This is a genomic window from Vibrio panuliri, assembly GCF_009938205.1.
Classification (GTDB): Bacteria; Pseudomonadota; Gammaproteobacteria; order Enterobacterales; family Vibrionaceae; genus Vibrio; species Vibrio panuliri.
In genome coordinates, this window is sequence record NZ_AP019654.1 from 2,998,760 (window position 1) to 3,056,430 (window position 57,671).

The window sequence follows — 57,671 nt, forward strand, 5'->3', positions numbered from 1 at the left end:
GAGTTTAAAAATGGCGCAAAGGCGCCATTTTTTATACCTGCTTGTTTTGATTTCGCCACGATATGGCACAAACTGCCTTTGAGACTGAAACTATTTACTTGTTTTCTCTGTCATATAAAGTCTATCGAAGGTTGGATTGGATAAAACTTCAACCTGTACGTAAAATACTCGCAAGTTAAATTAAGTGATATTTGTATGCGCTCAGCTTTTACCCTTCTGTTTTTATGCTTAAGTATCGTTGCAACACCCGCAATGGCACTATTTGGCAAAGAGACAAGTTCGCCCAGCTTTACCAACAATAACAACCGGTTTGTCCCCGTTGATGAGGCCTTTCCATTTAACCACTTTCAACAAGGAAACCGTGTTTTCCTTGATTGGCAGGTAAAAGCCGACTATTACCTCTACCAAGAGCGCATCTCTATCAGTGCAGAGAAAGTGACGCTTGGGCCACTCACTATGCGTGACGGCAAGCCATACCACGACGAATTCTTTGGTGATGTGCATATTTACACCAATCCGTTGTTTGTTGAAGTTCCGCTGGAGCAATACCAGTCAGGCGCCCGCTTAATCGTTCAATACCAGGGCTGTGCAAAAGCTGGTTTTTGTTATCCTCCCGAAACTCGAGTTATCGATATCGAGCCATTTTCAGCGGCTTCTGCTTCAAATCAACCGCCAACAAGCGCAACTTCGGACTCTAACTCTTCCGTCGATAAGCCGAGCACTACGCCACAATCACAAGAGAACAGCTTGGCAAGCAAGTTAGCTGACAACTGGTGGACTCCTTTACTGTTTTTGGCACTTGGAGTGGGCTTAGCATTCACGCCATGTGTGCTACCAATGTACCCAATCTTAACCAGTATCGTCTTAGGTGGCGGTAAGCTCTCTCACCGTCGAGCGCTTGGGTTATCCTTCATTTACGTACAAGGTATGGCACTCACTTATACCCTTCTAGGGCTCGTCGTTGCCTCGGCTGGAATGCAGTTCCAAGCGGCAATGCAGCATCCTTACGTATTGATCGGTCTCAGTGTGTTGTTTGTCGCTCTCGCTCTATCCATGTTTGGCGTGTACACCTTGCAACTACCCTCAAGCGTACAGACATGGCTAAATGGATTAAGTAACAAACAACAAGGTGGCAATAATGCCGGAGTGTTCGCCATGGGTGCGATTTCTGGCTTAGTGTGCTCACCTTGCACCACAGCACCACTCTCTGGTGCACTATTGTATGTGGCGCAAAGCGGTGATCTTGTTACCGGTGCAGTCGCACTTTATGCCTTGGCTGTGGGTATGGGAATCCCACTGATGCTAGCCGCAGTATTTGGTAACAAACTCCTGCCTAAAGCAGGCGGATGGATGGACAGAGTCAAAGTTCTATTTGGCTTTGTTTTACTTGCAGCACCTATTTTCTTGCTCGAACGCATTTTACCGGAATTATGGGCAACGGCGCTTTGGTCAACCCTTGGCATTGTGGCCTTTGGTTGGCTCTACCACATAAAGAACAGTCTTACCTTTGGCGGATGGAAGCAAAGCACTGTTGGTATCATTGCGGTATTGGGTTTGTTTGCCTCCGCTCAACCGCTGTTGAACTACTGGTTCAATCCTCAACAACACGAGTCGCAACAAACCATTGAGTTTATTCAAATCTCCACGGTTAATGATCTTGAGCAGCAACTTGCCGCGGCTAAGTTAGCAGGAAAACCAGTGATGCTTGACTACTACGCAGACTGGTGTGTCGCCTGTAAAGAGTTTGAAAAATATACCTTCCACACGCCACAGGTTGAAGCCAAGCTGCAAAACTTCATTTTGCTGCAAGCAGACGTGACCAAAAATGAGGCTCAAGATATTGCGCTACTTCAGCATCTTAATGTCTTAGGTCTACCTACCATTGAGTTCTGGGATAGCACTGGCGCACATGTGGCGAATGCGCGAGTGACTGGGTTTATGGATGCACCAAGCTTTATTCAGCATCTTGATAATCACCAACTCTAAGTGAGATCTCAATAAACTTTAACGCCTCAGTTTGTCTGAGGCATTTTTATTTATAAGACAAAAGTCGATTTAGTTCAGACTTTTAGCGCACAAACATTGTTCAATTGCTTAAACAGAATAATAATTCTATTAACCAAATAACAATAAGTGATTAACGTCATGGACTCGACTTACACGATTATTATTGCTGACGACCACCCACTCTTTCGCAATGCGCTCTTTCAGGCCATTCACATGGCGATAAGCGGCGCAAACCTGCTGGAAGCAGATTCATTGGAAGCACTGTTGGCACTGTTGAGCAAAGAGTTAGAGCCAGACTTGTTATTGCTCGATCTGAAAATGCCCGGCGCCAATGGGATGTCTGGGTTAATGCAATTGCGGGCAGAATACCCAGACTTGCCGATTGTGGTCGTTTCAGCCAGTGAAGAGCCGGCGGTAGTCACTCAAGTGAAAAGCCATGGCGCGTTTGGTTTTATTCCTAAATCAAGTGATATGCGAGAGTTGATTTCAGCGCTCAATCAAGTACTGAATGGCGAACCTTTCTTCCCTGCAGGTTCAATTACCAACAATGCGGCCTGCACAGACTTGGCTGAGAAAATAGCCACTCTGACTCCCCAGCAATATAAAGTACTCGGAATGCTATCTGATGGGTTGCTCAACAAGCAAATTGCTTATGAGTTAAATGTATCTGAAGCAACAATCAAAGCCCACATGACGGCGATTTTCCGCAAACTAGGGGTAAAAAATCGAACTCAAGCAGTAATTTTACTCCAACAACTAGAATCAGAAGGTTAATTAACTCTGGGCTAACTTTCGCTCGCACTTTTTTTGCTAAACTTCACGAGTTGGTGTCACCGCGACACCTATCCCTCTGTTTGTTTTTAGATAGCAGTGCCTAGCTCCTCCTATCTATCTCACTGTGTAACTCTGGGAGATCACCTTGCTTAGCATTATTCTTACTCAATTTGTCGTATTGTGGGCGGTAATTGATCCCGTCGGCACCGTGCCCGTTTACCTTTCTCAAACCCAGCACCTTTCACTGAAGCAACGACGTGTGGTTGCCTTAAAAGCCGTCGCAATCGCAACAGGTTTACTGCTCTTTTTCCTCGTCGCAGGTCAACTGTTATTGGAAGCGATGCAGATTCCTCTACCCGCTTTTCAAGCGGCGGGCGGCTTGGTATTACTATTATTCGCCTTAACGATGATTTTTGGCGAGAGTAAACCCGAGCAAGAAAAAAAGCTCACCCAAGAACTTAGCCGCTCTGAGTTGGCCGATCTTGCCGTCTACCCCCTCGCGATGCCCTCAATCGCTTCTCCTGGAGCGATGATGGCAATTGTGATGCTAACGGATAATCATCGCTACTCGATTGTCGATCAGGCGATTACGGCCAGCGTCATGCTGTCAGTGTTGTTGATCACTTTGCTGTTTTTGCTGCTCGCCAGCCATATCCACAAAATCATTGGTAACGTCGGTGCGGCGATTATTAGCCGTGTAATGGGGTTAATTTTGGCGGCAGTCGCTCTGAATAATCTACTGATGGGCATTCGTGACTTCTATTTTGTGTGATCAATCCGGTATTCCCACCACCATCACATTAGACCTTTGGCTTAGTTAACACAAAATTAACATCAACAATTCAAAACCACTTACAACAAGACACTGTTTTAAAGTAACTTTTTCAAAAACCATTGCCGACTAAAGTTGAAAAGAGATCCTGTCACGACACTGCTATTGTAAATCGTGAAACATTTTCTTAACAACAAACATGCGTAAGGAGACGGCAATGGCGTTTGAAAGTCAGGAACGAGCCAAAGCCTACTGGGAAAAGAACGTAAGACTGATGATCGGCTTGATGGTCGTTTGGTTTGTCGTATCTTTTGGCTGTGGCATCTTATTTGTTGATGTGCTTAACCAATTTCAAATTGGTGGCTACAAACTTGGCTTCTGGTTTGCTCAACAAGGCTCCATCTATACCTTCCTCGGAATCATTTTCTACTATGCGTGGAAGATGCGTCAGATCGACCGCGAATTTAATGTAGATGAGTAAGGAGTAGCTCAGATGGATTTGAAAACTATCACTTACCTAGTTGTAGGGGCGACCTTTATCCTCTACATCGGTATTGCAATTTGGGCTCGTGCTGGCTCAACCAAAGAGTTCTACGTAGCCGGTGGTGGCGTAAACCCAATTGCAAATGGTATGGCGACTGCCGCAGACTGGATGTCTGCCGCCTCATTTATCTCAATGGCTGGTTTGATTGCCTTTATGGGTTACGGTGGCTCGGTCTTCCTAATGGGTTGGACCGGTGGTTACGTACTGCTTGCTCTATTACTCGCCCCTTACCTACGTAAGTTCGGTAAGTTCACAGTACCAGAGTTTGTCGGCGAACGTTTCTACTCGAATGCAGCACGCATTGTAGCCGTTGTCTGTTTGATCATCGCATCGGTCACATACGTAATCGGTCAGATGAAAGGGGTTGGCGTGGCATTTGGTCGCTTCCTCGAAGTTGACTACTCAACAGGTCTATTGATCGGTATGTGTATTGTCTTTATGTACGCAGTTATGGGCGGCATGAAAGGCATTACTTACACGCAGATTGCTCAATATTGCGTACTCATTCTTGCCTACACTATTCCCGCAATCTTTATCTCTCTGCAACTGACTGGACACCCTCTACCACAAATTGGGCTTGGCAGTACAATCGCTGGCACCGATGTCTATCTACTCGATAGGCTCGACCAAGTCGTGACAGAGCTCGGCTTTAGTGAATACACCACTCAAGTTCGGGGCGACACTCTCAACATGTTTGTGTACACCATGTCACTAATGATTGGTACCGCAGGCTTACCGCACGTAATTATTCGTTTCTTCACGGTACCTAAGGTGCGTGATGCTCGAACTTCTGCAGGTTGGGCGCTAGTCTTCATTGCGATTCTTTACACAACAGCTCCAGCTGTATCAGCAATGGCACGTCTGAATCTGATGGATACGGTGAACCCTGCACCAGGACAACACCTTGCTTACGATGAGCGTCCTGACTGGTTTAAGAACTGGGAAAAGACCGGACTACTTGGCTTTGACGACAAAAATGGCGACGGTCTGATTGAATACACATCAAACCCTGCAACGAATGAGCTAAAAGTTGACCGTGATATCATGGTTCTTGCTAACCCTGAGATTGCAAAACTACCAAATTGGGTGATTGCACTTGTTGCCGCTGGTGGCTTGGCTGCCGCACTATCAACCGCAGCGGGTCTATTGTTGGCTATCTCTTCGGCGATATCCCATGACTTAATCAAAGGCGTCATCAACCCCAATATTTCGGAGAAGAAAGAGCTACTCGCCAGCCGGATATCCATGGCAGTGGCAATCGGGGTTGCTGGCTACTTAGGCCTCAATCCACCGGGCTTTGCCGCCGGTACCGTAGCTCTGGCATTTGGTCTCGCCGCCTCGTCCATTTTCCCAGCACTGATGATGGGGATCTTTAGTAAGAGCATCAACAAAGAAGGTGCGATTGCCGGCATGATCGCAGGTATCAGTATTACGCTATTCTACGTATTCCAACACAAAGGCATCCTGTTCGTTGCTGATTGGAAATACCTAGAAAGCTGGGGCAGTAACTGGTTCCTAGGTATTGAACCAAATGCGTTTGGCGCTATCGGTGCACTATTCAACTTCATCGTGGCATTTGCGGTATCGAAAGTCACTGCAGAAACACCACAAGAAGTAAAAGATTTGGTTGAACACGTACGTGTACCTGCGGGTGCAGGCGATGCGGTAGACCATTAAAATCTAACCCAAAGCACAAAAGCCCCTGCGGGGGCTTTTTTATTCCTCTTAGTCTGTTTAAATAAAGTTCTATACCCAATAACTTATCTCAGTAAGCTTATGAGTTATTAGGTATAAAATTTTAGCCCGTCGTAGTAGCAAGGAAGCCCTATGTTTAAGAATAAACACATCATTATCGCCCTGTTGGTCGCTCCAATTCTCTCTATCATTGCCTATTTCGGTACAGACCTTGCCCTGAGTGAAAAGCCACATGCAGCCAAAGAGGGGCAAAGTTATAAGCTACTGAGCAAATCAAACTGTCGCTACACCAGTGGAATTTGCGATATGGAAAATGGTGAGTTTAAAATCAAATTCCGCTCTGAAAACCTGACCGAGAACGAACTCGAATTGTCATTAACCTCAGCGTACCCCCTTGAAGGGATCAAGCTTTCTTTAGTTGATAGCCCTGATCAGCAAGCAAAGCCTATCGACATGCAACCAAGCAGCAGTGATGGAAAAAGTTGGTATATCAAGCTTTCAGCACCAAACTCTGAGCAAAGTTGGTTGCGCGTTGCTGCCCAAGCCGATGGCGTGTTGTACTACGGAGACACACAAACAGCGTTTGTGAAATACGAAACGCTGCTTAGTGAGCAATAATCTGAATTCTGTCATTCAAACTAGGCGATACGATTAAGTATCGCTCTTAGTTTCAAAGGCTTAACGGGCTTAGGAATAAAGCTAAAGTTATTGGATTCTATTCCATCGAGCATGTCTGGTGTGCGGTCGGCACTGATGATCACACCAATAAAACTATCGCCAAGACGTAGGCGACATTGCTGAAGAACTTCTAATCCCGTTCGTCCATTCTCGAGACGATAATCTGACAGAATGACATCGGGTAGCCAGTTTTCCTCTATCGCCTTCATACTCTCGACGATATCTGTTGCACAACGAACTTCACAACCCCAACGAGCCAGCAGTTTTTCCATTCCAATTAAGATATCCGTTTCGTTATCGACACATAGCACTTTGATATGACTTAAGTCAGAAGCTTGTTGCACTGGTGAGGCGACCGCTTGAGGTGCGACAAACGCTGCCCGTTTTAGGCTGATCGAAAAGACACTTCCTTTACCAGGCCATGAGCGCATAGAAATTTTGTGCGCTAACACATTAGCGATCCCTTTTGAAATCGCCAGTCCCAACCCAAGTCCTTGATCAGAACGAACCTGATTACCGCGATTAAACTCTTCAAAAATTTCTTGTTGCTTATCTTCGCTGATCCCTTCACCGTTATCCCATACTTCGATACGCACATCCTCGCCAAAGCGACGTACACCCAGTATTACTTTGCCTTTAGGGCTATAACGGAAAGCGTTTGTTAAGAAGTTCTGCACCACGCGTCGCAACAGCTTAGGATCCGATTCAACCAGCAACTGACTCGGCACCATACTAAACTCGATGTTCTGCTGTTTTGCCAACGCACTAAACTCGGCATCGAGATTGGCTAAAACATCGTTAATTGCAAAACCATGCACGTTAACATCGAGCTTGCCGGACTCTAATCGCGAAATATCCAACAAATCACCAATCAGATCTTCCGCCGCCCCTAAAGCACTCTCAATATGATTGGCTAACTGCTTAGTTTCACTCTCTTTCGCCACTTCTGACAAAGAAGAAGCAAATAGACGCGCAGCATTCAAAGGCTGCATCAAATCATGACTCACCGCAGCTAAAAAGCGAGATTTAGAACGTGATTCTTGCTCTGAGCGTTGTGTCGCTGTCACCAACTGCTTATTGAGACTCTCCAACTCTTGAGTCCGCTCTCTAACTCGCTCTTCCAGTGTTTCATTAGCTTCTTTGAGCGCTTGCTCTGCATCACGAAAGACGGTGATATCAGTAAAGCTCATCACAAACCCGCCACCGGGCATCGGGTTGCCTTGAACTTCAATCACTCGCCCATCAGGGCGCACTCGTGACGAAGTATGGCGCGTACCTTGCTCAAGATGGTAGATTCGCCGGCGCACGTGCCCTTCCGCATCACCGGGGCCGCACAACCCTTGCTGCGCATTGTGACGAATGACATCCGCAATTGGACGTCCAACTTGGATCAATCCTGCGGGAAACTCAAATAACTCCAAGTAACGTTGATTCCATGCCACCAGCCTGAGTTGCTTGTCGACGACCGCAATCCCTTGACCAATATGCTCAATGGCACCTTGCAGTAATCCACGACTAAAATCATACAGTTCAGAGGCTTCATCAACGATTGTCGCCACCTCTTCAAGCTGCATGTTTCTGCCTTGTAGTGCAGAAGTAAGTACTAACTTAGCGGAAGAGGCACCAAATACTCCAGCAAGGACACGTTCTGTATGGCGAATCAAACTGGATGGAGCCTGCTGATTGGGCATCAACGTTTGCCGTTGTTGTCCCCAATATTGCTTAAAAGCGCTACGCACACGGTGTCGACCAACAAAGCGTGAAGCCAACATCTCAAGCTCCGCCACGGTAACTCGGCTTTGATAGATGCTCATGTTTTCGCTTTCAGGCAATGGCGTACCTATAAAAGATGCCGATTGTAGACGCTCACTCAAACTTGCTCTTGTCACGAGCGAGATCAACACGTAACACACATTGTTCACGGTTAAGCTCAGTACAATACCCCAGTCAGAAGTTTGTAGCCCTACATCTCGCAATAGGCTTGGTGGTTCGATCAGCCACAATAGAATGTTGTTTTGACTCGAGCCTGCCAACAGGTCCGTGGCATTCATCAAGGTGATCAGCCATAACGTAAAGCCAAAGAACAGCCCAACATACACCCCTTTTCGATTACCCTGTCGCCAATACATCCCGCCAATTAGGGCTGGCACAAACTGGCTTATCGCCGCAAACGAAAGAAAGCCAATCGCTGATAGCGACGGAATATTGCCTAGCACTTGATAAAACCCCCATGCGCCAAGCAACAAGAGTAAAATTAGCGCGCGGCGGATCACCAGCAGCAGGCCTGAGAACTGTCTATGTCCGCGGTGGTTCAAGCGCATTCTGCGTAACAATAACGGCATCACCAAGTCATTCGAGACCATAATTGCAAGTGCAATAGTCGACACAATCACCATTCCACTCGCCGCCGATGTGCCTCCTAAAAAGGCAAGTAATGCCATATCTGTCGCACCCACAGACATCGGCAAACTAATCACATAAGTGTCTGCACTCACGCCAGCCAATAAACCTTGCCCTACCCATGCAATAGGCAGCACAAACAGACTCATTAAGATTAAATAGAGAGGAAATAACCATCTTGCCGTATGGAGATCTTGTGGTCGTTCGTTCTCAACCACCATGGTATGAAACTGACGAGGTAAACAAAGAATTGCCATCATGGTAAGCACAGTATGGATAATCAGAGTCGGCCAATTGGGCGCTTGGTAGGTCTGCGCCGCTAAATCCATCAGAACGAGGTCATCTCGATTAAGTGCTAGAAATAAAATAAAGCAGCCGACCGTCATAAACGCGACCAGCTTGACGATAGATTCAAATGCTATCGCCATCATCATTCCGCGATGGTGCTCCGTATTATCAATATGGCGAGTACCAAATAGCATTGTAAACACCGCCAGCGCCAACACGACAAACCATGATGCATCCACAGTGGAGAATAGCCCTTGCTGCTTTAATGTTGGCGCGACCACCTCCAGCCCCATGGTAATACCACGCAGTTGCAAAGCGATATAAGGCAAAATACCAACCACGGCAATCAAGGTGATCACCACCGCAAGACCTTGCGACTTACCGTAACGAGCCGCTATAAAATCCGCAATCGAGGTAATATGTTCGCGCTTGGCAACGATGATCAGTCTAGCGAGTATGCGCCAGCCGAGCGTAAACACGATAATGGGAGCGATATAGATAGGAAGGAACGACCAAGGGTTACTACTGGCTTGCCCTACGGTGCCATAAAATGTCCAAGAGGTGCAGTAAACTGCGATAGATAAGCTGTAAATCCATGGCCGCCATTTAGCCAGCCAACTGCGTTGTTTGTCTCCATACCACGCGATCCAAAATAGCAGACCGAGATACAACAATGATACGGGAATCACTAGCCATCCTTGCATGCGATATCCTTAAATTACACTCTGTTAGTTATCTGTTATTAAACTAACAGAGTGTATAAATATCAATCAGATAAGGCTAATTCTGTGCTTCAAGCTCCGCTTTATTTAGTGAATCGCTTTTGCGGGTACTTTTAGGCTCAGCGCGAATAAACAGGGCAAGCACGCCCATGGCAGCCATCGCCCAGAACACATTAGCTCCCCAATTTTCATAACCCCAACCACTTAATGCGGTCATAAGAGCGATAAATGCACCTAAAGGAATCGCATTGTACAGCGCTTGCAACGCTACCATGCGGTTCGGCGGTGACGCTTGGATATACTGGATCGCGGCAATATGGGCAACAGCGAAAGTCACACCGTGCAGCAACTGAATCGCGACTAATGCCAACAAAGCTGTCGTCGAAGCCGTTAATCCCCAACGGACAACAACACCAACTGAAGCAACAACAAACAGTGCACGTAAGCTCCAACCAACAAATAAACGCTTACTCAAGGCAAATATGATAATTTCAGCGACGACTCCCAAACTCCACAAGTAGCCAATAATCGCTTCGGAGTATCCCGCTTCTTTCCAATAGATAGTACTAAAACTGTAATAAGCGGCGTGACTCCCTTGAATCAATGCGACCAAAGCGAGGAAGCGAATGACACTGTTTTCTCGTAACAGTTCGCTCAGTTTAGGGCGCTCCATATGCTCTTGCGTATCCGTTACGGGCATTGGATTAATCGCGCGCATAGAGAACAGTAGTGCTATAAGCATGCCCGCTAATGCGGTGTACAAGATCATGTCTGTACCGTAAAGCGAGACGAGATAACCAACGATGGTGGAACCGGCAATAAATGCGATAGAACCCCATAAACGCGTGCGTCCATAGTCCAGCATTTTTAAGCGGCCATAGTAGTTCGCCATCGCATCAGAGATAGGAACGATGGGACCACAGCACAAGTTGAACAACACCGTTGCCACAGCCATAAGCCAGAAGCTCCCACCAGTAAAGAAGTGGAAACCAACAAACAATAACCCAGCAAAACTCAAAATGCGCAAAGCTGGCATTAAGTGCTCCACTTTATGGATACGCGGCGTTAAAACAAGATTAGCTACACAACGAGTGGCAAAACCAAGACCAACGAGAATACCGATATCTGATGCTGACACGCCTTGTTCTTCGAACCAAAGCGCCCAAAATGGTAGATAGACACCATAGGCAAAAAAGAAACCGATCAGATATTGAGAAATCCAGCCATAAGGCGAAGGGGTGAACATGGTGACCTCTTAAATAGATAATTCGCTGGACGTATTATCCACCGAGAGCCTTTGGATAAAAAGGGAACATTCAAATTATGTCCGTTCCCCCTTTGTGATGAACGCCAGATAACGCCTCTCCAACATCAAGTTAAACGAATATCGAAGCTTCATTTCGACCAAAGTCGTCTAGCGAAAGTAGCATGATTTGTCACACTGGTTAGTAGTTAGATTGTTTTTACAGGTGTGCCATGCCAGATAAGTTCAACATGCAATCCCCGCCATTTGACCGGCTTGATGAAGCGCAGCAGCAAACACTGAGAGCATCACTGGATGTCGCTTACTTTCGCGGACGAGATACCCTTTTACGCACCGGAACGGCCAGTAAGCACCTACATATCTTGATCAAAGGTGTCGTGGAAGAACAATCCATTGATGGTAAAGAGATCTTTGCTCATTACGCGAATGATGATTTGTTTGACGTACGCGCTCTATTTGAAGGGGAAGTTCGTCATAACTACATTGCGCTAGAAGATACCCTGTCATACCTGCTTCCCAAAGATGTTTTCCTTTCGCTATATGAACAGAATGGACAATTTGCGGCGTACTTCGATAATAACCTCGCCAAACGACAAGCATTGATTGAAGCGGCTCAGCAGCAACAAAACCTCGCTGAATTTATCCTCACTAAAGTCGATAGTGACATCTACCATCCACCTAGGATTTTGCAACACGATCAACCACTCGACCAAGTGACGCAATATCTCAAAGACAACGCTGTCGATTCAGCCTTAATTGAACTGGCAAGCGATGACCCTCGTCGTGTCAACGCACCACACGAGTTACCTTACGGCATCATCACCCGTACAAACATGCTTCATGCCGTCATGCTCGATCGCCTGCCACTTGAGACATCCGTTGGTGACATCGCGACCTTTCCTGTCATGCACGTTGATGAAGGTGAATTTCTGTTTAACGCCATGATTTCGATGACTCGTCACCGAATGAAACGCTTAATGGTGTGTGATGGTAATCAGCCGGTTGGTATGCTCGATATGACCCAAATCCTCAGTGCTTTTTCCACCCACTCTCATGTACTGACTTTAAGTATTGCACGAGCGACTAGCGTTGAAGAGTTGGCGATTGCCTCAAACAAACAGCGCCAATTGGTCGATAGTTTGCTCGGTCATGGCATCCGCACCCGTTTTATCATGGAGTTGATCTCCGCAGTCAATGAACAAATCATTGAGAAGGCGTTTGAACTTATCGTGCCACCAGCCTTGCACGACCATTGCTGCCTTATCGTTTTAGGCTCTGAAGGGCGCGGTGAGCAAATCCTCAAAACCGACCAAGACAACGCGCTGATTATCAAAGATGGTTTGGAGTGGAGCCAATGCCAAACCGTGATGAATGAGCTCACCCATACACTGCAGCAGCTCGGATATCCACTGTGTCCCGGCAATGTGATGGTTAACAATCCACAATGGGTAAAATCACAAACAGAGTGGCGCCAAACGATCAAACAGTGGTCAAAAGCCACCGATGCCGATCAAATTATGAAGTTGGCGATTATGACAGACGCCCATGCCGTGGCAGGTAATAAAGACCTTCTCAAACCAGTAAGTGAACACTTACAACGTCTAATGCTCAATAACATGCTTACCTTGCAAGTTTTCGCCAGACCTGCGCTGCAGTTTTCATTACCTTTGACCCTATTTGGCAACGTTAAGAAAGACAAGCAAGGTCTCGACCTCAAGAGCGGCGGTATCTTTCCTGTAGTGCATGGTATTCGTACCTTGGCGCTCGAATATGGTATCGAAGAGAAAAATACCTTTGAACGAATTGAAGCTCTACGGCGTAAAAACATTCTCGAACCCGATACGGCAGATAACCTTAATGAAGCACTCAAACTGTTCTTTAAACTGCGCTTGGCACAGCAGTTAACCAACCAACACAGTCATAACCGTATTGACCTCAAACAGTTAGATCGCAGCGAGAGAGATCTGCTTCGACATAGCCTACACGTGGTTAAAAAATTTAAGCAGTTTCTTGGCTATCATTATCAAATAAGAGATTAGCGGAGGAAGTCGATGAACTGGCTACAGCGACGCTACTGGCATTACAAACTCAAAGGTTCACCTTTCCAGCACTACTTCGGGGCGGTGACTCAAGGTGAATATGTCTCACTGGATTGTGAGACCACCAGTCTAGATCCAAACCGAGCAGAATTGGTGACCATTGCGGCAACGAAGATCATTGATAACCGTATTATTACCAGCAAACCGTTCGAAGTCCGTCTGCGCGCTCCTCAATCACTGGATTCTGGGTCAGTCAAGATCCACAAAATCCGCCATAAAGATCTTGAAGACGGTATAGATGAAAAGCAGGCGCTACTTAAGTTGCTCGAGTTTATCGGCAATCGCCCTTTGGTTGGCTACCATATTCGTTATGACAAGAAGATTCTCGACCTTGCCTGCAAAAAACAGTTGGGCTTTCCACTTCCCAATCCATTGATCGAAGTGAGCCAGATCTACCATGACAAGTTGGAGCAACATTTACCTAATGCTTACTTCGACTTAAGTTTAGACGCGATATGTAAGCATTTAGACCTCCCTCTTCAAGACAAACATGATGCCTTACAAGACGCAATCTCAGCGGCACTGGTCTTTGTTCGACTGACCAAAGGGGATTTGCCAAGTCTCAGTGTTCCTTATCAACGTTAAGCCTCTTTTTTCCTGCCGTAGTGCAGAAAAAACTAACCGATAGAGACCACCTGCGATGCCATTAATCCTAAAGTCTAATTGAGAAAAAAGGCGCTGTGATTGACAGTTATAGCATTGCTAGGTTCAGGCTTATTAGCTTAAAGCTTGAAATTATAAGATGTGATTTCAAACGCTAACCCAACTTTCGTGCGTTTGAATTGTCGCTCAATTCACAAGGAGAGAAGCAATGAGTGAAGTCCACGTTTATCCGGTAAAAGAAAATATCAAAGCAACAACACACGCGGATAATGACACCTACCTTGCTATGTATCAGCAGTCTGTCACCGATCCTGAAGGCTTTTGGAGCGAACACGGTAAAGTGGTCGATTGGATCAAGCCATATACCCAAGTCAAAAGCACCTCATTCGATACTGGTCATGTCGACATTCGTTGGTTCGAAGACGGCACACTCAACGTTTCAGCAAACTGTATTGATCGCCACTTAGCCGAACGTGGTGATGATGTCGCGATCATTTGGGAAGGCGATGATCCAGCGGATGACAAAACGCTCACGTTCAAACAGTTACACCATGAGGTTTGTAAGTTTTCAAACGCACTAAAAGAACAAGGTGTGCATAAGGGTGATGTGGTTTGTCTCTATATGCCAATGGTTCCAGAAGCTGCGATCGCCATGCTAGCCTGTACTCGTATTGGTGCTGTGCACACGGTAGTTTTTGGTGGCTTCTCTCCAGAGGCCTTGTCTGGACGTATTATTGACTCTGACGCAAAAATTGTCGTGACAGCTGACGAAGGTGTTCGTGGTGGGCGTGCCGTGCCGCTGAAGAAAAACGTCGATGAGGCACTGACGAACCCTGAAGTAAAAACCATTGAAAAAGTGATGGTACTAAAACGTACCGGTGGTGATATTGACTGGCACGAGCATCGTGATGTTTGGTGGCACGAAGCAACGGCGAACGTATCTGATGTTTGCCCTCCTGAAGAGATGAAAGCCGAGGATCCACTTTTCATTCTTTATACTTCTGGCTCTACAGGCAAACCCAAAGGCGTACTGCACACCACTGGTGGATATCTCGTTTATGCCACCATGACCTTTAAATACGTATTTGACTACCAAGAAGGGGAAACCTTCTGGTGTACTGCGGATGTCGGTTGGATTACGGGTCACACTTATCTTATCTATGGACCACTTGCCAATGGGGCCAAAACGATTCTGTTTGAAGGTGTCCCTAACTACCCTAGTACTGCCCGCATGAGTGAAGTGGTCGACAAGCACCAAGTTAATATCCTCTACACTGCCCCTACTGCGATTCGCGCATTGATGGCAAAAGGCAATGAAGCCGTTGCAGGGACTTCACGCACCAGCCTACGTGTGATGGGTTCAGTAGGTGAGCCTATCAACCCTGAAGCATGGGAGTGGTACTACAAGACGATTGGTAACGAAAAATCGCCGATTGTGGATACTTGGTGGCAAACCGAAACTGGCGGTATTTTGATTGCCCCACTGCCAGGTGCGACTGATCTTAAACCAGGTTCTGCAACGCGCCCGTTCTTTGGTGTACAACCAGCTTTGGTTGACAACATGGGTAACATCATAGAAGAGACAGCCGCAGAAGGTAACTTGGTAATCCTAGATTCATGGCCAGGTCAGATGCGTACCGTTTATGGTGACCATGAGCGCTTTGAGCAAACTTACTTCTCAACATTTAAAGGCATGTACTTTACCAGTGATGGCGCACGCCGCGATGCCGATGGTTACTATTGGATCACGGGTCGTGTTGATGACGTATTGAATGTCTCTGGTCACCGAATGGGGACGGCTGAGATCGAATCGGCACTCGTTGCCCATGACAAAATTGCCGAAGCCGCTATTGTGGGTATTCCTCATGATATTAAAGGCCAAGCAATCTACGCCTACGTGACACTCAATGACGGCGAGTTCCCGTCAGCTGAGCTGCACAAAGAAGTTAAAGATTGGGTGCGTAAAGAGATTGGCCCGATTGCAACTCCAGATGTTTTACATTGGACCGACTCACTACCCAAAACACGTTCAGGTAAGATCATGCGTCGAATTCTACGTAAGATTGCCACCGGTGATACGAGCAACTTAGGTGATACCTCGACCCTTGCCGACCCAAGTGTGGTCGAAAAACTCATCGCTGAAAAGGCTGAGTTGGCGTAGTTGCCCAACACTTAACGCAAAGCCGTCACATTGTGGCGGCTTTTTTTACACTTGAAACCGAATATTCTTCTTCACCACAACTCCCTCGAGACGCTTTTCTGTTATCTCGGTTACAGATTATAAAAACCAATATGGGAGATTAGACCAGTAAATTGCTGCTAATTGTTCTGAATTAGCTATAATCGTGGACGATTTTAAAAAAATCGCACGATTTGCACTGAAAAATCGTGCTGATTTATCGTATATTAGGGAACCGTCTCGTTTCACTCACGATAAAGGAAGATAGCTACATAATGTCAGCAAAATCAACAATTCTACTCCTGAATGGTCCAAACCTTAATCTTTTAGGGCTTCGCGAACCTACACATTATGGTTCACAGACCCTGGATCAAATTGTTGCAACGTTGTCGCAACAAGCGGCAGATGCCAATGTAGAACTTGAACATCTTCAATCGAATCGTGAGTATGAACTGATCGAAACGATTCATGCTGCCTACAACCGAGTGGATTTTATCATTATCAATCCAGCTGCATTTACTCACACCAGCGTTGCGCTGCGAGATGCACTACTTGGGGTAGCCGTTCCATTTATTGAAGTACATTTGTCCAATGTGCATGCTAGAGAACCATTCCGTCACCATTCTTACCTGTCAGATAAAGCACAGGGGGTGATTTGTGGGCTCGGTGCGCAAGGCTACGAATTTGCATTGTCGGCAGCAATCAAACACCTGCAGGCAAAGTAACCTAACACTCTGCAACCCGAATGGGTTGTCTTACTCACAAGATAAAAGAGAAAGCAATCATGGATATCCGTAAAATTAAAAAGCTGATTGAACTAGTAGAAGAGTCTGGCATCGCTGAGCTAGAGATCTCTGAAGGTGAAGAGTCGGTACGCATTAGTCGTCACGGCGCAGTAGCACCTGTTCAAGCAGCACCAATTCAATACGCAGCAGCACCTGCACCAGTTGCGGCTCCAGCTGCGGCACCAGTAGCAGCGGCAGAAGTTGAAGCGGCTCCGGCAGCACCTGCGGGTCACCAAGTTCTTTCTCCTATGGTTGGTACTTTCTACCGCTCACCAAGTCCAGATGCGAAATCATTCGTAGAAGTGGGCCAAAGCGTAAAAGCAGGCGACACTCTATGTATCGTTGAAGCGATGAAAATGATGAACCAAATCGAAGCGGATAAATCTGGTGTAGTCACTGCAATCCTAGTTGAAGACGGACAGCCAGTTGAGTTCGACCAGCCACTCGTTGTAATCGAATAATCGAGGCTGAAGCTATGCTAGATAAATTAGTCATCGCGAACCGAGGTGAAATTGCACTTCGTATTCTTCGCGCATGTAAAGAGCTCGGCATCAAAACTGTAGCCGTGCACTCAACCGCTGACCGCGATCTTAAGCACGTATTGCTTGCAGATGAGTCTATCTGTATTGGTCCAGCACGCGGCATTGATAGCTACCTAAATATTCCACGCATCATCTCAGCTGCTGAAGTGACTGGCGCGGTAGCGATTCACCCAGGTTACGGATTCCTATCTGAAAACGCTGACTTTGCTGAACAAGTAGAGCGCAGTGGCTTTATCTTTGTTGGCCCGAAAGCGGACACAATCCGCATGATGGGTGACAAAGTGTCTGCTATCACAGCGATGAAAAAAGCTGGCGTACCATGTGTACCAGGTTCAGATGGCCCTCTTGATAATGATGATGTAAAAAACAAAGCACACGCTAAGCGTATTGGCTACCCAGTCATCATCAAAGCATCTGGTGGCGGCGGCGGTCGTGGTATGCGTGTTGTGCGCAGCGAAGCGGATTTAACTCAAGCGATTGCAATGACGCGCGCAGAAGCGAAAGCGGCATTCAACAACGATATGGTTTACATGGAGAAATTCCTAGAAAACCCTCGTCACGTTGAAGTTCAAGTGATTGCTGATGGCCAAGGCGGTGCAATCCACCTAGGTGAACGTGACTGTTCAATGCAGCGTCGCCACCAAAAAGTGGTTGAAGAAGCGCCAGCTCCAGGCATCACGGAAGAGATGCGTAAGTACATCGGTGAACGTTGTACTCGCGCTTGTCTTGAAATCGGTTACCGCGGCGCAGGTACGTTCGAATTCCTATACGAAAACGGCGAGTTCTACTTCATTGAGATGAACACACGTATTCAGGTAGAGCACCCAGTAACTGAAATGGTAACGGGCGTAGACCTAATTAAAGAGCAACTGCGTGTTGCGGCAGGTCAGCCACTGTCATTCACTCAAGATGACATCAAGATCCGTGGCCATGCGATTGAATGTCGTATTAACGCAGAAGATCCTGAGCGCTTCCTACCTTCTCCAGGTAAAATCGAACGCTTCCATGCGCCAGGCGGCATGGGTGTTCGTTGGGAATCGCACATCTACTCAGGCTACACTGTGCCACCTCACTACGATTCAATGATCGGCAAATTGATCACTTTTGGTGAAAACCGTGACGTAGCGATTGCCCGTATGAAGAACGCACTAGGTGAGATGATCGTTGAAGGCATCAAAACCAACGTTCCACTGCAAGTAGCGATTATGAATGATGAGAACTTCCAACACGGTGGTGCAAACATTCACTACCTCGAGAAGAAGCTTGGTCTGCAATAATTCTCTTGCTTAATCGAGTTAAATGCCCACCTTACGTGGGCATTTTTGCTTCTGGCTGCTACACTCTGCGCCACTAATCTGATTCAACCACGTTAAGAGCACATACTCATGCCTTGGATTCAAATCAAACTCAACGCGACCAATGAAAACGCTGAAATGATCGGCGATATGCTAATGGAAGAGACTGGCGCACTATCAGTGACCTTTTTAGACGCACAAGACACGCCGGTATTTGAGCCTCTACCAGGTGAAACTCGCTTGTGGGGTGATACCGACATCCTAGCTCTGTATGATGCTGAGGCAGACACTCAGTTTGTGCTGAGCCAAATCAAAGCGAGCAACATGCTTGCAGAAGGTTTCGCTTACAAAGTGGAGCAACTAGAAGACAAAGACTGGGAACGCGAATGGATGGATAACTTCCACCCAATGAAGTTTGGTGAGCGTCTATGGATCTGCCCAAGCTGGCGTGAAATCCCAGAGCCGGATGCTGTGAATGTCATGCTAGATCCTGGTCTTGCTTTTGGTACGGGTACTCACCCTACAACAGCACTATGTCTTGAATGGCTAGAAGGTCTAGATCTACAAGGCAAAACAGTTATCGACTTCGGTTGTGGCTCAGGCATTCTCGCGATCGCCGCGATCAAACTCGGTGCTGAAAAAGTTATTGGTATCGACATTGATCCTCAAGCTCTACTTGCATCAAAAGACAACGCTGAGCGCAATGGCGTCGCAGAACAACTCGAAGTATTCCTTCCTCAAGATCAACCAGAAGGCCTGATCGCTGACGTGGTAGTGGCCAATATTCTTGCAGGTCCACTACGTGATTTAGCACCCATCATTAAGGGGCTAGTTAAGCCTAATGGTGTACTCGCAATGTCGGGTGTATTAGACACTCAAGCAGAAGATGTAGCGAATCATTATCGTGACGAGCTTCACATTGAGCCAATTAAAGAGCAAAGTGAGTGGTGTCGCATCTCGGGTCGCAAGCAAGGCTAGATAAGGTTTTTACGCATAATAGTTTGAAATTTATACAAATTAACAAAACAATTTGTAAATGCTCAAATATTAGTCTTTTCACGCAGTAAAAAAATGCGTAAAATGCGCGCCCTTGCTGGTACAGAACTGTGATGATGTTTTGAAAATAGGTAATTATCAACTCAAGAACAAATTAATCGTCGCCCCAATGGCGGGTGTAACGGATAGACCGTTTCGTGAGTTGTGTCTTCGTTATGGTGCGGGAATGGCTGTCAGTGAAATGATGTCGTCAAACCCAAGACTGTGGAAGACTGCGAAATCAAAGCAACGAATGGTACACGAAGGCGAATCGGGCATTCGCTCGGTACAAATCGCAGGCGCTGATCCCCAGCTGATGGCTGAAGCCGCTCAGTTTAGTGTTGAAAACGGTGCGCAAATCATCGACATCAACATGGGCTGCCCAGCCAAAAAAGTGAATAAGAAGCTAGCCGGCTCTGCCTTACTACAGTATCCAGATATCATCGAAGATATTTTGAAAACCGTGGTCAATGCAGTGGATGTTCCTGTGACATTGAAAACCCGTACTGGCTGGGATCCAGAAAATAAAAACTGTATCCATATCGCTAAATTAGCCGAAGACTGCGGCATACAGGCTTTTGCCCTTCATGGGCGAACCAAAGCATGTATGTACAAAGGTGAGGCCGAATACGACAGCATCAAGGCGGTAAAACAAGCCATCTCTATCCCGGTTATCGCTAACGGTGATATCGATAGCCCAGAGAAGGCAAAATTTGTACTGGATTATACCGGTGCAGACGCACTGATGATTGGACGCCCTGCCCAAGGTCGTCCTTGGATTTTTCAGGAAATCCAGCACTATTTGGAAAACGGCACCGTTATGCCCGAGCTTCCAACTGAGGAAGTAAAAGGCATTATGCTTGGTCATGTGAATGCTCTGCATGAATTTTATGGAGAGTACTTAGGCCCTCGCATTGCGCGTAAGCATGTGGGTTGGTACCTAAAAGAACATGAGCAAGCGAACGAGTTTCGCCGTACCTTCAACGCCATCGATATTGCTGCAGAGCAACTTGAAGCGTTAGAAGGTTATTTTGATAACGTTGCACCATAATTACGAGAAGAGCTAGACCGAATATGTTCGAACAAAATCTAACTTCAGAAGCATTAACAGTAACTACAGTAACTTCACAAGATCAAATCACGCAAAAGCCACTACGTGATTCTGTTAAAGCGTCTCTTAAAAACTATCTTGCTCAATTAAACGGTCAAGAAGTTACAGAACTATACGAATTAGTTCTAGCTGAAGTAGAACAGCCACTACTAGACACCATCATGCAGTACACTCGCGGTAACCAAACTCGCGCAGCAACTATGATGGGCATCAACCGCGGTACTCTTCGTAAGAAACTGAAAAAATACGGCATGAACTAATTCACTTTGGTTCATCATTAATTGGAAGGCCATGTTAGCAATAGCATGGCCTTTTTCTTTGCCTTCTTCCCCATTCTTATCATCCTGAGACCTTTACCTTGGTCACTTGTGGCACGTCTTTTATTTCATTTGAAGCACATATTTCTCACCGTTACGTGATTAAACGCTCGGTCATAAATATGCCTGCTTAATTCGAATTGAATAATTCTCATTTGTACTCAAAGCTTCTTGTAAATCGCACAAAGGTTTGTCAACTCGAGCAATCAGGATCGATTGTCGGTTAATTAAAACAAACGGAGAATAACAATGATGAAAGCTGCAGTAGTTAGTGAATTCAAAGGACCTCTGGTCATCAAAGACATCCCACTACCCAACGTGAAACCGCGTGATGTGCTCGTTAAAATCCACGCTTGTGGGGTATGCCATACCGATTTGCATGCCTGTCACGGAGATTGGCCTGTTAAACCCAAAATGCCATTAGTCCCTGGCCACGAAGGTGTGGGGGAAATTGTCGAAGTCGGTAGTGAGATTCACCACCTAAAGGTCGGCGACCGTGTGGGTATTCCATGGCTATACAGCGCATGTGGACACTGTGATTACTGTTTAGATGGGCAAGAGACCCTTTGCCTAGACCAACACAATGCGGGCTATTCCGTCGATGGAGGCTACGCTGAGTATTGTCTTGCCAATGGTGAATACGCAATCAAAATTCCAGACGGGCTCAGCTATGTCGATGCTGCGCCTCTCTTCTGTGCCGGAGTCACCACCTACAAAGCTCTTAAAGTCACTGGTGTAAAACCGGGTCAATGGGTCGCCGCTATAGGAGCCGGTGGTCTTGGGCATTTAGCCATTCAGTATGCAGTCGCAATGGGGATGAATGTTATCGCCGTAGATACTGGGGAAGAGAAAATGGCATTAGCCAAAGAATTAGGGGCGCAACACTGCATTGATTTTATGCAAGAGAGCCCTTCTGAACGAATTCGCCAAATTACTAACGGTGGCGTACACGGGGTGGTTTGTACCGCGGTTTCACAACCCGCCTTTAAAGAAGCCTACGCTTCCGTTCGTCGAGGCGGCGCTTGTGTGCTTGTCGGTCTGCCTCCAGAAGATATGCCAATCCCTATTTTCGATACTGTACTCAATGGGGTTAAGGTTATAGGTTCGATCGTCGGTACTCGAAAAGACTTGCAAGAGTGTCTCCAGTTTGCTGCCGAGGGCAAAGTAAAAGCAATTACTCAAGTTAAGCAGTTAGAAGACATCAATGAGATCTTCGCCGATATGGAAAAAGGTGAGATTACAGGTCGCATCGTGATGGACCTCAGCTAACTCGATCTCAAGGCAAACGGTTAATCACTGTTTGCCTTTTGATAGTAAAAAATGTCGTTTGTCGATTAAATTCTTTTAATATTAATTAGTTGTTATGTGATTAACATAAAGGGTCAGAGCACAAAAATAGGTTAAAATCCTTGTTTCCGTTTTTAAAACTCGATAAGGAAGCACATGATAGAACGCCGAGAAGAATGGCTTGAGCTCATTCTCAACTCTTTGCCTGATCATGTCTTTATATTAGATAAAAACGGATACTACGTAGATAGCTATGGTGGCAACTACTACTCTGAATGCTTTAATGCGAAAAGCTATGTGGGTCTGCAACTCGAAGAGGTCATTTCTGCCTCTAAAGCTGCTGAACTCCAAGCGCACATTGATCAAGTGATCACGACAAAGCAAACCCTTGTGGTTCGATACAGCCTCGCCAAACAAGAACACTTATTGCTTACCATGGAAGAACTGCAAAATAGTGGGCTTCCTGATGAAAGTTGGTTCGAAGCCATCATTACCTACTTAGCGCCAACGCTCGAACACCCCGAGCAAGTTATGTGGTCAGTACGCAACGTGACTCAAACTCATCTGCTGGAAAAACAACTCAAGAAGCTGTCTGAGACCGATGAGCTAACCGGAGTACTAAACCGACGAGCTTTTCTACTCGAACTTGAGCGAACTTTAGAGCAAAGCAACAGCTCAGTTTGTCTAATGATAGATATCGACCACTTTAAGCAAATCAACGATATGATTGGTCATTTATCGGGTGACGAAGTGATTAAGCATGTAGCACAAGTGTGCCAAGCCCAAATACGCAGTAGCGATTACATTGGTCGTCTTGGAGGTGAAGAGTTTGGCGTTATCTTAAGCAATACCAACGCAATCCAAGCTTTTGATGTGGCTGAGCGTATACGCTTGTCAGTCAACTCAACAGCCTGCTCGGTTGATGGACATGAAATTTATCCAACTGTCAGTATCGGTGTTGCAGAGTATGATAGCGAAGTCAGTTCAGCCAAGTCGCTGCTCATCAATGCCGATAAAGCGATGTATTACTCCAAACGAACGGGACGAGACCAAGTCACGCTTTATCATGATGGACTACCGGATCTGAAAATTTCCGCTTCAGCAAAAACTCGAATCTTAAAAGTCTCGTAGCCACCAGCAATGCAATCTTAGTGATGGTGACAGCAACTGTCATTGGAGTCGTCACTCGCAAGAGCCCCCAAAATGGAACAATGACTTGCGTTGTCTTCCACATCGCCGCAGCAAGCATCATTTATTTTCTTCAGTGCGGTGCGAATTCGCGTGAGCTCTTCAATTTTGTCATCAATCACTCGCAGCTTAGCCGTGGTGATCGCTTTGACTTCAGCACAACTGTGTTCCGTCGCTTCTAACTTGATCTCCAATAGCTCTTTGATCTCTTCTAAGCTCAAGCCCAACTCTTTCGCTTTTAGAATAAACGCCACTTGTTTTTGGTTCTTTTCACCATACAGACGATAACCAGACTCACTGCGTCCTGCTGGTTTAATCAAACCATTTTTCTCATAAAATCTCAGCGTATCGGCCGTCACACCACAACGCTTCGCTAGTTCACCGATCTGAAACATAGTTTTTCCTTTTAACCGTTTCTTTACTTATCAAGGTAAAGATGACGAAGATTACAATTATTTTTGCGATGCCAAACGATTGCGCGAGCTTTTTTGTAATAAATTAGTTAGAATGTGCGCCATCAAATTCAGAGCGTGCCAAACGCTCCTTGAAATAGCAAAAGGTCTTTACCAAAACTGGCCAATATTCTACCCCAAGGGCTAGAAACAAGTTCATTTTTGGCAAGCATCTTTTAATTCGTGAATTTGAGGAAAATGGAAGCATGAATAACGCTCGTCCTATTCGCCGCGCGCTTATCAGCGTATCAGACAAAACAGGTATTGTTGAGTTTGCTCAAGCTCTAACCGAGCGTGGTGTCGACATTCTATCGACTGGTGGTACTGCTCGTTTGCTAGCAGAGCAAGGTATCGCAGTAACTGAAGTATCGGATTACACTGGTTTCCCAGAAATGATGGACGGTCGCGTAAAGACCTTACATCCAAAAGTTCACGGTGGCGTACTAGGTCGTCGCGGTCAAGATGATGACGTAATGGAAAAACACGGCATCAACCCTATCGATATGGTTGTCGTCAACCTTTACCCATTTGCTGAAACTGTCGCCAAAGAAGGCTGTACCCTTGCTGATGCTGTTGAGAACATCGATATCGGTGGTCCAACGATGGTACGTTCTGCCGCAAAAAACCACAAAGATGTAACGATCGTGGTCAACGCTAAAGACTACACTCGCGTCATTAATGAAATGGACGCGAATGAAAAGTCGCTAACCCTAGAAACCCGCTTCGATTTAGCAATTGCCGCATTTGAACATACCGCAGCGTATGACGGCATGATTGCAAACTACTTCGGCACTATGGTTCCATCATACGGTGAGAACAAAGAAGGTGACGAAGAGAGCAAGTTCCCACGCACTTTCAACCAACAGTTCATCAAAAAGCAAGATATGCGCTATGGCGAGAACAGCCACCAAGATGCCGCTTTTTATGTTGAAGATAATCCACAAGAAGCTTCGGTTGCTACTGCTCGTCAAATTCAAGGTAAGGCGCTGTCATACAACAATATCGCGGATACCGATGCTGCGCTTGAGTGCGTTAAAGAGTTCCACGAGCCAGCATGTGTAATTGTAAAGCACGCGAATCCATGTGGCGTAGCACTGGGCAAAGATATTCTTGAAGCTTACAACCGCGCTTACCAGACCGATCCAACTTCTGCTTTTGGCGGCATCATCGCATTCAACCAGCAACTTGATGCTGCAACAGCAGCCGCTATCGTTGAGCGCCAATTCGTGGAAGTCATCATCGCCCCGTCAGTTTCGGCTGAGGCGATTGAGATTGTAGCAGCAAAGAAAAACGTACGTTTACTTGAGTGCGGTGAGTGGACAACGAAAACCACAGGTTTCGATGTTAAGCGCGTGAATGGTGGCTTATTAGTACAAGATCGCGATCAAGGCATGGTAACGCTAGATGACCTGAAAGTCGTTTCTAAACGCCAGCCAACAGAAGAAGAGCTAAAAGATGCACTGTTCTGCTGGAAAGTCGCGAAATTCGTTAAATCAAACGCGATTGTTTACGCCAAAGGCGATATGACTATCGGTGTTGGAGCGGGCCAAATGAGCCGTGTTTATTCAGCAAAAATCGCCGGTATTAAAGCTGCAGATGAAGGCTTAGAGGTTGCAGGAAGCGTTATGGCTTCTGATGCCTTCTTCCCATTCCGTGATGGTATTGACGCGGCAGCGGAAGCTGGTATCAAGTGTGTTATCCAACCTGGCGGCTCAATGCGAGATGACGAAGTTATCGCTGCTGCAGATGAGCATGGCATGGCGATGATCTTTACCGGAATGCGTCACTTCCGCCACTAATTCTCTCTTCGGATATGGTGCCATCAATGGTGAACGGCACCCTTTACGTCGAGAAAACAAAATTCTGAAATGAGGGAAATTTCAATATGCGAGTTTTAATTATTGGTTCAGGCGGTCGTGAACACGCGTTAGGTTGGAAGGTTGCACAAAACCCAAATGTAAAAACTGTCTTTATTGCCCCAGGTAATGCAGGTACCGCACTCGAGCCAAAGCTTGAGAACGTCAATATTGGTGTGGAAGATATCGATGCATTGGTTAACTTCGCCAAAGACAATGCGATTGAACTCACCATCGTTGGACCTGAAGCTCCATTGGTCATTGGTGTGGTTGATGCATTCCAAGCAGAAGGACTGGCGATCTTTGGCCCAACTCAGAGTGCCGCTCAACTTGAAGGTTCTAAAGCCTTTACAAAGGATTTCTTAGCACGTCATAAAATTCCAACGGCGGCTTACGCAAATTTCACTGAAATTGAACCGGCAATCGCTTATGTCCGTGAGCAAGGCGCACCTATTGTCGTCAAAGCTGATGGTCTAGCGGCAGGTAAAGGCGTTATCGTCGCGATGACGCTGCAAGAAGCGGAAGATGCGATCAAGGATATGCTCGCAGGTAACGCTTTTGGTGAAGCGGGAAGTCGTGTTGTCGTGGAAGAGTTCCTTGATGGCGAAGAAGCCAGCTTTATTGTCATGGTCGATGGCGAGAATGTTCTGCCCATGGCAACCAGCCAAGATCATAAACGAGTTGGCGATAAGGATACTGGTCCAAATACTGGAGGCATGGGCGCTTACTCACCAGCACCAGTGGTCACTTCTGAAATCCACGACCGTATTATGCAAGAAGTTATTTATCCAACGGTACGCGGTATGGCAGCAGAAGGGAACCCATATACTGGCTTCCTCTACGCAGGGCTGATGATTGACAAAGACGGGACACCAAAAGTCATTGAGTACAACTGCCGCTTTGGCGACCCAGAGACTCAACCTATTATGATGCGCATGCAATCAGACATGGTAGAACTTTGCTTTGCCGCACTAGAGAAACGTTTAGACCAAGTGGAGTCGAAATGGGATCCACGTGCCTCCATTGGTATCGTGCTCGCGGCTGGTGGCTACCCAGCGGCTTACGACAAGGGCGATGTAATCTCTGGTTTACCACAAACTGAGGTTGAAGGTGAAAAAGTGTTCCATGCGGGTACTGATAACCACACTGGCGAAATCGTGACAAATGGTGGACGAGTGCTTTGTGCGACGGCACTTGGCAATAGTGTCTCTGAGGCTCAGAAACGTGCCTACGAGCTTGCAAAACAAATTAGCTGGAAAGGTATGTTCTACCGCAATGACATTGGTTACAGAGCGATAGAACGCGAAAATAACGCATAAAATAACTAACAACAGCTTGGCTAGCAAAAAGGCGCTCTATGAGCGCCTTTTTTTTATGAACTTACTACTCTTCAAGCAAGCTTGGTCTCTGTATACAGGATTGGCTGTCATCTTTCAGCATCAATAGGTCTTCAATAACCAAGCCATCTCCTTTCTCGCTTCCGACAAAGGCTAAGAAACTATCAATTCCCGCTAAGCGATCAACAACAAAGCTGGGTAAGCTCTGGTTAAAAACTAAACTCTGATACTCTTGCCCCGAACAGGTTTCAAACTCTTTGCCATTCCAATAACCCTGAATAAGCTCCAAGCCTTCTTTCTCTTGCTGTTTCGTTTTTTCAGCCACATTGACCGCTTCACTCTTAAGTTGTGCTAGCATCTCACTTTTCAGAGGAAGGACTTTCGTCCCTAGACGATATTGCTGATAAACAGCCTCACCTTGTTGGTTAAACCGTATATGAATCTTGTACGGTACTAAGCCTTGATTACCTTTTAACTGTTCACCTTCACGAATCAACTCTCGAACAGTACCATCTTCCCAACGATAGTTACTTTGATACCAACCATAGTCTCCAGCGACAACGTAATCGGCGGCGCTTTGAGGAACTGCAATTCTCTCAGTAAGCCAGTATAAACTGGTGGCGTCACCCATGCTTTGTCCGCCAGAGTGCTTAACCGTTGTTTCAAGCGTGGATTGAGAGATATCAGCAGAGCAGCCGACGAGAATAAGAGAGGCGATTAGTGAAGGAAGAAAACGTTTTTTCATAAGGCTTTGCAAACGCCAAGACCAATACTGATCTTGGCGTTAATTTAATTATTTCACTGCGTCTTTAAGTGCTTTACCAGCAACGAAAGCAGGAACATTTGCAGCTGCGATTTGGATCTCAGCACCAGTCTTAGGGTTGCGACCAGTACGTGCTGCACGGTGGTTTACTTTGAATGTACCAAAACCAATTAGTTGAACTTGGTCACCCTCTTTAAGTGCACCAGATACACCTTCAAGAGTTGCTTCAAGAGCAGCTTTAGCTTGTGCTTTTGATAGGTCTGCTTTCTCAGCGATAAAGTCGATTAATTGGGTCTTGTTCATTAGGTTTCCCTTCTCATATGTTATCGAATTCAACTCACTCTAAAACATAAATGCCCCATCTGGCAAAGGTTTGTAAGCATTCTTTGGCTTTAATGCGTGACTTTTAACCATAATATGAGTATTAACTCACAAATTGTTACTAGCTGAACCATAATCAATACTTGTTTTTCAACCAATTTAACCTTATTTATAACCCGCTGAAACCAAGTGAAGCCTGATATTACGGGGTTTGAGCGATGATAAAATACACACACCTATCGAGCTCCGGTATACTGAGCTTGCTCTCATTTTCAATAGTGATAGCATTTCGCTGAAAAATTAGGTCGTGCTCATAACTTTTATAGGAACAATATGTTGCTGTTAACCCTATACGTCACCATTGCGATTGGCGTATCTTTTATCTGTTCAGTTCTCGAAGCTGTCTTACTGAGTATTTCTCCTAGCTTTATCGCTCAAATGCGTCAGCAAGGACACCCAGCGGCAGACAAACTGTCTGCGCTAAAGCAAGACATCGACCGCCCACTCGCTTCTATCCTCACCTTGAACACCATTGCTCATACCATCGGTGCGGCGACCGCGGGCGCACAAGCGGCAGTTGTTTTTGGTAGTGAATGGCTCGGTGTATTTTCTGGGGTACTCACCCTTGCCATTCTAGTTCTATCGGAGATCGTGCCAAAAACGATTGGTGCGACATACTGGCGTCAACTCGCGCCATTTGCCGCCACGACGCTGCGTTGGATGGTATGGCTACTCACTCCTTTCGTCTGGTTCTCTGAACAGATCACCAAGCGCCTAGCTCGTGGTCATGAGGCACCAAAGATGCGTGATGAGCTTTCAGCGATGGCAATTCTCGCCAAAGAGAGCGGCGAGTTCGCAGAAGGCGAATCAAAGATTCTAAGTAATCTACTTGGCATCCAAGATGTGCCAGTAACACAAGTTATGACACCGCGTCCGGTCGTATTCCGCGTCGACGCTGAAATGACGATCAAAGAGTTCTTAACTGAGCACCGCGATACTCCTTTTTCACGTCCGCTGGTTTACAGCCAAACCAATGACAACATTGTTGGCTTCGTGCACCGTCTGGAGCTGTTCAAGCTAAAGCAATCAGGTAGTGGAGATAAGCAGCTTGGTGCTGTAATGCGTCCTGTCCATGTTCTCTTAAACAACATGCCATTGCCTAAGGCATTCGACCAAATGTTGTCTAAACGCCTTCAGCTTGCGCTAGTCGTGGACGAATACGGTACTGTGCAAGGTCTATTGACTCTAGAAGATATTTTCGAACATCTTATTGGTGAAGAAATTGTCGATGAAGCTGACCGTGCCACCGACATGCAAGAGCTTGCTTTTGAACGTTGGGAAAAATGGAAAAAACAACACGGTGTAATTGAAAGCCGCGATGACGATGAAGACGAAGCAAAAGAAGAGTCTGAATCTGTAGACAAAGACAAGTCGTAAGCGAGTTTTTACCAAAAGACAAAAGGGAGCAAATGCTCCCTTTTTAGTACCGATTAAACGCTAATACCAATATTACTCACGCCTTCATCTTTCAGTTCTGCACGTAAGTCCTTAATTAAATCGATATCACGCTCTTCTGCATCTTTGAGAGGGCGGAAAATAGCCCACTGCAAGTCCCACTCAGCACAAACAGCTTCGTTATCTTTCTGGTTTTCATCCGTAATCTCAATACCCGTCTGCGCTTCTTCAAGTTGCGCTACCGTCATTACAGATTGCTGACTGACTTTCTGCATGCTTGCAAAAAGATCATCACGATCCAATAGCCCATGGATCATGGTAGATAACGCAACACATGCATCAATTGCAGGGTAAACTCCGTAGAAGTCAAAATCTTCTGAGCTTGGGATAATCTCTTCTAACTTCTCCAGTTGACGCTCAAAGTTAACCTTTGCCGTTTTTACTGTAAGCTGTTCCCAGATACTATCTAGGATGTCACGGTAAGTGCGAGCAGAAGCAAACTGAGTGTTTTCACAAAACATTGCGTAGTTTGGGTACATACGCTCACACAGACAAGCCATGAAGGTTATCTGTTTCCAAGGTTCTAACTTCTCAAGACGAAGCTGAAGTGGGTTTCTTAGCATAATGGCTCAATTGGTTGCAGAAAAATACAGCGGCAGTTTACTTGATAACCAGCAGGGAAAAAAGCAAAGCCTATGAACAATTTCACGAAAAAACTCTTTATTTTGACTGAGCAAAACGAGACATACCAAAAGCTGGTTGAATCGTACAATCTACCAAATTTAGTGATCACAAAAGAGGCTCGTGAAGCGCATATCGTTTTAGCGGCACCGCCACTGCTTGCCCCAAAGTTAAATCAGTTTGAAAAGTTAGTTTGGGTGCAATCAATCTATGCCGGTATCGACGCTCTGATCAAAGATAGCCTACGCCAAGATTATCTGCTGACAAATGTAAAAGGTATCTTTGGACAGCAGATCGCTGAGTATGTACTAGGGCTAACCATCGACCATTATCGTCATTTTAACCTTTATCGTGAGCAACAACGCCAGCAGCAGTGGTTAGCCCACTCTTACCAAACACTCAGTAGTAAAACCATGGTGATTGTAGGAACTGGCGAGATAGGCAGTTATCTTGCGCAGATGGCAAAAGCGTTTGGTTTGATTACTATCGGTGTCAACACTAGAGGCATACCTAAGACAAACTCTCCATTTGACTATATCTATCACATCGATGAACTTGCCAGCGCAATCGGCAAAGCAGACATCGTCGTCAGCACATTACCAGAGACACCAAGTACCCAAGGCATCTTTAATCAAACCAACTTCTCACAGGCCAGTTCCATTTTATTTTTTAATGTGGGACGTGGTAGTAGCATAGAGCAAACAGCACTACTTGCCGCTTTAGACAGTGGAAAGGTCGCTCAGGCGTTCCTTGACGTATTCGAGCAAGAGCCGTTACCGAGCGAACATCCATACTGGGCACACCCGAATGTGACTATCACCCCTCATATCGCCGCTGTGAGTTTTCCAGAGCAAGTGGTGAAGATCTTTGCTGACCATTACATAGAATGGGAACAAGGTTATTCCCTACATGGCTGCATTGATTTTAGTAAAGGGTATTAATGTTAGAACAACTATTAAGTGACATTAGACAGTGCCGATTATGTGAACCCGAATTACCGCTAGGTGCAAATCCGGTAATTCAGGCACATCAAGATGCGCGCGTGCTGATCATTGGTCAAGCTCCAGGAACACGGGTGCACGAAAGCTCAATACCTTGGAATGATCCTAGTGGGGATAGATTAAGAGCATGGCTACAAATCGATAAACCAACCTTCTATGACCCTCGCAAGATAGCGATTATGCCAATGGGGCTATGCTATCCAGGTAAAGGAAACAGTGGCGATCTACCACCAAGAAAAGAGTGTGCCCCTAAATGGCACCAAGCTGTGCTCGACCAGCTTCCCAATATCGAAATGACGCTGCTGATCGGTCAATATGCACAGAACTACTATCTCAACGACAAGCCTAAAACATTGACTGAAACCGTAGAAAACTGGCGTCGATGGGCTCCACAATATCTACCGCTGCCTCATCCATCACCACGCAATACACTATGGCTTAAAAGAAACCCGTGGTTTGAAGCGGAAGTTGTCACTTACATTCGAGAGTATGTGCAACAGAAGATTTGACTGTGGAACGCTGCGCTACAGATGCGGGAGAAGAGCGAGAGCGTAGAATTGAGAGTCGAGAAGTACTCGCTAAATGATCGAAGTCGAGCATGCACTCCCGGTTCCCGCATCCGTAAATGAGGCGCTAGCCGAATGTTCTCAAATCTCGAAGCGTGATATCTTCGATATCGAGCGTTCCAATTTCATTTCCAGCAGAAATGAAAAAAGCCCTGCTATTTCTAGCAGGGCTTCTCAATAAGTGGCGGAGTGGACGGGACTCGAACCCGCGACCCCCGGCGTGACAGGCCGGTATTCTAACCAACTGAACTACCACTCCGCAGTGGCTTACTCGCTATCAAGCAAGTGTCCATAATGTAAAGCCTGGCGATGTCCTACTCTCACATGGGGAAGCCCCACACTACCATCGGCGCTAATTCGTTTCACTTCTGAGTTCGGCATGGAATCAGGTGGGTCCAAATCGCTATGGTCGCCAAGCAAAATTCTTTATCAATTTGCTCGCAAATTCAAACGCACTTTAGTGCGGCCCTTTAGGGTGAGATTTGCTTGCAAATCGAATAATTCGGAAAGCTGTTTTCGTTCTTACACATTCAATGTTCTTTCTTTGAGTCCATCAAAACCCCTTGGGTGTTGTATGGTTAAGCCTCACGGGCAATTAGTATCAGTTAGCTCAATGCCTCACAGCACTTACACACCTGACCTATCAACGTCGTAGTCTCCGACAACCCTTTAGGATACTTAAAGTATCAGGGAGAACTCATCTCAAGGCTCGCTTCCCGCTTAGATGCTTTCAGCGGTTATCGATTCCGAACTTAGCTACCGGGCAATGCGTCTGGCGACACAACCCGAACACCAGAGGTTCGTCCACTCCGGTCCTCTCGTACTAGGAGCAGCCCCTTTCAATTCTCCAACGCCCACGGCAGATAGGGACCGAACTGTCTCACGACGTTCTAAACCCAGCTCGCGTACCACTTTAAATGGCGAACAGCCATACCCTTGGGACCGACTTCAGCCCCGGGATGTGATGAGCCGACATCGAGGTGCCAAACACCGCCGTCGATATGAACTCTTGGGCGGTATCAGCCTGTTATCCCCGGAGTACCTTTTATCCGTTGAGCGATGGCCCTTCCATACAGAACCACCGGATCACTATGACCTACTTTCGTACCTGCTCGAATTGTCATTCTCGCAGTTAAGCGGGCTTATGCCATTGCACTAACCACACGATGTCCAACCGTGTTTAGCCCACCTTCGTGCTCCTCCGTTACTCTTTGGGAGGAGACCGCCCCAGTCAAACTACCCACCGGGCACTGTCCGTAACCCCGATTAGGGGTCGACGTTAGAACATCAACACTACAAAGGGTGGTATTTCAAGGACGGCTCCACACATACTGGCGTACGTGCTTCAAAGCCTCCCACCTATCCTACACATGTAGGGTCAATGTTCAGTGCCAAGCTGTAGTAAAGGTTCACGGGGTCTTTCCGTCTAGCCGCGGGTACACTGCATCTTCACAGCGATTTCAATTTCACTGAGTCTCGGGTGGAGACAGCGTGGCCATCATTACGCCATTCGTGCAGGTCGGAACTTACCCGACAAGGAATTTCGCTACCTTAGGACCGTTATAGTTACGGCCGCCGTTTACCGGGGCTTCGATCAAGAGCTTCGACCTAAGTCTAACCCCATCAATTAACCTTCCGGCACCGGGCAGGCGTCACACCGTATACGTCATCTTACGATTTTGCACAGTGCTGTGTTTTTAATAAACAGTTGCAGCCACCTGGTATCTGCGACTCTCAATAGCTCCATCCGCAAGGGACTTCACCGTCAAGAGCGTACCTTCTCCCGAAGTTACGGTACCATTTTGCCTAGTTCCTTCACCCGAGTTCTCTCAAGCGCCTTGGTATTCTCTACCCGACCACCTGTGTCGGTTTGGGGTACGATTCCTTACAATCTGAAGCTTAGAGGCTTTTCCTGGAAGCATGGCATCAATGACTTCACTACCGTAGTAGCTCGACATCGTGTCTCAGCCTTAAAAAGAGCCGGATTTACCTAACTCTTAAGCCTACGCACTTGAACCTGGACAACCGTCGCCAGGCCCACCTAGCCTTCTCCGTCCCCCCATCGCAATTGTAAGAAGTACGGGAATATTAACCCGTTTCCCATCGACTACGCCTTTCGGCCTCGCCTTAGGGGTCGACTTACCCTGCCCCGATTAACGTTGGACAGGAACCCTTGGTCTTCCGGCGAGGAGGTTTTTCACCCCCTTTATCGTTACTCATGTCAGCATTCGCACTTCTGATACCTCCAGCATGCTTTACAACACACCTTCAACGGCTTACAGAACGCTCCCCTACCCAATAACTAAAAGTTATTGCCGCAGCTTCGGTTTATAGCTTAGCCCCGTTACATCTTCCGCGCAGGCCGACTCGACTAGTGAGCTATTACGCTTTCTTTAAATGATGGCTGCTTCTAAGCCAACATCCTAGCTGTCTAAGCCTTCCCACATCGTTTCCCACTTAGCTATAATTTGGGACCTTAGCTGGCGGTCTGGGTTGTTTCCCTCTCCACGACGGACGTTAGCACCCGCCGTGTGTCTCCCGGATAGTACTTACTGGTATTCGGAGTTTGCAAAGGGTTGGTAAGTCGGGATGACCCCTAGCCTTAACAGTGCTCTACCCCCAGTAGTATTCGTCCGAGGCGCTACCTAAATAGCTTTCGGGGAGAACCAGCTATCTCCAGGTTTGATTGGCCTTTCACCCCTAGCCACAAGTCATCCGCTAATTTTTCAACATTAGTCGGTTCGGTCCTCCAGTTGATGTTACTCAACCTTCAACCTGCCCATGGCTAGATCACCTGGTTTCGGGTCCATATCCAGAGACTGAACGCCCAGTTAAGACTCGGTTTCCCTACGGCTCCCCTAGATGGTTAACCTTGCCACTGAATATAAGTCGCTGACCCATTATACAAAAGGTACGCAGTCACAGGACAAAGCCTGCTCCTACTGCTTGTACGTACACGGTTTCAGGTTCTATTTCACTCCCCTCACAGGGGTTCTTTTCGCCTTTCCCTCACGGTACTGGTTCACTATCGGTCAGTCAGTAGTATTTAGCCTTGGAGGATGGTCCCCCATATTCAGACAGGATAACACGTGTCCCGCCCTACTCGATTTCACTGAACACACATCGTCAACTACGGGACTATCACCCTGTATCGTCGGACTTTCCAGACCGTTCGTCTAACGTGTATAAAGCTTAAGGGCTAGTCCAATTTCGCTCGCCGCTACTTTCGGAATCTCGGTTGATTTCTTTTCCTCGGGGTACTTAGATGTTTCAGTTCCCCGGTTTCGCCTCGTTATGCTATGTATTCATAACGATACTTACTTATGTAAGTGGGTTTCCCCATTCGGAAATCCCAGACTCAAGTGGCTTTTACTGCCTAATCTGGGCTTATCGCAAGTTAATACGTCCTTCATCGCCTCTGACTGCCAAGGCATCCACCGTGTACGCTTAGTCACTTAACCATACAACCCGAAGGAGTTTCGAGTTGATGTTCAAATCACCAAAGTTGTCTGCAATTTTTATACATGATGCAGACTCGATTTTGCCGGACTCAAATTCCAAGAACACTTGAATGTGTTTTTAGTTGTATTCATAAATGAATACTTTGAGAACTTTACAAACAACAATAAATTGTTGTTTTGTCAGCTTTCCAAATTGTTAAAGAGCTAGATTTTACTTTCTACTTAAAGAAAGAAACCATTTTTAAGAACACTTAATCAAATGCGCTTAGAGATGGTGGAGCTATGCGGGATCGAACCGCAGACCTCCTGCGTGCAAGGCAGGCGCTCTCCCAGCTGAGCTATAGCCCCATCAGGTGTTGATACTGTGTGCCAATTCCTTGGGATGGGAATTGGTGGGTCTGAGTGGACTCGAACCACCGACCTCTCGCTTATCAGGCGAACGCTCTAACCACCTGAGCTACAGACCCAGTATCGTCTCTTAATTACAAACCGTATCAATCTGTGTGAACACTCATCGCAATAATCATCGTATAAGGAGGTGATCCAGCGCCAGGTTCCCCTAGCGCTACCTTGTTACGACTTCACCCCAGTCATGAACCACAAAGTGGTGAGCGTCCTCCCGAAGGTTAAACTACCCACTTCTTTTGCAGCCCACTCCCATGGTGTGACGGGCGGTGTGTACAAGGCCCGGGAACGTATTCACCGTGGCATTCTGATCCACGATTACTAGCGATTCCGACTTCATGGAGTCGAGTTGCAGACTCAATCCGGACTACGACGTACTTTTTTGGGATTCGCTCACTTTCGCAAGTTGGCAGCCCTCTGTATACGCCATTGTAGCACGGTGTGTGTAGCCCTACTCGTAAGGGCCATGATGACTTGACGTCGTCCCCACCTTCCTCCGGTTTATCACCGGCAGTCTCCCCGAGTTCCCGACATTACTCGCTGGCAAACAAGGATAAGGGTTGCGCTCGTTGCGGGACTTAACCCAACATTTCACAACACGAGCTGACGACAGCCATGCAGCACCTGTCTCATAGTTCCCGAAGGCACCAAAGCATCTCTGCTAAGTTCTATGGATGTCAAGAGTAGGTAAGGTTCTTCGCGTTGCATCGAATTAAACCACATGCTCCACCGCTTGTGCGGGCCCCCGTCAATTCATTTGAGTTTTAATCTTGCGACCGTACTCCCGGGCGGTCTACTTAACGCGTTAGCTCCGAAAGCCACGGCTCAAGGCCACAACCTCCAAGTAGACATCGTTTACGGCGTGGACTACCGGGTATCTAATCCTGTTTGCTCCCCACGCTTTCGCATCTGAGTGTCAGTATCTGTCCGGGGGGCCGCCTTCGCCACCGGTATTCCTTCAGATCTCTACGCATTTCACCGCTACACCTGAAATTCTACCCCCCTCTACAGTACTCTAGTCAGCCAGTTTCAAATGCAATTCCGAGGTTGAGCCCCGGGCTTTCACATCTGACTTAACTAACCACCTGCATGCGCTTTACGCCCAGTAATTCCGATTAACGCTCGCACCCTCCGTATTACCGCGGCTGCTGGCACGGAGTTAGCCGGTGCTTCTTCTGTCGCTAACGTCAAATCCATACGCTATTAACGCATGAATCTTCCTCACGACTGAAAGTACTTTACAACCCGAAGGCCTTCTTCATACACGCGGCATGGCTGCATCAGGCTTGCGCCCATTGTGCAATATTCCCCACTGCTGCCTCCCGTAGGAGTCTGGACCGTGTCTCAGTTCCAGTGTGGCTGATCATCCTCTCAGACCAGCTAGGGATCGTCGCCTTGGTGAGCCCTTACCTCACCAACTAGCTAATCCCACCTAGGCATATCCTGACGCGAGAGGCCCGAAGGTCCCCCTCTTTGGCCCGTAGGCATTATGCGGTATTAGCCATCGTTTCCAATGGTTATCCCCCACATCAGGGCAATTTCCTAGGCATTACTCACCCGTCCGCCGCTCGCCGCCCATAAGCGCACCCGAAGGATTGTTTATGTCGCTGCCGCTCGACTTGCATGTGTTAGGCCTGCCGCCAGCGTTCAATCTGAGCCATGATCAAACTCTTCAATTTAAGATTTTGTCGACTCAATGAATACTGAACATTACATAGTAATGTTTGAATTGACTGTGCTGCTATTTTCTAGCAATGGTCACTTCGTTTCATTGAAATCTAATTTGAAGCCTAAGCTTCTAATTTGGATTATCATCAACGAGTGCCCACACAGATTGATAGGTTTATATTGTTAAAGAGCTTTGCTTTCAACGCGTTAGCGTCTCAGCGAGGTGCGTATAATACGCTTCCCACTTTGAAAGTCAACATAAAATTCTAAGTTTTCTTAAAACTTTATGGTGACTTGCTTATTAAATAAGCAAGTGCGCTATTTTGTCTTCACTTTTTTAAAAAGTGAAAAGAAAATTAAAAGCCTGGCGATGTCCTACTCTCACATGGGGAAGCCCCACACTACCATCGGCGCTAATTCGTTTCACTTCTGAGTTCGGCATGGAATCAGGTGGGTCCAAATCGCTATGGTCGCCAAGCAAAATTCTTTATCAATTTGCTCGCAAATTCAAACGCACTTTAGTGCGGCCCTTTAGGGTGAGATTTGCTTGCAAATCGAATAATTCGGAAAGCTGTTTTTCAGTTCTTACACATTCAATCTGTTCTTTCTTTGAGTCCATCAAAACCCCTTGGGTGTTGTATGGTTAAGCCTCACGGGCAATTAGTATCAGTTAGCTCAATGCCTCACAGCACTTACACACCTGACCTATCAACGTCGTAGTCTCCGACAACCCTTTAGGATACTTAAAGTATCAGGGAGAACTCATCTCAAGGCTCGCTTCCCGCTTAGATGCTTTCAGCGGTTATCGATTCCGAACTTAGCTACCGGGCAATGCGTCTGGCGACACAACCCGAACACCAGAGGTTCGTCCACTCCGGTCCTCTCGTACTAGGAGCAGCCCCTTTCAATTCTCCAACGCCCACGGCAGATAGGGACCGAACTGTCTCACGACGTTCTAAACCCAGCTCGCGTACCACTTTAAATGGCGAACAGCCATACCCTTGGGACCGACTTCAGCCCCGGGATGTGATGAGCCGACATCGAGGTGCCAAACACCGCCGTCGATATGAACTCTTGGGCGGTATCAGCCTGTTATCCCCGGAGTACCTTTTATCCGTTGAGCGATGGCCCTTCCATACAGAACCACCGGATCACTATGACCTACTTTCGTACCTGCTCGAATTGTCATTCTCGCAGTTAAGCGGGCTTATGCCATTGCACTAACCACACGATGTCCAACCGTGTTTAGCCCACCTTCGTGCTCCTCCGTTACTCTTTGGGAGGAGACCGCCCCAGTCAAACTACCCACCAGGCACTGTGTCCGTAACCCCGATCAGGGGTCGACGTTAGAACATCAACACTACAAGGGTGGTATTTCAAGGACGGCTCCACACATACTGGCGTACGTGCTTCAAAGCCTCCCACCTATCCTACACATGTAGGGTCAATGTTCAGTGCCAAGCTGTAGTAAAGGTTCACGGGGTCTTTCCGTCTAGCCGCGGGTACACTGCATCTTCACAGCGATTTCAATTTCACTGAGTCTCGGGTGGAGACAGCGTGGCCATCATTACGCCATTCGTGCAGGTCGGAACTTACCCGACAAGGAATTTCGCTACCTTAGGACCGTTATAGTTACGGCCGCCGTTTACCGGGGCTTCGATCAAGAGCTTCGACCTAAGTCTAACCCCATCAATTAACCTTCCGGCACCGGGCAGGCGTCACACCGTATACGTCATCTTACGATTTTGCACAGTGCTGTGTTTTTAATAAACAGTTGCAGCCACCTGGTATCTGCGACTCTCAATAGCTCCATCCGCGAGGGACTTCACCGTCAAGAGCGTACCTTCTCCCGAAGTTACGGTACCATTTTGCCTAGTTCCTTCACCCGAGTTCTCTCAAGCGCCTTGGTATTCTCTACCCGACCACCTGTGTCGGTTTGGGGTACGATTCCTTACAATCTGAAGCTTAGAGGCTTTTCCTGGAAGCATGGCATCAATGACTTCACTACCGTAGTAGCTCGACGTCGTGTCTCAGCCTTAGAAAGAGCCGGATTTACCTAACTCTTAAGCCTACGCACTTGAACCTGGACAACCGTCGCCAGGCCCACCTAGCCTTCTCCGTCCCCCCATCGCAATTGTAAGAAGTACGGGAATATTAACCCGTTTCCCATCGACTACGCCTTTCGGCCTCGCCTTAGGGGTCGACTTACCCTGCCCCGATTAACGTTGGACAGGAACCCTTGGTCTTCCGGCGAGGAGGTTTTTCACCCCCTTTATCGTTACTCATGTCAGCATTCGCACTTCTGATACCTCCAGCATGCTTTACAACACACCTTCAACGGCTTACAGAACGCTCCCCTACCCAATATCTAAAAGATATTGCCGCAGCTTCGGTTTATAGCTTAGCCCCGTTACATCTTCCGCGCAGGCCGACTCGACTAGTGAGCTATTACGCTTTCTTTAAATGATGGCTGCTTCTAAGCCAACATCCTAGCTGTCTAAGCCTTCCCACATCGTTTCCCACTTAGCTATAATTTGGGACCTTAGCTGGCGGTCTGGGTTGTTTCCCTCTCCACGACGGACGTTAGCACCCGCCGTGTGTCTCCCGGATAGTACTTACTGGTATTCGGAGTTTGCAAAGGGTTGGTAAGTCGGGATGACCCCCTAGCCTTAACAGTGCTCTACCCCCAGTAGTATTCGTCCGAGGCGCTACCTAAATAGCTTTCGGGGAGAACCAGCTATCTCCAGGTTTGATTGGCCTTTCACCCCTAGCCACAAGTCATCCGCTAATTTTTCAACATTAGTCGGTTCGGTCCTCCAGTTGATGTTACTCAACCTTCAACCTGCCCATGGCTAGATCACCTGGTTTCGGGTCTATATCCAGAGACTGAACGCCCAGTTAAGACTCGGTTTCCCTACGGCTCCCCTAGATGGTTAACCTTGCCACTGAATATAAGTCGCTGACCCATTATACAAAAGGTACGCAGTCACAGGACAAGCCTGCTCCTACTGCTTGTACGTACACGGTTTCAGGTTCTATTTCACTCCCCTCACAGGGGTTCTTTTCGCCTTTCCCTCACGGTACTGGTTCACTATCGGTCAGTCAGTAGTATTTAGCCTTGGAGGATGGTCCCCCATATTCAGACAGGATAACACGTGTCCCGCCCTACTCGATTTCACTGAACACACATCGTCAACTACGGGACTATCACCCTGTATCGTCGGACTTTCCAGACCGTTCGTCTAACGCGTGTAAAGCTTAAGGGCTAGTCCAATTTCGCTCGCCGCTACTTTCGGAATCTCGGTTGATTTCTTTTCCTCGGGGTACTTAGATGTTTCAGTTCCCCGGTTCGCCTCGTTATGCTATGTATTCACATAACGATACTTACTTATGTAAGTGGGTTTCCCCATTCGGAAATCCCAGACTCAAGTGGCTTTTACTGCCTAATCTGGGCTTATCGCAAGTTAATACGTCCTTCATCGCCTCTGACTGCCAAGGCATCCACCGTGTACGCTTAGTCACTTAACCATACAACCCGAAGGAGTTTCGAGTTGATGAACAAGTCACCAAAGTTGTCTGCAATTTTTATACATGATGCAGACTCGATTTTGCCGGACTCAAATTCCAAGAACACTTGAATGTGTTTTTGTGTATTCATAAATGAATACTTTGAGAACTTTACAAACAACAATAAATTGTTGTTTTGTCAGCTTTCCAAATTGTTAAAGAGCTATGTTAGCTACAAGCTTACGCTTGTGAACTATCAATCTGTGTGGACACTCATCACGATAATCATCGTATAAGGAGGTGATCCAGCGCCGGGTTCCCCCTAGCGCTACCTTGTTACGACTTCACCCCAGTCATGAACCACAAAGTGGTGAGCGTCCTCCCGAAGGTTAAACTACCCACTTCTTTTGCAGCCCACTCCCATGGTGTGACGGGCGGTGTGTACAAGGCCCGGGAACGTATTCACCGTGGCATTCTGATCCACGATTACTAGCGATTCCGACTTCATGGAGTCGAGTTGCAGACTCAATCCGGACTACGACGTACTTTTTGGGATTCGCTCACTTTCGCAAGTTGGCTGCCCTCTGTATACGCCATTGTAGCACGTGTGTAGCCCTACTCGTAAGGGCCATGATGACTTGACGTCGTCCCCACCTTCCTCCGGTTTATCACCGGCAGTCTCCCCGGAGTTCCCGACATTACTCGCTGGCAAACAAGGATAAGGGTTGCGCTCGTTGCGGGACTTAACCCAACATTTCACAACACGAGCGACGACAGCCATGCAGCACCTGTCTCATAGTTCCCGAAGGCACCAAAGCATCTCTGCTAAGTTCTATGGATGTCAAGAGTAGGTAAGGTTCTTCGCGTTGCATCGAATTAAACCACATGCTCCACCGCTTGTGCGGGCCCCCGTCAATTCATTTGAGTTTTAATCTTGCGACCGTACTCCCCGTGCGGTCTACTTAACGCGTTAGCTCCGAAAGCCACGGCTCAAGGCCACAACCTCCAAGTAGACATCGTTTACGGCGTGGACTACCGGGGTATCTAATCCTGTTTGCTCCCCACGCTTTCGCATCTGAGTGTCAGTATCTGTCCGGGGGCCGCCTTCGCCACCGGTATTCCTTCAGATCTCTACGCATTTCACCGCTACACCTGAAATTCTACCCCCCTCTACAGTACTCTAGTCAGCCAGTTTCAAATGCAATTCCGAGGTTGAGCCCCGGGCTTTCACATCTGACTTAACTAACCACCTGCATGCGCTTTACGCCCAGTAATTCCGATTAACGCTCGCACCCTCCGTATTACCGCGGCTGCTGGCACGGAGTTAGCCGGTGCTTCTTCTGTCGCTAACGTCAAATCCATACGCTATTAACGCATGAACCTTCCTCACGACTGAAAGTACTTTACAACCCGAAGGCCTTCTTCATACACGCGGCATGGCTGCATCAGGCTTGCGCCCATTGTGCAATATTCCCCACTGCTGCCTCCCGTAGGAGTCTGGACCGTGTCTCAGTTCCAGTGTGGCTGATCATCCTCTCAGACCAGCTAGGGATCGTCGCCTTGGTGAGCCCTTACCTCACCAACTAGCTAATCCCACCTAGGCATATCCTGACGCGAGAGGCCCGAAGGTCCCCCTCTTTGGCCCGTAGGCATCATGCGGTATTAGCCATCGTTTCCAATGGTTATCCCCCACATCAGGGCAATTTCCTAGGCATTACTCACCCGTCCGCCGCTCGCCGCCCATAGACGCACCCGAAGGATTGTTTATGTCGCTGCCGCTCGACTTGCATGTGTTAGGCCTGCCGCCAGCGTTCAATCTGAGCCATGATCAAACTCTTCAATTTAAGATTTTGTTCGACTCAATGAATACTGAACATTACATAGTAATGCTTGAATTGACTGTGCTGCTATTTCTAGCAATGGTCACTTCGTTTCATTGAAATCTAATTTGAAGCCTAAGCTTCTAATTTGGATTATCATCAACGAGTGCCCACACAGATTGATAGGTTCTTGTTTTTAAAGAGCTTTCTAACTAGCTAGCCACTTAAAGTATCTTGCCGTTAGGGGTGCGTATCTTACGCTTCCCAATTTGAGAGTCAAGCGTTTTTTCAAACTTTCTTTTCTCTCTCATTTCCTTCTCGGACCGTGACTTGCGTCTCACTCCGTGTCGGTGAGGCGGCATTATAGGGAGGTTTGAAAACATGACAAGTCTTTTTAGAAAAAAACATTTTGTTTGCTTAAAAACTCAGCAAATCATTAAAAATAGGATAAAATTTCAACATTTGAGTCATGTCACATCAATATAATGGAAAAACGCCAAGCATATACGTAAGATCTATGTGTCTATTTTGTTAAAGGTAGACAGTTAATTTTCTCTGACATAGAAGTAGTATTCTTATTATGAGTTCAAATAAATCGACAATCTTGTTAATCGCCATTGCTGTACTCGGTGCACTTATCTTCTTTAAGCTAGATATCTCGCCAGCAATCAGCTTTGTTATTGGTGTTGTTGCTTCCGCTTTTGTTCTGAAACTTTCCAATGCAACAACGAATGAGTTAGATACGCCTTTAAATGATCCTGCAACCAAAACGCTATATGTAGGAAACTTGCCTTATAAAGCTAACGAGTCTCACGTTAAGGACTTATTTGCCGAACATGGTGAAGTCTTTGCTGTTCGTCTAATGAAAGATAAGCGAACGGGTAAAAGGAGGGGATTCGGTTTTGTTGTAATGGCAGCTTCAGATGCTGAAACCGCCATTGCAGGGTTAAATGAGAAAGACTATATGCAGCGTACTCTAAAAGTACGTATTGCAAACGAGCCTAAATCTCAAGAGGAAAGGGACGAACTGGACTAAAACCCAATTTTCTTAATGCGTTGTTCAGTGCATCTTCTTGCCAAGGAGGTGCACTAGAATAAATCTCTCTACTCCCCTTTTCCTGTTCTACGTTACTCACGGACAAAAGCCCTTGCACCCGACGTGCTATTGCTTCACCTGAATCGACCAATAGTACCTGCTCCCCTAACACACTTTGTATTTCCTGTTTGATTAATGGAAAGTGTGTACACCCCAAAACCGCCACATCAATTTTGTTGGCTAAAGGCGCGAGTAGTTTGCGGATCTCACTAAGGCAAACGGGTTGGCCGCGTAGTTTTTCTTCCGCAATATCAACTAAGCGAGTAAGCCCTAACATTTCAACAGGTTTATCTTGTGCAAAGTCGCGAATTAGGTCATGCGTGTATTCACGCTTGACCGTTGCAGGAGTCGCAATCAAACCAACCGCTTTATTCGCCAGACTAGAAGCGGGCTTAATTGCCGGTACGACACCGACCACAGGAATCACCAATCGCGCACGTAGAGAAGGAAGAACAATCGTGCTGGCAGTGTTGCAGGCAATAACAACTATATCGATTTGGTGTGTCTCCACCATCGCAACAACCAGTGACTCTACTCGCTCAACTAATGTTTGACGGTCTAGCTCTCCATAAGGATACGCTTCATTATCAAACAAATAATAATAATCTAGTTGTGGCAGTCGGGTTTCTATCTCTTGGTAGACAGATAGACCACCAACACCTGAGTCAAAAATCAGAACTTTGGGTTGCTGCTGAGTCACAAAATATTTCCAGTAGTAAAGATGACGCGATCATACCCTTGGATTAACTTTTCGCAACAACTTGGCAGTATATCTTTGGTGAGAGAAGCGCTCACCGTGCTCAACCTCAGTGAGATGCAATTCTAACTTACCGTTGAAGCTTGTCGTTTTAGTCACCAAGGTATGAAACTCACCATTTTCACCACAAGGGTCAACTTCGTGTGGCAATTCAGTCAGTAGCTTTTGGTCATACCAACTTCCACATAGGTCTTTAGAGATTCTTGAGCTGTCTGCGGTGACCAGCATAGTTTGAATACCTCTGGTGATTATCTCATCGGCCAGTTGCGAACTCGCCTCTCCCATTAAAGGGAAAACACAATGCCACCCCGCTGGCTCAATGTAGCTGCGGCGATACTCTGCAATCCCATTACAAAACATATCGCCAAATGCGACGTAGCTAAACTCAAGCTTTGAGGTTTTTAACCCATTAACTACCAGTGTCTGATAAACCTCGTTACTTGGGAACACCTCCGGTAGCTCGATAGTCACCAGTGGTAATGAAAGCAGCTCTGCTTGCATCTTGATCACTGAGATTGGCGTCGCCTGAAATGGCACTTCATCTGCAAGATGGGTGGTAAAGATCCCTACCACACGATACTCATCGCTTTCCATCAGGCGCTCTAAGGTCAATGTTGAGTCTTTCCCAGAGGACCAACTAACGATAACGTTCTTTTTCATCTATGTCTCGAATAAGGAAAAACCGCCCGAAGGCGGTTTCATGTCTAACAGAAAACTAAAACTGATACGTCATATTTAAATAGAATGAACGCTCAGGTGCAGGATAACCTTTGGCCGTCTCATACTCTTCATCGAGAAGGTTGTCGATTCTGGCGCGGATAGCCAAATCAGGCTGAACCCAGTATGTTGCTGCAACATCGAGCAAATCATAAGCTTCGAGAGTCTCTGAACCGTCAGGTCGTTCACCAAAGTAGAGATAACTGGTCGAGACATCGACATCACCAAACGAAGCATTGGCATGCCATTTAAAGTTCTTTTTCGCACGTCGAGCTAGTTGCTTGTCGTCACTGTCTTTAGGGTCTTTAAAATCGGCGGATAACGTGTGAGAAACAAGACCTGTATCAAAACCTAACTCCAGCTCCACGCCTTTTATGCGTGAAACACCTTCGACATTCTCGTAAATCGCTTTCTGACCAGAACGAGGGGTATAGGTAATCAAGTCATCGATTCTGATATCGTAACCTGTGACTCCCCAACGAATACCACTAATGTCACCACGAGCGCCTAACTCATAGTTTTTCGAACTTTCTGGTCTTAAGTTTGGATTGGCATCAGCCCAAGCAGAACCGTTCTGCTGCGAGAGCGTTGGCGCTTTATAAGCCGTACCGTATGACCCGAATAACTGAGCATTTTCCGTGATATCGATACCTAGACCGGCATTGTAAGTCGTATTGCGACCATAATCTTCGTTATCATCCGAGCGAGCGGAAAGCTCGGCGGTAAGAATGTTATAGCGCGTTGAAACTACACCAAAAAAACCTAAGTTCTTGCGCGTTAACAATGAGTTTGCAGTATCAGGCTTTTCATAAGAATCTTTACGCCAATCAACACCCGCGGAAAGTTGCGTATCGTTATCTACCGCATAACTGTTGATCCAACTGACATTATCTTGCTTATATTTATTTTGATACTTGTCCGCCAACGCAGTGTTATATGGGTCAAAAGTGCGAGAGTCAGTATTCTCGTGCGAATAAGTCACGACAGAGCCAAAATCACCTTGCTTATATCCTAAAGAGCCACTGTAAACCTGTGTCTCAATTTCTACTTCTGCCTTCTTTCGAACCGTAGTACTGTCGTTGTATTGGTAGTTATTTCGATATGCCCTTGCTAGCACCGACCCTGTAAACTGCTCATTGAACTGATGATCATATCCTAATGAACCATTGAGAGAATCGAAGCCATACTTTTCACCATCATTGACACCTTCAATCGGGTTGATGTTATAGCCTTCATCTTTTTCGTATCCAGCATTCAACTTCAACGTACCAGATTCCGATGTTTTCACTGCCGCCATTACATTGGCATCTTGACCTCGACTACCCACACCAACGCTTAGCGATGAGGTTCCGACTTGCCCTGCTTTTGCATAAGTAATGATGTTAATGACACCACCAATAGCCTCAGAGCCATACATCGCCGCACGAGCACCTCGGATGTACTCTACACGCTCAATCTGCATTACTGGTATCTGGTTAAAATCAACGGCACCTGTCGATGACTTAGCCATTCGAACGCCATCAACAAGAACAAGAACTTGATCCGAGGAAGTACCACGTACAAAGATACTTGCAAGCTGGCCGCGTCCACCATTTTGGGTAATTTCGACCCCAGGTAGCTTTCTCAGAATTTCCGGTAAACTCTTCGCCTGAGTTTGCTCTATCTCTTCTCTGGTCACAATATTGACTGGTGCAAGAACCGTATTCACAGGTTGCTCAAAACGGTTTGCGGTCACAACTATGGTTTCATCCGCTTGTTCAGCGAGAGAATAAGGGGCGTGCGAAAGCAGTGAACCCACTGCCACTGCTAAAATAGATCGGTTCATTTTTATAGTCCTAAATCGCGTAAGTCCTACTGAGCATCAATAACTTGGCTTCCATTATTGGCTCAGTTGCTGGCAGGTATTCGGACTTTAGAGCTTGATTGGCCTACTAACTCGACTTCCCACATCAATCTAGATGCAGTGTCTTTTGAGTGTTCGTTCTCTATAACCGCTGCGCGTCAGTTCTGGATTCTCACCAGATTCCCTTTTAGCCATCTAAACCTCTAGACAGCACCAGCTGGAAGAAAATGGTATGTAGCTGAGGCGAGATTGTCCAGCAAATAACATATATATCTATCATTTAGTAACAAATGACTAGATTGTTGCCATAATTTCTAAACAGAAAAGTGAGGCCGATACTGTTCAAAACTGGACATATAGCTGATATCGAATAAAATCTGCGCTCTTAAATATAAATGCACCATACAAAGGTAATTACTATGGCGACTCTTGATGTCAATCCCCTGCACTATCAGCAGCAACTCGCTGAGAAAGCTGAACGTCTTAATGAGATGTTTGCTCAATACAATGTGCCAGAGTTGGAAGTTTTCGAATCTCCAGAGCAGCACTACCGTATGCGTGCAGAGTTTCGCGTTTGGCACGAAGGTGAAGACATGTACTACATCATGTTCAACCAAGAAACTCGTGAGAAATATCGCGTTGATCAGTTCCCTGCGGCCAGTCGCCTAATCAATGATTTGATGCCGCTGTTAATAGAGGCGATGAAAGATAATGACACGCTGCGTCGCAAGCTTTTCCAGGTGGACTTCTTATCTACACTTAGCGGAGAGATTTTGGTTTCGCTGCTCTACCATCGTCAACTTGATGATGCTTGGATCGCAGAAGCAAAAGCACTAAAACAGCGCCTCAATGACGAAGGTTTTAACTTAAATCTGATTGGCCGTGCTCGTAAGATGAAAATCATCCTCGATCGCGATTATGTGGTTGAAAAACTCGATGTGAATGGTCAGCCATACATCTACCAACAAGTAGAAAATAGCTTTACCCAGCCTAATGCAAAAGTCGCTACAAAAATGCTGGAGTGGGCAATTGATTGTACCCAAGATAGCCAAGGTGACTTACTAGAGCTCTACTGTGGTAATGGTAATTTCTCACTGGCGCTTGCACAAAACTTTAATCGAGTACTCGCGACTGAGCTTGCTAAACCATCGGTAGAATCGGCGCAGTACAACATCGCAGCAAACAAAATCGATAATGTTCAGATCATTCGTTTATCAGCCGAAGAGTTTACTCAAGCGATTGAAGGAAAAAGAGAGTTTCGCCGTTTAAAAGATGCGGGAGTCGATCTGAATAGTTACAACTGCAACACAATCTTTGTTGATCCACCTCGTTCAGGCATGGATATTGATACTTGTAAGATGGTACAAGGTTATGAGCGAATCCTTTATATCTCATGCAACCCAGAAACATTAAAAGAAAATCTAGAAATTCTGAGTGAAACACATAACGTCACTCGTTTTGCTCTCTTCGATCAATTTCCCTACACACACCATATGGAAGCCGGTGTGATGCTAGAGCGCAAGTAATCTAACTTGAACTGTAGAGACAAAAAAACGAGCCTTTCGGCTCGTTTTTTATTTGTGCTTATTCGGCAGCGATTTCATCTTTCTTGGACATATAGCCCAGCTTTTTGCCAATCCAAAGCATCAGTAATAGTGACACAAGGATAGCGAAGAAGTTCGAGCCAGACTCAGGGTATTGAGCCTTAAGAAATGCGGAATGGCCAAATGCGCCGACAAAAAAGCAAGCCAATCCGACCAGAGGAATATCTTCAGATACTGGATTTGCTAAGTATTCTTTGTATAGCGCTTGAACTGCCAATACCAGCGCAATGATTGGGAAAATAGAGAAGCTAACCTCGCTCATCGTTAACCATGAAAGTAGTGCGTCACCACACATACCCGCGATTAGAGCAAGAACCAGTGTTTTTCTTTCCGAACCACGATTAATTGGATTATTTTCATTAGACATTAATCTATCCCGCCTTTTAGTCGGTTACGTTCACGTTCTTTGCGATACCAATAAGCCCCTTTGGCTATCATTCGCAACTGCATGATCAGACGTTCAGCTAATATTTCACGCTCACGTCGATCGAGATCTAGAGCTTCGGCACCAGAGCTAAATACTAGTGTTACTGACGCTTCTGCTTGGGTGAAGGCTTCATCACGGCTCATACCTGTACTGATCAGGAACTCGGTTAACTCGGCCGCAAAGTGTTGGATTTCTCGTGCAACGGCAGTACGAAAAGCAAATGAAGTCCCTGAACGTTCGCGTAACAACAAACGAAATACGTTCGGACTACTCTCAATGAATTCCATAAAGGTTTCCACAGAGGTACGAATAACGCTACCTTCTTTGACAATCCGTTGACGAGCTTGGCGCATCAATTGACGCAGCAACAAACCACCTTCATCTACCATGGTTAAGCCTAACTCATCCATATCTTTAAAATGACGATAAAATGAGGTTGGCGCTATCCCCGCCTCACGCGCGACTTCTCGAAGACTCAAATTGGAAAAACTTCTGTCTGCACTAAGTTGATTGAAAGCTGCATCAATCAAAGAGCGACGAGTCTTTTCTTTTTGCTGTGCGCGAATTCCCATGGTTTTCATTTTTTAGTTTCTACTTTTCTGACAGGGGATTTCTTAATATACAACGATTCTCCTTATGACTTAAGCCTTTCCTAACTACAGAGAAATAAACCGCAGTTGACTAGCGATTACAATCCCTTCTCCTCAAATTAGAGATCTCACACAGAGATCATGACGCAAATTTTACTCGCTTGGCGTGATCACATCGACTCTATAGTGTGACAAATATTTACCAAAACTCAGAAATCGTTAAAATCACGCTAAAGCAATGTTACAACAGTATAACAAGGAATCAGTTATGGCCGTAAGCAATCATTTTGATGTCATTGTCGTAGGAAGTGGCCCTGGCGGCGAAGGGGCAGCGATGGGCTTAACAAAAGCTGGTCTTAACGTCGCTATCATCGAGAAAGAGAGTAGCGTTGGTGGGGGTTGTACCCACTGGGGTACCATCCCATCTAAAGCACTTCGCCATGCAGTTAGTCGTATCATTGAATTTAATAACAACCCGCTCTTTTGCAAAAACAACACTAGCCTGCATTCCACTTTCTCCAACATTCTTAGCCATGCAAAAACCGTTATCGATAAACAGACCCGATTACGCCAAGGCTTTTATGACCGTAACGAATGCACCTTAATCTTTGGCTCTGCCCGATTTACCGATCATAACAGTGTCGCTGTTTTGCAAAGTGACGGCAGTGAAGAACATTACACGGCAGATAAGTTTGTCATCGCAACAGGCTCAAGACCATACCAGCCAGAAAATGTCGACTTCAACCACGAGCGTATTTATGACAGTGACTCAATTCTTAGTCTAAAGCATGATCCTCGCCATATTATTATTTATGGTGCAGGCGTGATTGGCTGTGAGTATGCCTCAATCTTCCGCGGACTTGGGGTGAAGACCGATCTGATTAACACTCGCGATCGTCTGCTTAGTTTCCTTGATAATGAAGTGTCCGACGCTCTCTCCTATCACTTTTGGAATAGTGGCGTCGTGATTCGCAATGATGAAACCTACGAACAAATTGAAGGGACTGAAGATGGTGTTATTGTTCATCTTCAATCAGGCAAGAAAATGAAGGCTGATTGTATTCTTTACGCCAACGGACGCACGGGGAATACAGAAAAACTCAACTTGTCGGCCATTGGGTTGCATGCAGATTCTCGCGGGCAACTTAAAGTAAACAGTAATTATCAAACCGATGTTGAACACGTCTACGCTGTGGGTGATGTGATTGGTTACCCCAGTCTCGCCAGTGCCGCTTATGATCAAGGCCGCTTTGTGGCTCAAGCCATCACCAAAGGACAGGCTGACAACTATTTGATTGAAGATATTCCAACAGGGATTTATACCATTCCAGAAATCAGTTCTGTAGGAAAGACCGAACAAGAGCTCACCGCAAGTAAAGTGCCTTACGAAGTGGGCCGCTCTTCATTCAAGCATTTAGCTCGAGCACAGATCGCAGGTAAAGATATTGGTAGCTTAAAAATACTCTTCCATCGAGAAACGAAAGAAATTCTTGGAATTCATTGTTTTGGAGAGCGAGCGGCAGAAATCATCCATATCGGTCAAGCGATTATGGAGCAAAAGGGTGAAGCCAATACCATCGAATATTTTGTCAACACAACCTTTAACTATCCAACCATGGCAGAGGCATATCGTGTCGCGGCACTGAATGGTCTAAACCGTTTATTTTAATGAAAAGTCAGCTAAGCTTGTGTTTCCTCACGGCTTAGCTGGTCTCTTAGCACTACCAGCGCAACAATACAACCACAGGTGTAAAGCGATGTTTGGCAGACGCTAACTTGGTTAGCCATCTTTGCCACCACTTCCAACGCCGACACTGTTTGTCTAGTGGCGAGAAAGTTCGAACTCTTCTCAGCCAAGGTAAATATTGAGTCATTGCATCTTTCGCCGACTCATATCCATGCGCATACTCCCCCGACCCCATCTTTTGCCCTAACTTAGATTGACTCAAGTCCCCAGCCAGAACCAAACAGGCTCTTGCATCATCAAAATGACGACCTAACGTTTGAACAAAGCTCGCCACTTGAGCATTTGCCATATCAAGCAATGCATGTTCACACACGATCATAACAGGAGCGTTTTCAGGGATGCTGATCTCATCAAGCCACGAAAGATCGATCACGCTACCGCAATGATGGTGGTAACGCTCACTGTTGTGAAAAAGCTTTTGCCGCCAGAGTAAGTTCTCTGTGACATCTAGCTCTATCCAATGGCACAAACCATTATCGATGCGATAAAAACGTGTATCGAGTCCCGCACCGACGTTGATGATCCAACCATCTGGATTATGTTTAAGGAAGGTATTAACTTGGTCATCACACAATTGGGTTAGTGTGGCGTGCAGGAGTTGCTTCTGGTCGATATCACCAGCAAAGCATTCAGGGGCAAGTTTGCAGCGATGGCATGCATTGGCCGCAATCGGATCGTAAACTAGCCCATCATCAGCAAGGCTCTCTCTGCTACGAAACCAAAGAGGTTGCAGCAAATTCGCGGGGATCTGATAACGAGTTTTGGGGGAACGTTGCGGGCTAGCCATTATCATCTTCCTTGTTGAGTGACAGGAAGATGATAATAAATCTCAACTAGAAAAACAAGTTAATGATAACACTTCTCATTAGCTTATTTGCAGTAATTACATCCAATCTGTATTACGAATAATACCCACCGCGATCCCTTCAATAGCAAGGTGCTGGCTGGTTAAATCGACTTTAATTGGCTCAAATTCTTGGTTTTCTGCATGCAATAACACCGTCGAACCCTTGCGCTCTAAACGCTTAACCGTCACGTCATCATCAACACGTGCCACGACGACTTGTCCATCACGGACATCTTGCGTTTTGTGCACTGCCAACAAGTCGCCATCCATGATACCAATATCTTTCATCGACTCGCCGTTAACTCGCAATAAAAAGTCAGCTTGTGGTCTAAACATGCTTGGATCAACTTGGTAATGAGCTTCTACATGCTCTTGCGCCAAAATAGGCTCACCAGCAGCGACTTGACCAATTAATGGAAGACCCTGATCGTCATTGGCTGCGTCATCCGTTAGCAAAATACGGATACCTCGTGATGCACCAGGAATAATCTCGATCGCTTGTTTACGAGCGAGTGCTTTAAGGTGTTCTTCTGCGGCATTCGCCGAGCGAAAACCGAGTTCTTTAGCAATTTCGGCACGCGTTGGTGGCATGCCTGTCTCATCAATCTTACTTTTGATTAAATCAAAAACTTGTTGCTGGCGGGGCGTTAACGGCTTCATAAGTCACCTGTCTTTTTATACAGTTAACTGTGAGTATATCCAGTAAGTGAACAAATGAAAAGCGAATTGATGATTTTTTAATGGGTTAGAAAAAGAGGATAGCTAGCCACGTATAACCCGTTAAAAGCATTGCGAGCATTACCGCAGCGGACCCTATATCTTTTGCTCGCCCGGAAAGTTCATGATGCTCCGAGCCAATACGGTCAACCACCGCTTCAATCGCGCTATTAATCAATTCGATGATCAAAACCAGAACCACGGTTCCCACAAGAAGAATGCGCTCTACCTGAGTCACATCAAGCCACAGAGCGACGGGTAGCATGATAAAGGTAAGCAGCACCTCTTCACGGAACGCCGCTTCATTTTTAAACGCTGCAACTAGGCCTTGCCATGAATAACGTGTTGCATTGAACACTCGTTTGAAACCATGGGACGATTTACTTTTCACTTTAATCTCTCATTGGATACTGCAATCTCAGTTACTCATCACCAAGACTGCTGCTTTTACATTCAATAATAATTCAAAGGTTCGACCAGTTTCTGGTATCCTTGCTGCCTAAAAAAATCGCTTGGGCATATTTCGAGTTCTAGACTAAAAAGAACTGGAAATATGCTTATCATCTATTTGAGGCAAAGAACCTTTATGTCTTCTGGACGTTCACTATCACGCTCCCTACTGAAGCTACCGCTATCGGCACTAGTAAAGGGAACGGCTATACCTTCAAATCCGATTGAAGATCATAGCATTGATATTAACAAGCCCATTGTTTATGCACTCCCTTACCGCTCTGCGGTTGACTTGTTGACGCTGCAAAAACAAGTCAAATCTCTAGGTTTGCCTGACCCGCTACAGCCTCTCGAAATTAACGGTAAGAGTTTTAATCGCTACGTCTTTATCTCATCGCGTGAAACCGTGTTGAGCAACGATAATGATGTGCCCGCCGAGTCTATCGCGCTATTTTCTGAGTTACTAGCACTACATAAAGAAGATACTGAGCTCGATGTTCAAGTTATCCCGGTCACCGTACTTTGGGGACGTAAGCCAGGAAAAGAGGGCAAACATACCTCTTATCTACAATCTCTAAATGGCCCGCAAAAAGCCAAGGCCGTGCTCATCTCGGGTCGAGATTGCCTAGTGCGAATTAGCCCTGTGGTCTCTCTACGTTATATGGCTAACTCTCATGGCACTGATGCCTCGATTGCTCATAAGCTGGCGCGTGTGGCTCGCATTCACTTCTCACGCCAGAAACTTGCGGCATCAGGCCCTAACCTACCAAGCCGCCAAGCACTCTTTAAGCGCCTAATGAAATCCAAGGCGATTGAAAAAGCGATTGAAGATGAAGCGAATGCCAAAGGCATTTCATTGGATAAAGTTCGCAAAGAAGCGCACGATATGATGGATGAGATTGCCGCAGACTTCTCCTATTCGCTGGTGCGCAGCGGTGACCGAATCCTAGGTTGGTTGTGGAATCGAATTTACCAAGGACTCAACATCAATAATGCTGCGACGGTTCGCCGTTTAGCACAAGATGGGCACGAGATTGTTTATGTTCCTTGCCATCGCAGCCATATGGACTATTTGCTGCTCTCTTATGTTTTGTATCATGAGGGCATGGTTCCACCACACATTGCTGCGGGCATTAATCTTAATTTCTTCCCAGCAGGTCCAATCTTCCGTCGCGGCGGGGCGTTCTTCATTCGCCGCAGCTTTAAAGGCAACCGTCTTTATTCCACTATCTTCCGCGAATACTTAGCTGAACTCTTTGCCAAAGGTTACTCTGTCGAGTACTTCAGTGAAGGGGGCCGTTCACGCACAGGTCGCTTATTACAAGCTAAAACCGGCATGCTGGCGATGACGGTGCAGGCGATGCTTCGCGGCCTTAACCGCCCAGTGACACTTGTCCCCGTTTACATTGGCTATGAACATGTCATGGAAGTCGGCACTTACGCCAAAGAGTTGCGCGGCAGTCGTAAAGAGAAAGAGAACGCAGGCTTGGTACTGCGCACAATTCGCAAACTGCGTAACTTCGGTCAAGGCTACGTTAACTTTGGCGAACCTATTCCAGTGAACCAATACCTGAATGAACATGCTCCGGAATGGACCAAGGACATTGATCCGATGGGCGGTTCAAAACCACAATGGCTAACGCCAGTGGTCAATGGGTTAGCCACTAAGATGATGACGCATATTAATGATGCCGCAGCGGCCAACGCACTGACTCTGTGTGCAACCGCACTACTGGCGTCTCGTCAGCGAGCGCTGTCTCGTGACAGTCTTGTCCAGCAAATTGAATGCTACCTGTCCATTTTGAAAAATGTACCTTACTCCGCAACTTGCACTGTGCCCAATGAAGATGCAGAAGCGCTAGTTCAACATGCGGAATCTCTCGACAAGTTCGTTATCGAAAGTGACACGATGGGTGAAATAGTCTCTCTCGATCGTAACCAGTCTATTTTGATGACCTACTACCGCAACAACATCATCCATCTGTTTGCGATTCCAGCTTTGATCGCACAAATGTTGGTTCGCCGCCAGAAGCTGTCGATGGCGCAGATAAAAGCCAATGTTGCCATGGTTTATCCATTCCTTAAGCAAGAGCTATTCTTAAGCATTGAAGAGACGCAACTTGACCAAGTTGTGGAAGCCTATGTGACTGAACTGGCAAACCAAGGACTGTTGAGCATCAATGACGAGATGGTTGAGATTAAGCAAAACAACACGCTAGTGCTAGTGTTGCTTGGCCGAACTATTTCAGAAACCCTGCAGCGTTATGCCATCGCTCTCAACCTACTGGTCGCGATGCCAGAACTAGATAAGTCGGAGCTCGAAACCAAGAGCCAAGATATTGCTCAGCGTTTAGGTCGCTTGCATGGTATTAATGCTCCTGAGTTTTTTGACAAAGGCGTTTTTGCCGCTATGTTCACTACGCTGAAAGAACAGACCTATCTCAATGCCGAGGGAGACTGTGATATTGAGAAGACTCGTCAATTTGCCGAGCTGCTCTACACCATGCTTTATCCTGAAGTTCGCTTAACGATTCGCGAAAGTGTTTGCCAAGCGGCAGAGCTCAACGAGATAAGTGCTCTAGAACAAGAGTAATCGCGATAACCTCGACACAACAAAAACAAAAAAGGGCATCCATGATGCCCTTTTTTATATGCGATAACGTCAGCTACCAGAATGCCACCAGCAAGCCAACCGTCACAACCATTCCCACATAGTTGTTATTTAAAAACGCTTGAAAACAGAGCTCGCGCTGACGATGGCGGATAAGGTGTTGTTGAAAAACAAACAGAGCCCCAACCACCAAAACACTCCAGTAGAAACTTGCGCCCAACGAGTGCCACATCCCTAACCCAATTAACATCAACAACGTCGTTAGCTGCAGAGCACCGATGATCATTTTGTCAAAGCGACCAAACAAAATTGCGGTCGACTTGATCCCGATTTTTAAGTCATCATCACGATCAACCATTGCATATTGCGTGTCATAAGCAATGGTCCACAACGCATTCATCACAAATAGAAACCACACCATCGGCGGCAATTCGTTCGCTTGTGCAGCCCAAGCCATTGGAATCGCCCAACTAAATGCTAACCCTAAAAACAGTTGCGGTAAGTGGGTGTAGCGCTTCATAAAGGGATAAATAAATGCGAGAAAGATACCGACAAACGAGAGCTTGATAGTTAAAGGGTTCATCGTTAGTACCAGCACAAACGACAATATTGCCAGCACCAAAAAGAGTGTGACAGCCTCTCGGCTACTCACTAACCCCGAAGGCAGAGGACGATGCTGCGTTCGCTTAACGTGACCGTCCACTTTACGATCCGCAAAATCATTAATCACACAGCCAGCCGCGCGCATCAATATAACGCCAACAACAAAAACCAATAAGACATTTAAGCTCGGAATGCCTTGTGCGGCGATGATTAAGGCCCACATAGTTGGCCATAACAACAACAAGGTGCCAATTGGCTTATCCATACGCATTAATTGCCAATAAGCTCGTGCTTTAGTGGCAGTCATTTATGCTTTCTCCTTGGAATAGATAGGGGCGCTGGGTAAGAATAACTCAGCCACCAGCATAGGTTTGTGATTCATCCATAATCTTGAGCGTCTCGCCAAGCAGAGGCCATTAGGTGTTTTAGCCCACCCCACTTGTAACGCATCACGCTTAACGTTGTTGCTACTGAACACCGTTAATCCGAGGGGAATTTCACCTTGATGCATCAGATCATGCGGTTGATCCGTTAACGATGATTGGGGGATCAATGTTCGACCAAGCACCCAGGCTTCACCATCGCCATTCAGGACTACTTTTCGTAACAAGCACTGCTCATCTGCCAATAAACTCAACTCATCGTGATCAAGTTGCGTTGCAGCGACAATGTCATTATGAAAGAGATCGACCTTCAATTGCTGACAATAAGTCTCTAATAAACGTGACAAAGACCCTTGTTCTTGCAACCATTCCCTAGCAATTTCAGTAGGAAAGTTAAACTT

At 46.5% G+C, this 57,671-nt stretch carries 42 protein-coding genes, 3 tRNA genes, 6 rRNA genes and 1 riboswitch (1 of these 52 cut by a window edge); of the genes, 26 read left to right on the plus strand and 25 right to left on the minus strand.

Going from position 1 to position 57,671, the window contains the following annotated elements; genetic code table 11:
- The first annotated feature begins 195 nt into the window (after window positions 1-195).
- The 6 genes from GZK95_RS13790 to GZK95_RS13815 all read left to right on the plus strand — a co-directional run bounded on the left by GZK95_RS13790 (window position 196) and on the right by GZK95_RS13815 (window position 6,410).
- Window positions 196-1,986 (plus strand): protein-disulfide reductase DsbD, encoded by a 1,791-nt coding sequence (locus GZK95_RS13790; RefSeq protein WP_075716099.1) that lies wholly within the window; start codon window positions 196-198, stop codon window positions 1,984-1,986.
- Window positions 1,987-2,145: 159 nt separating this feature from the next.
- Window positions 2,146-2,781: a response regulator transcription factor gene (locus GZK95_RS13795; protein ID WP_075716493.1), complete on the plus strand. Its 636-nt coding sequence runs from the start codon at window positions 2,146-2,148 to the stop codon at window positions 2,779-2,781.
- Window positions 2,782-2,926: 145 nt separating this feature from the next.
- Complete coding sequence (locus GZK95_RS13800) at window positions 2,927-3,553, plus strand: MarC family protein (RefSeq protein WP_075708797.1); 627 nt, start codon at window positions 2,927-2,929, stop codon at window positions 3,551-3,553.
- Window positions 3,554-3,770: 217 nt separating this feature from the next.
- Window positions 3,771-4,034 (plus strand): DUF4212 domain-containing protein, encoded by a 264-nt coding sequence (locus GZK95_RS13805; RefSeq protein WP_075708796.1) that lies wholly within the window; start codon window positions 3,771-3,773, stop codon window positions 4,032-4,034.
- A gap of 12 nt (window positions 4,035-4,046) precedes the next feature.
- Entirely contained in the window at window positions 4,047-5,774 is a 1,728-nt protein-coding gene (locus tag GZK95_RS13810) for a sodium:solute symporter family protein (RefSeq protein WP_075716492.1), read from the plus strand.
- A 150-nt stretch (window positions 5,775-5,924) separates the two neighbouring features.
- A complete protein-coding gene (locus GZK95_RS13815) occupies window positions 5,925-6,410 on the plus strand; it encodes a hypothetical protein (RefSeq protein WP_075716491.1) in 486 nt (161 codons plus the stop codon).
- A 20-nt stretch (window positions 6,411-6,430) separates the two neighbouring features.
- Here GZK95_RS13815 and GZK95_RS13820 read toward each other — a convergent pair whose 3' ends face one another.
- On the minus strand, window positions 6,431-9,862 hold the full coding sequence (locus tag GZK95_RS13820; RefSeq protein WP_075716490.1) for a hybrid sensor histidine kinase/response regulator: 3,432 nt from the start codon (window positions 9,860-9,862) through the stop codon (window positions 6,431-6,433).
- A 76-nt stretch (window positions 9,863-9,938) separates the two neighbouring features.
- Complete coding sequence (locus tag GZK95_RS13825; protein WP_075716489.1) at window positions 9,939-11,126, minus strand: 3-phenylpropionate MFS transporter; 1,188 nt, start codon at window positions 11,124-11,126, stop codon at window positions 9,939-9,941.
- A gap of 230 nt (window positions 11,127-11,356) precedes the next feature.
- Between GZK95_RS13825 and GZK95_RS13830 the strand changes: the two genes are divergently transcribed.
- From GZK95_RS13830 to GZK95_RS13880, 11 genes are all read left to right on the plus strand, one after another.
- Window positions 11,357-13,183 (plus strand): DUF294 nucleotidyltransferase-like domain-containing protein, encoded by a 1,827-nt coding sequence (locus GZK95_RS13830; protein ID WP_075716488.1) that lies wholly within the window; start codon window positions 11,357-11,359, stop codon window positions 13,181-13,183.
- Between the two features lie 12 nt (window positions 13,184-13,195).
- Window positions 13,196-13,828, plus strand: a complete 633-nt coding sequence (locus GZK95_RS13835; RefSeq protein ID WP_075716487.1) for a 3'-5' exonuclease — start codon at window positions 13,196-13,198, stop codon at window positions 13,826-13,828.
- Window positions 13,829-14,054: 226 nt separating this feature from the next.
- Window positions 14,055-16,007, plus strand: a complete 1,953-nt coding sequence (gene acs, locus GZK95_RS13840; RefSeq protein ID WP_075708789.1) for an acetate--CoA ligase — start codon at window positions 14,055-14,057, stop codon at window positions 16,005-16,007.
- 293 nt (window positions 16,008-16,300) lie between these two features.
- A complete protein-coding gene (gene aroQ, locus GZK95_RS13845; protein WP_075716486.1) occupies window positions 16,301-16,750 on the plus strand; it encodes a type II 3-dehydroquinate dehydratase in 450 nt (149 codons plus the stop codon).
- Window positions 16,751-16,809: 59 nt separating this feature from the next.
- Window positions 16,810-17,271, plus strand: coding sequence for an acetyl-CoA carboxylase biotin carboxyl carrier protein (accB, locus tag GZK95_RS13850; protein WP_075708787.1), 462 nt, complete (start codon window positions 16,810-16,812; stop codon window positions 17,269-17,271).
- A 14-nt stretch (window positions 17,272-17,285) separates the two neighbouring features.
- Entirely contained in the window at window positions 17,286-18,629 is a 1,344-nt protein-coding gene (accC, locus tag GZK95_RS13855; protein ID WP_075716485.1) for an acetyl-CoA carboxylase biotin carboxylase subunit, read from the plus strand.
- Between the two features lie 108 nt (window positions 18,630-18,737).
- Complete coding sequence (gene prmA / locus GZK95_RS13860; protein ID WP_075716484.1) at window positions 18,738-19,625, plus strand: 50S ribosomal protein L11 methyltransferase; 888 nt, start codon at window positions 18,738-18,740, stop codon at window positions 19,623-19,625.
- Between the two features lie 139 nt (window positions 19,626-19,764).
- Window positions 19,765-20,733 (plus strand): tRNA dihydrouridine synthase DusB, encoded by a 969-nt coding sequence (gene dusB, locus GZK95_RS13865; RefSeq protein WP_075708821.1) that lies wholly within the window; start codon window positions 19,765-19,767, stop codon window positions 20,731-20,733.
- Between the two features lie 23 nt (window positions 20,734-20,756).
- A complete protein-coding gene (gene fis / locus GZK95_RS13870) occupies window positions 20,757-21,053 on the plus strand; it encodes a DNA-binding transcriptional regulator Fis (protein ID WP_000462885.1) in 297 nt (98 codons plus the stop codon).
- Between the two features lie 309 nt (window positions 21,054-21,362).
- Window positions 21,363-22,379 carry an alcohol dehydrogenase AdhP gene (adhP, locus tag GZK95_RS13875; RefSeq protein WP_075708820.1) on the plus strand — a complete coding sequence of 339 codons (1,017 nt, stop codon included), beginning with the start codon at window positions 21,363-21,365 and terminating at the stop codon, window positions 22,377-22,379.
- A gap of 174 nt (window positions 22,380-22,553) precedes the next feature.
- The gene (locus tag GZK95_RS13880) at window positions 22,554-23,528 is read left to right on the plus strand and encodes a GGDEF domain-containing protein (protein ID WP_075713322.1); all 975 of its coding nucleotides are present in this window, start codon (window positions 22,554-22,556) and stop codon (window positions 23,526-23,528) included.
- Window positions 23,529-23,545: 17 nt separating this feature from the next.
- Here GZK95_RS13880 and zntR read toward each other — a convergent pair whose 3' ends face one another.
- Window positions 23,546-23,980: a Zn(2+)-responsive transcriptional regulator gene (gene zntR, locus GZK95_RS13885; RefSeq protein ID WP_075708783.1), complete on the minus strand. Its 435-nt coding sequence runs from the start codon at window positions 23,978-23,980 to the stop codon at window positions 23,546-23,548.
- A 263-nt stretch (window positions 23,981-24,243) separates the two neighbouring features.
- Between zntR and purH the strand changes: the two genes are divergently transcribed.
- Together purH and purD are read left to right on the plus strand one after the other, a co-directional pair.
- Window positions 24,244-25,836, plus strand: a complete 1,593-nt coding sequence (purH, locus tag GZK95_RS13890; protein ID WP_075713320.1) for a bifunctional phosphoribosylaminoimidazolecarboxamide formyltransferase/IMP cyclohydrolase — start codon at window positions 24,244-24,246, stop codon at window positions 25,834-25,836.
- 86 nt (window positions 25,837-25,922) lie between these two features.
- On the plus strand, window positions 25,923-27,212 hold the full coding sequence (gene purD / locus GZK95_RS13895; RefSeq protein ID WP_075713318.1) for a phosphoribosylamine--glycine ligase: 1,290 nt from the start codon (window positions 25,923-25,925) through the stop codon (window positions 27,210-27,212).
- A 64-nt stretch (window positions 27,213-27,276) separates the two neighbouring features.
- Here purD and GZK95_RS13900 read toward each other — a convergent pair whose 3' ends face one another.
- Both GZK95_RS13900 and hupA read right to left on the minus strand, forming a co-directional pair.
- Window positions 27,277-27,975 (minus strand): DUF1481 domain-containing protein, encoded by a 699-nt coding sequence (locus GZK95_RS13900; RefSeq protein ID WP_075708780.1) that lies wholly within the window; start codon window positions 27,973-27,975, stop codon window positions 27,277-27,279.
- Between the two features lie 48 nt (window positions 27,976-28,023).
- Window positions 28,024-28,296 carry a nucleoid-associated protein HU-alpha gene (hupA, locus tag GZK95_RS13905; RefSeq protein ID WP_075649482.1) on the minus strand — a complete coding sequence of 91 codons (273 nt, stop codon included), beginning with the start codon at window positions 28,294-28,296 and terminating at the stop codon, window positions 28,024-28,026.
- 351 nt (window positions 28,297-28,647) lie between these two features.
- Between hupA and GZK95_RS13910 the strand changes: the two genes are divergently transcribed.
- A complete protein-coding gene (locus tag GZK95_RS13910; RefSeq protein ID WP_075713316.1) occupies window positions 28,648-29,751 on the plus strand; it encodes a CNNM domain-containing protein in 1,104 nt (367 codons plus the stop codon).
- A 53-nt stretch (window positions 29,752-29,804) separates the two neighbouring features.
- On the opposite strand, the gene GZK95_RS13915 is transcribed toward GZK95_RS13910, so the two are convergent.
- Window positions 29,805-30,392 carry a YjaG family protein gene (locus GZK95_RS13915; protein WP_075708778.1) on the minus strand — a complete coding sequence of 196 codons (588 nt, stop codon included), beginning with the start codon at window positions 30,390-30,392 and terminating at the stop codon, window positions 29,805-29,807.
- Between the two features lie 72 nt (window positions 30,393-30,464).
- Here GZK95_RS13915 and GZK95_RS13920 point away from each other — a divergent pair, with 72 nt between their 5' ends.
- Both GZK95_RS13920 and GZK95_RS13925 read left to right on the plus strand, forming a co-directional pair.
- Window positions 30,465-31,391 carry a D-2-hydroxyacid dehydrogenase gene (locus GZK95_RS13920; protein ID WP_075713314.1) on the plus strand — a complete coding sequence of 309 codons (927 nt, stop codon included), beginning with the start codon at window positions 30,465-30,467 and terminating at the stop codon, window positions 31,389-31,391.
- Window positions 31,391-31,960: a uracil-DNA glycosylase family protein gene (locus GZK95_RS13925; RefSeq protein WP_075713312.1), complete on the plus strand. Its 570-nt coding sequence runs from the start codon at window positions 31,391-31,393 to the stop codon at window positions 31,958-31,960. Before GZK95_RS13920 ends, GZK95_RS13925 begins: the two co-directional genes overlap by 1 nt.
- Before the next feature lie 239 nt (window positions 31,961-32,199).
- On the opposite strand, the gene GZK95_RS13930 is transcribed toward GZK95_RS13925, so the two are convergent.
- The 9 genes from GZK95_RS13930 to GZK95_RS13970 all read right to left on the minus strand — a co-directional run bounded on the left by GZK95_RS13930 (window position 32,200) and on the right by GZK95_RS13970 (window position 42,902).
- Window positions 32,200-32,276: transfer RNA gene (locus GZK95_RS13930), tRNA-Asp, on the minus strand.
- A gap of 42 nt (window positions 32,277-32,318) precedes the next feature.
- A 5S ribosomal RNA gene (rrf, locus tag GZK95_RS13935) occupies window positions 32,319-32,434 on the minus strand.
- A gap of 157 nt (window positions 32,435-32,591) precedes the next feature.
- Window positions 32,592-35,478 (minus strand): 23S ribosomal RNA (locus GZK95_RS13940).
- A gap of 272 nt (window positions 35,479-35,750) precedes the next feature.
- Window positions 35,751-35,826, minus strand: a tRNA-Ala gene (locus GZK95_RS13945).
- Window positions 35,827-35,868: 42 nt separating this feature from the next.
- Window positions 35,869-35,945: transfer RNA gene (locus tag GZK95_RS13950), tRNA-Ile, on the minus strand.
- Window positions 35,946-36,009: 64 nt separating this feature from the next.
- Window positions 36,010-37,562, minus strand: a 16S ribosomal RNA gene (locus tag GZK95_RS13955).
- Between the two features lie 351 nt (window positions 37,563-37,913).
- Window positions 37,914-38,029 (minus strand): 5S ribosomal RNA (rrf, locus tag GZK95_RS13960).
- 161 nt (window positions 38,030-38,190) lie between these two features.
- Window positions 38,191-41,079: ribosomal RNA gene (locus GZK95_RS13965) — 23S ribosomal RNA — on the minus strand.
- 272 nt (window positions 41,080-41,351) lie between these two features.
- Window positions 41,352-42,902 (minus strand): 16S ribosomal RNA (locus tag GZK95_RS13970).
- Together the 16S, 23S and 5S rRNA genes with 3 tRNA genes alongside form the textbook arrangement of a ribosomal RNA operon.
- Before the next feature lie 556 nt (window positions 42,903-43,458).
- Between GZK95_RS13970 and GZK95_RS13975 the strand changes: the two genes are divergently transcribed.
- Window positions 43,459-43,914, plus strand: a complete 456-nt coding sequence (locus GZK95_RS13975) for an RNA recognition motif domain-containing protein (protein ID WP_075708875.1) — start codon at window positions 43,459-43,461, stop codon at window positions 43,912-43,914.
- On the opposite strand, the gene murI is transcribed toward GZK95_RS13975, so the two are convergent.
- From murI to btuB, 3 genes are read right to left on the minus strand one after another with little or no spacing between them, the layout of a single operon-like run.
- Window positions 43,880-44,674, minus strand: a complete 795-nt coding sequence (gene murI, locus GZK95_RS13980; RefSeq protein WP_075713247.1) for a glutamate racemase — start codon at window positions 44,672-44,674, stop codon at window positions 43,880-43,882. The genes GZK95_RS13975 and murI overlap by 35 nt on opposite strands.
- 30 nt (window positions 44,675-44,704) lie before the next feature.
- Window positions 44,705-45,391 carry a Dph6-related ATP pyrophosphatase gene (locus GZK95_RS13985; RefSeq protein WP_075713249.1) on the minus strand — a complete coding sequence of 229 codons (687 nt, stop codon included), beginning with the start codon at window positions 45,389-45,391 and terminating at the stop codon, window positions 44,705-44,707.
- Window positions 45,392-45,446: 55 nt separating this feature from the next.
- Entirely contained in the window at window positions 45,447-47,273 is a 1,827-nt protein-coding gene (gene btuB / locus GZK95_RS13990) for a TonB-dependent vitamin B12 receptor (protein WP_075713251.1), read from the minus strand.
- A gap of 54 nt (window positions 47,274-47,327) precedes the next feature.
- Window positions 47,328-47,524, minus strand: a riboswitch (cobalamin riboswitch).
- A 186-nt stretch (window positions 47,525-47,710) separates the two neighbouring features.
- Between btuB and trmA the strand changes: the two genes are divergently transcribed.
- Window positions 47,711-48,817: a tRNA (uridine(54)-C5)-methyltransferase TrmA gene (gene trmA, locus GZK95_RS13995; protein WP_075708871.1), complete on the plus strand. Its 1,107-nt coding sequence runs from the start codon at window positions 47,711-47,713 to the stop codon at window positions 48,815-48,817.
- A gap of 58 nt (window positions 48,818-48,875) precedes the next feature.
- On the opposite strand, the gene GZK95_RS14000 is transcribed toward trmA, so the two are convergent.
- The gene (locus tag GZK95_RS14000) at window positions 48,876-49,262 is read right to left on the minus strand and encodes a YijD family membrane protein (protein WP_075708870.1); all 387 of its coding nucleotides are present in this window, start codon (window positions 49,260-49,262) and stop codon (window positions 48,876-48,878) included.
- Entirely contained in the window at window positions 49,262-49,903 is a 642-nt protein-coding gene (fabR, locus tag GZK95_RS14005; protein ID WP_075649217.1) for an HTH-type transcriptional repressor FabR, read from the minus strand. The genes GZK95_RS14000 and fabR overlap by 1 nt, the downstream gene beginning before the upstream one ends.
- A 247-nt stretch (window positions 49,904-50,150) precedes the next feature.
- Between fabR and sthA the strand changes: the two genes are divergently transcribed.
- Entirely contained in the window at window positions 50,151-51,581 is a 1,431-nt protein-coding gene (gene sthA / locus GZK95_RS14010; RefSeq protein WP_075713253.1) for a Si-specific NAD(P)(+) transhydrogenase, read from the plus strand.
- A gap of 52 nt (window positions 51,582-51,633) precedes the next feature.
- On the opposite strand, the gene GZK95_RS14015 is transcribed toward sthA, so the two are convergent.
- From GZK95_RS14015 to GZK95_RS14025, 3 genes are all read right to left on the minus strand, one after another.
- Window positions 51,634-52,446 (minus strand): class I SAM-dependent methyltransferase, encoded by an 813-nt coding sequence (locus GZK95_RS14015; protein ID WP_075708868.1) that lies wholly within the window; start codon window positions 52,444-52,446, stop codon window positions 51,634-51,636.
- A 96-nt stretch (window positions 52,447-52,542) separates the two neighbouring features.
- Window positions 52,543-53,166 carry a transcriptional repressor LexA gene (lexA, locus tag GZK95_RS14020; RefSeq protein WP_075708867.1) on the minus strand — a complete coding sequence of 208 codons (624 nt, stop codon included), beginning with the start codon at window positions 53,164-53,166 and terminating at the stop codon, window positions 52,543-52,545.
- An 85-nt stretch (window positions 53,167-53,251) separates the two neighbouring features.
- Window positions 53,252-53,614, minus strand: coding sequence for a diacylglycerol kinase (locus GZK95_RS14025; protein WP_075708866.1), 363 nt, complete (start codon window positions 53,612-53,614; stop codon window positions 53,252-53,254).
- Between the two features lie 195 nt (window positions 53,615-53,809).
- On the opposite strand from GZK95_RS14025, the gene plsB reads away from it, so the two are divergent.
- Window positions 53,810-56,266, plus strand: a complete 2,457-nt coding sequence (gene plsB, locus GZK95_RS14030) for a glycerol-3-phosphate 1-O-acyltransferase PlsB (protein ID WP_151148778.1) — start codon at window positions 53,810-53,812, stop codon at window positions 56,264-56,266.
- A 73-nt stretch (window positions 56,267-56,339) separates the two neighbouring features.
- Here plsB and ubiA read toward each other — a convergent pair whose 3' ends face one another.
- Both ubiA and GZK95_RS14040 read right to left on the minus strand, forming a co-directional pair.
- The gene (gene ubiA / locus GZK95_RS14035) at window positions 56,340-57,194 is read right to left on the minus strand and encodes a 4-hydroxybenzoate octaprenyltransferase (RefSeq protein WP_075715436.1); all 855 of its coding nucleotides are present in this window, start codon (window positions 57,192-57,194) and stop codon (window positions 56,340-56,342) included.
- Window positions 57,195-57,671 carry the 3' portion of a chorismate lyase gene (locus GZK95_RS14040; RefSeq protein WP_075715435.1) on the minus strand. 63 nt of this gene lie beyond the right edge of the window, so the window shows 477 of its 540 coding nt (coding positions 64-540); its start codon lies off the right edge, out of view; the stop codon is at window positions 57,195-57,197.

Excerpts from the sequence above, each read along its gene's own strand:
- GZK95_RS13790 (WP_075716099.1), top strand. The coding sequence starts at position 196 with ATGCGCTCAGCTTTTACCCTTCTGTTTTTATGCTTAAGTATCGTTGCA.
- GZK95_RS13795 (WP_075716493.1), top strand. The coding sequence starts at position 2,146 with ATGGACTCGACTTACACGATTATTATTGCTGACGACCACCCACTCTTT.
- GZK95_RS13805 (WP_075708796.1), top strand. The coding sequence starts at position 3,771 with ATGGCGTTTGAAAGTCAGGAACGAGCCAAAGCCTACTGGGAAAAGAAC.
- GZK95_RS13810 (WP_075716492.1), top strand. The coding sequence starts at position 4,047 with ATGGATTTGAAAACTATCACTTACCTAGTTGTAGGGGCGACCTTTATC.
- GZK95_RS13815 (WP_075716491.1), top strand. The coding sequence starts at position 5,925 with ATGTTTAAGAATAAACACATCATTATCGCCCTGTTGGTCGCTCCAATT.
- GZK95_RS13820 (WP_075716490.1), bottom strand. The coding sequence starts at position 9,862 with ATGCAAGGATGGCTAGTGATTCCCGTATCATTGTTGTATCTCGGTCTG.
- GZK95_RS13825 (WP_075716489.1), bottom strand. The coding sequence starts at position 11,126 with ATGTTCACCCCTTCGCCTTATGGCTGGATTTCTCAATATCTGATCGGT.
- GZK95_RS13830 (WP_075716488.1), top strand. The coding sequence starts at position 11,357 with ATGCCAGATAAGTTCAACATGCAATCCCCGCCATTTGACCGGCTTGAT.
- GZK95_RS13835 (WP_075716487.1), top strand. The coding sequence starts at position 13,196 with ATGAACTGGCTACAGCGACGCTACTGGCATTACAAACTCAAAGGTTCA.
- acs (WP_075708789.1), top strand. The coding sequence starts at position 14,055 with ATGAGTGAAGTCCACGTTTATCCGGTAAAAGAAAATATCAAAGCAACA.
- aroQ (WP_075716486.1), top strand. The coding sequence starts at position 16,301 with ATGTCAGCAAAATCAACAATTCTACTCCTGAATGGTCCAAACCTTAAT.
- accB (WP_075708787.1), top strand. The coding sequence starts at position 16,810 with ATGGATATCCGTAAAATTAAAAAGCTGATTGAACTAGTAGAAGAGTCT.
- accC (WP_075716485.1), top strand. The coding sequence starts at position 17,286 with ATGCTAGATAAATTAGTCATCGCGAACCGAGGTGAAATTGCACTTCGT.
- prmA (WP_075716484.1), top strand. The coding sequence starts at position 18,738 with ATGCCTTGGATTCAAATCAAACTCAACGCGACCAATGAAAACGCTGAA.
- fis (WP_000462885.1), top strand. The coding sequence starts at position 20,757 with ATGTTCGAACAAAATCTAACTTCAGAAGCATTAACAGTAACTACAGTA.
- adhP (WP_075708820.1), top strand. The coding sequence starts at position 21,363 with ATGAAAGCTGCAGTAGTTAGTGAATTCAAAGGACCTCTGGTCATCAAA.
- GZK95_RS13880 (WP_075713322.1), top strand. The coding sequence starts at position 22,554 with ATGATAGAACGCCGAGAAGAATGGCTTGAGCTCATTCTCAACTCTTTG.
- zntR (WP_075708783.1), bottom strand. The coding sequence starts at position 23,980 with ATGTTTCAGATCGGTGAACTAGCGAAGCGTTGTGGTGTGACGGCCGAT.
- purH (WP_075713320.1), top strand. The coding sequence starts at position 24,244 with ATGAATAACGCTCGTCCTATTCGCCGCGCGCTTATCAGCGTATCAGAC.
- purD (WP_075713318.1), top strand. The coding sequence starts at position 25,923 with ATGCGAGTTTTAATTATTGGTTCAGGCGGTCGTGAACACGCGTTAGGT.
- GZK95_RS13900 (WP_075708780.1), bottom strand. The coding sequence starts at position 27,975 with ATGAAAAAACGTTTTCTTCCTTCACTAATCGCCTCTCTTATTCTCGTC.
- hupA (WP_075649482.1), bottom strand. The coding sequence starts at position 28,296 with ATGAACAAGACCCAATTAATCGACTTTATCGCTGAGAAAGCAGACCTA.
- GZK95_RS13910 (WP_075713316.1), top strand. The coding sequence starts at position 28,648 with ATGTTGCTGTTAACCCTATACGTCACCATTGCGATTGGCGTATCTTTT.
- GZK95_RS13915 (WP_075708778.1), bottom strand. The coding sequence starts at position 30,392 with ATGCTAAGAAACCCACTTCAGCTTCGTCTTGAGAAGTTAGAACCTTGG.
- GZK95_RS13920 (WP_075713314.1), top strand. The coding sequence starts at position 30,465 with ATGAACAATTTCACGAAAAAACTCTTTATTTTGACTGAGCAAAACGAG.
- GZK95_RS13925 (WP_075713312.1), top strand. The coding sequence starts at position 31,391 with ATGTTAGAACAACTATTAAGTGACATTAGACAGTGCCGATTATGTGAA.
- GZK95_RS13975 (WP_075708875.1), top strand. The coding sequence starts at position 43,459 with ATGAGTTCAAATAAATCGACAATCTTGTTAATCGCCATTGCTGTACTC.
- GZK95_RS13985 (WP_075713249.1), bottom strand. The coding sequence starts at position 45,391 with ATGAAAAAGAACGTTATCGTTAGTTGGTCCTCTGGGAAAGACTCAACA.
- btuB (WP_075713251.1), bottom strand. The coding sequence starts at position 47,273 with ATGAACCGATCTATTTTAGCAGTGGCAGTGGGTTCACTGCTTTCGCAC.
- trmA (WP_075708871.1), top strand. The coding sequence starts at position 47,711 with ATGGCGACTCTTGATGTCAATCCCCTGCACTATCAGCAGCAACTCGCT.
- GZK95_RS14000 (WP_075708870.1), bottom strand. The coding sequence starts at position 49,262 with ATGTCTAATGAAAATAATCCAATTAATCGTGGTTCGGAAAGAAAAACA.
- fabR (WP_075649217.1), bottom strand. The coding sequence starts at position 49,903 with ATGAAAACCATGGGAATTCGCGCACAGCAAAAAGAAAAGACTCGTCGC.
- sthA (WP_075713253.1), top strand. The coding sequence starts at position 50,151 with ATGTTACAACAGTATAACAAGGAATCAGTTATGGCCGTAAGCAATCAT.
- GZK95_RS14015 (WP_075708868.1), bottom strand. The coding sequence starts at position 52,446 with ATGGCTAGCCCGCAACGTTCCCCCAAAACTCGTTATCAGATCCCCGCG.
- lexA (WP_075708867.1), bottom strand. The coding sequence starts at position 53,166 with ATGAAGCCGTTAACGCCCCGCCAGCAACAAGTTTTTGATTTAATCAAA.
- plsB (WP_151148778.1), top strand. The coding sequence starts at position 53,810 with ATGTCTTCTGGACGTTCACTATCACGCTCCCTACTGAAGCTACCGCTA.
- ubiA (WP_075715436.1), bottom strand. The coding sequence starts at position 57,194 with ATGACTGCCACTAAAGCACGAGCTTATTGGCAATTAATGCGTATGGAT.